The organism is Pseudomonas medicaginis (assembly GCF_965119365.1).
GTDB lineage: Bacteria > Pseudomonadota > Gammaproteobacteria > Pseudomonadales > Pseudomonadaceae > Aquipseudomonas.
This window is the reverse complement of the sequence record NZ_OZ221631.1, coordinates 3,662,820-3,720,490: the sequence shown is the minus strand read 5'-3', so window position 1 is coordinate 3,720,490 and position 57,671 is coordinate 3,662,820. Positions and strand designations below refer to the sequence as shown.

At 61.3% G+C, this 57,671-nt stretch carries 49 protein-coding genes and 1 pseudogene (1 of these 50 only partly in view); 32 read left to right on the top strand and 18 right to left on the bottom strand.

What is annotated here, in order from left to right; genetic code table 11:
• The 4 genes from ACMTA2_RS16300 to ACMTA2_RS16285 all read left to right on the top strand — a co-directional run.
• Positions 1–1,401: the 3' portion of an efflux transporter outer membrane subunit gene (locus ACMTA2_RS16300; RefSeq protein ID WP_413790810.1), read on the top strand. Its footprint begins 21 nt before the window's first position; the window shows 1,401 of its 1,422 coding nt (coding positions 22–1,422); its start codon lies beyond the left edge, outside the window; its stop codon occupies positions 1,399–1,401.
• 315 nt (positions 1,402–1,716) lie between these two features.
• Positions 1,717–2,775, top strand: a complete 1,059-nt coding sequence (locus ACMTA2_RS16295) for a tetratricopeptide repeat protein (protein ID WP_413790809.1) — start codon at positions 1,717–1,719, stop codon at positions 2,773–2,775.
• A 152-nt stretch (positions 2,776–2,927) separates the two neighbouring features.
• A complete protein-coding gene (locus ACMTA2_RS16290; protein ID WP_413790808.1) occupies positions 2,928–4,430 on the top strand; it encodes an ATPase domain-containing protein in 1,503 nt (500 codons plus the stop codon).
• The gene (locus tag ACMTA2_RS16285; RefSeq protein WP_413790807.1) at positions 4,427–6,097 is read left to right on the top strand and encodes a response regulator; all 1,671 of its coding nucleotides are present in this window, start codon (positions 4,427–4,429) and stop codon (positions 6,095–6,097) included. Before ACMTA2_RS16290 ends, ACMTA2_RS16285 begins: the two co-directional genes overlap by 4 nt.
• A gap of 75 nt (positions 6,098–6,172) precedes the next feature.
• Here the strand turns inward: ACMTA2_RS16285 and ACMTA2_RS16280 are convergent, their stop codons facing one another.
• From ACMTA2_RS16280 to ACMTA2_RS16260, 5 genes are read right to left on the bottom strand one after another with little or no spacing between them, the layout of a single operon-like run.
• A complete protein-coding gene (locus ACMTA2_RS16280) occupies positions 6,173–6,550 on the bottom strand; it encodes a response regulator (RefSeq protein ID WP_413790806.1) in 378 nt (125 codons plus the stop codon).
• Positions 6,543–7,823: a hybrid sensor histidine kinase/response regulator gene (locus ACMTA2_RS16275; protein ID WP_413790805.1), complete on the bottom strand. Its 1,281-nt coding sequence runs from the start codon at positions 7,821–7,823 to the stop codon at positions 6,543–6,545. Before ACMTA2_RS16275 ends, ACMTA2_RS16280 begins: the two co-directional genes overlap by 8 nt.
• Positions 7,824–7,828: 5 nt before the next feature.
• Positions 7,829–8,416 carry a chemotaxis protein CheB gene (locus ACMTA2_RS16270; protein WP_413790804.1) on the bottom strand — a complete coding sequence of 196 codons (588 nt, stop codon included), beginning with the start codon at positions 8,414–8,416 and terminating at the stop codon, positions 7,829–7,831.
• Entirely contained in the window at positions 8,413–9,228 is an 816-nt protein-coding gene (locus ACMTA2_RS16265; RefSeq protein WP_413790803.1) for a CheR family methyltransferase, read from the bottom strand. Before ACMTA2_RS16265 ends, ACMTA2_RS16270 begins: the two co-directional genes overlap by 4 nt.
• Positions 9,228–12,710: a response regulator gene (locus tag ACMTA2_RS16260; RefSeq protein WP_413795668.1), complete on the bottom strand. Its 3,483-nt coding sequence runs from the start codon at positions 12,708–12,710 to the stop codon at positions 9,228–9,230. The genes ACMTA2_RS16265 and ACMTA2_RS16260 overlap by 1 nt, the downstream gene beginning before the upstream one ends.
• A 327-nt stretch (positions 12,711–13,037) precedes the next feature.
• Between ACMTA2_RS16260 and ACMTA2_RS16255 the strand changes: the two genes are divergently transcribed.
• The 10 genes from ACMTA2_RS16255 (at position 13,038) to ACMTA2_RS16210 (ending at position 24,614) form a co-directional block, all read left to right on the top strand.
• Positions 13,038–13,343, top strand: a complete 306-nt coding sequence (locus ACMTA2_RS16255) for a response regulator (RefSeq protein ID WP_413795667.1) — start codon at positions 13,038–13,040, stop codon at positions 13,341–13,343.
• Between the two features lie 77 nt (positions 13,344–13,420).
• Positions 13,421–14,713, top strand: coding sequence for a glycosyltransferase (locus ACMTA2_RS16250; protein ID WP_413790802.1), 1,293 nt, complete (start codon positions 13,421–13,423; stop codon positions 14,711–14,713).
• Between the two features lie 70 nt (positions 14,714–14,783).
• Positions 14,784–15,689 carry an AraC family transcriptional regulator gene (locus tag ACMTA2_RS16245; RefSeq protein ID WP_413790801.1) on the top strand — a complete coding sequence of 302 codons (906 nt, stop codon included), beginning with the start codon at positions 14,784–14,786 and terminating at the stop codon, positions 15,687–15,689.
• Between the two features lie 383 nt (positions 15,690–16,072).
• Positions 16,073–17,383: an ABC transporter substrate-binding protein gene (locus ACMTA2_RS16240; RefSeq protein WP_413790800.1), complete on the top strand. Its 1,311-nt coding sequence runs from the start codon at positions 16,073–16,075 to the stop codon at positions 17,381–17,383.
• A gap of 157 nt (positions 17,384–17,540) precedes the next feature.
• Positions 17,541–18,476, top strand: a complete 936-nt coding sequence (locus ACMTA2_RS16235) for a carbohydrate ABC transporter permease (protein WP_413790799.1) — start codon at positions 17,541–17,543, stop codon at positions 18,474–18,476.
• Between the two features lie 10 nt (positions 18,477–18,486).
• Entirely contained in the window at positions 18,487–19,317 is an 831-nt protein-coding gene (locus ACMTA2_RS16230; RefSeq protein ID WP_413790798.1) for a carbohydrate ABC transporter permease, read from the top strand.
• A gap of 39 nt (positions 19,318–19,356) precedes the next feature.
• Positions 19,357–20,460 (top strand): ABC transporter ATP-binding protein, encoded by a 1,104-nt coding sequence (locus tag ACMTA2_RS16225; RefSeq protein WP_413790797.1) that lies wholly within the window; start codon positions 19,357–19,359, stop codon positions 20,458–20,460.
• Between the two features lie 15 nt (positions 20,461–20,475).
• Positions 20,476–21,957, top strand: a complete 1,482-nt coding sequence (locus ACMTA2_RS16220) for a mannitol dehydrogenase family protein (RefSeq protein WP_413790796.1) — start codon at positions 20,476–20,478, stop codon at positions 21,955–21,957.
• Between the two features lie 218 nt (positions 21,958–22,175).
• Positions 22,176–23,663, top strand: a complete 1,488-nt coding sequence (gene xylB / locus ACMTA2_RS16215; protein WP_413790795.1) for a xylulokinase — start codon at positions 22,176–22,178, stop codon at positions 23,661–23,663.
• A gap of 12 nt (positions 23,664–23,675) precedes the next feature.
• On the top strand, positions 23,676–24,614 hold the full coding sequence (locus ACMTA2_RS16210; RefSeq protein ID WP_413790794.1) for a carbohydrate kinase family protein: 939 nt from the start codon (positions 23,676–23,678) through the stop codon (positions 24,612–24,614).
• An 83-nt stretch (positions 24,615–24,697) separates the two neighbouring features.
• On the opposite strand, the gene ACMTA2_RS16205 is transcribed toward ACMTA2_RS16210, so the two are convergent.
• The 4 genes and pseudogenes from ACMTA2_RS16205 to ACMTA2_RS16190 all read right to left on the bottom strand — a co-directional run bounded on the left by ACMTA2_RS16205 (position 24,698) and on the right by ACMTA2_RS16190 (position 28,171).
• Positions 24,698–24,979 (bottom strand): DUF1652 domain-containing protein, encoded by a 282-nt coding sequence (locus tag ACMTA2_RS16205; RefSeq protein ID WP_413790793.1) that lies wholly within the window; start codon positions 24,977–24,979, stop codon positions 24,698–24,700.
• A gap of 400 nt (positions 24,980–25,379) precedes the next feature.
• A pseudogene (gene ilvA, locus ACMTA2_RS16200) lies at positions 25,380–26,378 on the bottom strand (threonine ammonia-lyase, biosynthetic); the annotation flags it as partial.
• Positions 26,379–26,633: 255 nt separating this feature from the next.
• Complete coding sequence (locus tag ACMTA2_RS16195) at positions 26,634–27,782, bottom strand: PQQ-dependent sugar dehydrogenase (protein ID WP_413790792.1); 1,149 nt, start codon at positions 27,780–27,782, stop codon at positions 26,634–26,636.
• A 47-nt stretch (positions 27,783–27,829) separates the two neighbouring features.
• Complete coding sequence (locus ACMTA2_RS16190) at positions 27,830–28,171, bottom strand: hypothetical protein (protein ID WP_413790791.1); 342 nt, start codon at positions 28,169–28,171, stop codon at positions 27,830–27,832.
• Positions 28,172–28,387: 216 nt separating this feature from the next.
• Between ACMTA2_RS16190 and ku the strand changes: the two genes are divergently transcribed.
• Together ku and ligD are read left to right on the top strand one after the other, a co-directional pair.
• A complete protein-coding gene (gene ku, locus ACMTA2_RS16185; protein WP_413790790.1) occupies positions 28,388–29,278 on the top strand; it encodes a non-homologous end joining protein Ku in 891 nt (296 codons plus the stop codon).
• Between the two features lie 33 nt (positions 29,279–29,311).
• Positions 29,312–31,300 (top strand): DNA ligase D, encoded by a 1,989-nt coding sequence (gene ligD, locus ACMTA2_RS16180; protein ID WP_413790789.1) that lies wholly within the window; start codon positions 29,312–29,314, stop codon positions 31,298–31,300.
• Positions 31,301–31,315: 15 nt separating this feature from the next.
• Here the strand turns inward: ligD and lpxO are convergent, their stop codons facing one another.
• The gene (gene lpxO / locus ACMTA2_RS16175) at positions 31,316–32,215 is read right to left on the bottom strand and encodes a lipid A hydroxylase LpxO (RefSeq protein WP_413790788.1); all 900 of its coding nucleotides are present in this window, start codon (positions 32,213–32,215) and stop codon (positions 31,316–31,318) included.
• Positions 32,216–32,619: 404 nt separating this feature from the next.
• Here lpxO and ACMTA2_RS16170 point away from each other — a divergent pair, with 404 nt between their 5' ends.
• Positions 32,620–34,209, top strand: a complete 1,590-nt coding sequence (locus ACMTA2_RS16170; RefSeq protein ID WP_003181279.1) for an ABC-F family ATPase — start codon at positions 32,620–32,622, stop codon at positions 34,207–34,209.
• Between the two features lie 425 nt (positions 34,210–34,634).
• Complete coding sequence (locus ACMTA2_RS16165; RefSeq protein WP_413790787.1) at positions 34,635–35,828, top strand: MFS transporter; 1,194 nt, start codon at positions 34,635–34,637, stop codon at positions 35,826–35,828.
• Here the strand turns inward: ACMTA2_RS16165 and ACMTA2_RS16160 are convergent.
• Positions 35,822–36,859, bottom strand: coding sequence for an alpha/beta hydrolase family protein (locus tag ACMTA2_RS16160; protein WP_413790786.1), 1,038 nt, complete (start codon positions 36,857–36,859; stop codon positions 35,822–35,824). The genes ACMTA2_RS16165 and ACMTA2_RS16160 overlap by 7 nt on opposite strands.
• A 183-nt stretch (positions 36,860–37,042) precedes the next feature.
• On the bottom strand, positions 37,043–37,651 hold the full coding sequence (locus ACMTA2_RS16155) for an FMN-dependent NADH-azoreductase (protein ID WP_207966547.1): 609 nt from the start codon (positions 37,649–37,651) through the stop codon (positions 37,043–37,045).
• A 129-nt stretch (positions 37,652–37,780) separates the two neighbouring features.
• Between ACMTA2_RS16155 and ACMTA2_RS16150 the strand changes: the two genes are divergently transcribed.
• On the top strand, positions 37,781–38,689 hold the full coding sequence (locus tag ACMTA2_RS16150; RefSeq protein WP_413790785.1) for a LysR substrate-binding domain-containing protein: 909 nt from the start codon (positions 37,781–37,783) through the stop codon (positions 38,687–38,689).
• A complete protein-coding gene (locus ACMTA2_RS16145) occupies positions 38,686–39,036 on the top strand; it encodes an MmcQ/YjbR family DNA-binding protein (RefSeq protein WP_413790784.1) in 351 nt (116 codons plus the stop codon). Before ACMTA2_RS16150 ends, ACMTA2_RS16145 begins: the two co-directional genes overlap by 4 nt.
• Before the next feature lie 4 nt (positions 39,037–39,040).
• Here the strand turns inward: ACMTA2_RS16145 and ACMTA2_RS16140 are convergent, their stop codons facing one another.
• Together ACMTA2_RS16140 and ACMTA2_RS16135 are read right to left on the bottom strand one after the other, a co-directional pair.
• The gene (locus tag ACMTA2_RS16140) at positions 39,041–39,460 is read right to left on the bottom strand and encodes a DUF1294 domain-containing protein (protein ID WP_413790783.1); all 420 of its coding nucleotides are present in this window, start codon (positions 39,458–39,460) and stop codon (positions 39,041–39,043) included.
• Entirely contained in the window at positions 39,457–40,287 is an 831-nt protein-coding gene (locus ACMTA2_RS16135; protein ID WP_413790782.1) for an undecaprenyl-diphosphate phosphatase, read from the bottom strand. Before ACMTA2_RS16135 ends, ACMTA2_RS16140 begins: the two co-directional genes overlap by 4 nt.
• A 273-nt stretch (positions 40,288–40,560) precedes the next feature.
• Here ACMTA2_RS16135 and ACMTA2_RS16130 point away from each other — a divergent pair, with 273 nt between their 5' ends.
• The 9 genes from ACMTA2_RS16130 (at position 40,561) to fapF (ending at position 48,945) form a co-directional block, all read left to right on the top strand.
• Positions 40,561–42,195: a methyl-accepting chemotaxis protein gene (locus tag ACMTA2_RS16130; protein WP_413790781.1), complete on the top strand. Its 1,635-nt coding sequence runs from the start codon at positions 40,561–40,563 to the stop codon at positions 42,193–42,195.
• A gap of 250 nt (positions 42,196–42,445) precedes the next feature.
• Positions 42,446–43,009 carry a nicotinamide riboside transporter PnuC gene (gene pnuC, locus ACMTA2_RS16125; RefSeq protein ID WP_413790780.1) on the top strand — a complete coding sequence of 188 codons (564 nt, stop codon included), beginning with the start codon at positions 42,446–42,448 and terminating at the stop codon, positions 43,007–43,009.
• On the top strand, positions 43,006–43,539 hold the full coding sequence (locus ACMTA2_RS16120) for an AAA family ATPase (protein WP_413795666.1): 534 nt from the start codon (positions 43,006–43,008) through the stop codon (positions 43,537–43,539). Before pnuC ends, ACMTA2_RS16120 begins: the two co-directional genes overlap by 4 nt.
• Positions 43,540–43,851: 312 nt before the next feature.
• Positions 43,852–44,298, top strand: coding sequence for a functional amyloid chaperone FapA (fapA, locus tag ACMTA2_RS16115; RefSeq protein ID WP_413790779.1), 447 nt, complete (start codon positions 43,852–43,854; stop codon positions 44,296–44,298).
• A 1-nt stretch (position 44,299) separates the two neighbouring features.
• A complete protein-coding gene (fapB, locus tag ACMTA2_RS16110) occupies positions 44,300–44,893 on the top strand; it encodes a fibril amyloid subunit FapB (RefSeq protein ID WP_413790778.1) in 594 nt (197 codons plus the stop codon).
• Positions 44,894–44,952: 59 nt separating this feature from the next.
• Positions 44,953–45,942, top strand: coding sequence for an amyloid-like fimbrin subunit FapC (gene fapC / locus ACMTA2_RS16105; protein WP_413790777.1), 990 nt, complete (start codon positions 44,953–44,955; stop codon positions 45,940–45,942).
• 168 nt (positions 45,943–46,110) lie between these two features.
• Positions 46,111–46,791, top strand: a complete 681-nt coding sequence (fapD, locus tag ACMTA2_RS16100; RefSeq protein ID WP_413790776.1) for a fibril amyloid maturation endopeptidase FapD — start codon at positions 46,111–46,113, stop codon at positions 46,789–46,791.
• Positions 46,792–46,850: 59 nt separating this feature from the next.
• Positions 46,851–47,597, top strand: coding sequence for a fibril amyloid subunit FapE (gene fapE / locus ACMTA2_RS16095; RefSeq protein ID WP_413790775.1), 747 nt, complete (start codon positions 46,851–46,853; stop codon positions 47,595–47,597).
• Between the two features lie 46 nt (positions 47,598–47,643).
• Positions 47,644–48,945, top strand: a complete 1,302-nt coding sequence (gene fapF / locus ACMTA2_RS16090; RefSeq protein ID WP_413790774.1) for a fibril amyloid transporter FapF — start codon at positions 47,644–47,646, stop codon at positions 48,943–48,945.
• Between the two features lie 158 nt (positions 48,946–49,103).
• Here fapF and ACMTA2_RS16085 read toward each other — a convergent pair whose 3' ends face one another.
• Positions 49,104–50,429: a sigma-54 dependent transcriptional regulator gene (locus ACMTA2_RS16085; RefSeq protein ID WP_413790773.1), complete on the bottom strand. Its 1,326-nt coding sequence runs from the start codon at positions 50,427–50,429 to the stop codon at positions 49,104–49,106.
• Between the two features lie 340 nt (positions 50,430–50,769).
• Between ACMTA2_RS16085 and ACMTA2_RS16080 the strand changes: the two genes are divergently transcribed.
• The 3 genes from ACMTA2_RS16080 to nhaB all read left to right on the top strand — a co-directional run bounded on the left by ACMTA2_RS16080 (position 50,770) and on the right by nhaB (position 54,108).
• Positions 50,770–51,036: a hypothetical protein gene (locus ACMTA2_RS16080; RefSeq protein ID WP_013693488.1), complete on the top strand. Its 267-nt coding sequence runs from the start codon at positions 50,770–50,772 to the stop codon at positions 51,034–51,036.
• Positions 51,037–51,220: 184 nt separating this feature from the next.
• On the top strand, positions 51,221–52,510 hold the full coding sequence (locus tag ACMTA2_RS16075; RefSeq protein WP_413790772.1) for a hypothetical protein: 1,290 nt from the start codon (positions 51,221–51,223) through the stop codon (positions 52,508–52,510).
• Between the two features lie 95 nt (positions 52,511–52,605).
• The gene (nhaB, locus tag ACMTA2_RS16070; RefSeq protein WP_413790771.1) at positions 52,606–54,108 is read left to right on the top strand and encodes a sodium/proton antiporter NhaB; all 1,503 of its coding nucleotides are present in this window, start codon (positions 52,606–52,608) and stop codon (positions 54,106–54,108) included.
• A 107-nt stretch (positions 54,109–54,215) separates the two neighbouring features.
• Here nhaB and ACMTA2_RS16065 read toward each other — a convergent pair whose 3' ends face one another.
• From ACMTA2_RS16065 to gnd, 3 genes are read right to left on the bottom strand one after another with little or no spacing between them, the layout of a single operon-like run.
• Positions 54,216–55,037 carry an HAD family hydrolase gene (locus tag ACMTA2_RS16065; protein WP_413790770.1) on the bottom strand — a complete coding sequence of 274 codons (822 nt, stop codon included), beginning with the start codon at positions 55,035–55,037 and terminating at the stop codon, positions 54,216–54,218.
• Complete coding sequence (gene zwf, locus ACMTA2_RS16060) at positions 55,034–56,554, bottom strand: glucose-6-phosphate dehydrogenase (protein WP_413790769.1); 1,521 nt, start codon at positions 56,552–56,554, stop codon at positions 55,034–55,036. The genes ACMTA2_RS16065 and zwf overlap by 4 nt, the downstream gene beginning before the upstream one ends.
• A complete protein-coding gene (gene gnd / locus ACMTA2_RS16055; RefSeq protein WP_413790768.1) occupies positions 56,551–57,531 on the bottom strand; it encodes a phosphogluconate dehydrogenase (NAD(+)-dependent, decarboxylating) in 981 nt (326 codons plus the stop codon). Before gnd ends, zwf begins: the two co-directional genes overlap by 4 nt.
• Between the last annotated feature and the right edge of the window lie 140 nt (positions 57,532–57,671).

The following is a 57,671-nucleotide window of genomic DNA, read 5'->3' as shown; positions in this document are numbered from 1 at the left end:
CCGAGCCTGCTGGCCCTGGCACTGAGTGCCTGCGCCGTGGGCCCGGACTACAAGGCCCCGCAAACGGAGGCGGCGACTATCACCACCGCCACCGACGGCGCCGCCGGCCAGAAGAATTTCGACCGCGCCCGGTTCGAAGGCATCTGGTGGCAACAGTTCGACGACCCGACCCTCAACGCGCTGGTGACCCGCTCCCTGGAAGGCAACCGCGAGTTGCGCGTGGCCTTCGCCCGCTTGCGGGCCGCCCGGGCGATTCGCGATGACGCCAGCAACGACGCCATGCCGACCATCACCAGCCGTGCCAGCAGCAACCTGGGCAAAGGCCAGATCCCGGGGCAGACCACCGACCGGGTCAATACCGAGCGTTACGACCTGGGCCTGGACATGGCATGGGAGCTGGACTTGTTCGGGCGCATCCAGCGCAACCTGGAAGCCACCGACGCCGATCAGCAGGCAGCCGAAGCCGATCTCTATCAGTTGCAGGTGACCATGATCGCCGAACTGGTGGACGCCTACGGACAATTGCGCGGCGCGCAACTGCGGGAAAAGATCGCCCTGGCAAACCTCAAGAACCAGCAGGATTCACGCAAGATCACCGAAAGCCTGCGTGATGCCGGCGTCGGCGATCAGCTTGACGTGGTCCGTGCCGATGCGCGCCTGGCCTCGGTGGAAGCCAGCGTGCCGCAATTGCAGGCCGAACAGGTGCGCCAACGCAATCGCATCGCCACGTTGCTGGGCGAGCGTCCGGACAAACTCAGCGTGGACCTGAGCCCGAAAGAGTTGCCGGCCATCGCCAAGGCCCTGCCCATCGGCGACCCGGGCGAACTGCTGCAACGGCGCCCGGACATTCTCAGTGCCGAACGCCAATTGGCCGCCGCCACGGCGCGCATCGGCGTGGCCAAGGCCGACCTGTTCCCACGGGTCAGCCTGAGCGGTTTCCTGGGCTTCACCGCCGGACGTGGTTCGCAGATCGGCTCCTCGGCCGCCAATGCCTGGGCGCTGGGGCCGAGCATTACCTGGGCCGCTTTCGACCTGGGCAGCGTGCGGGCGCGCTTGCGCGGTGCCGACGCCGAGGCAGACGGCGCCCTGGCGAACTACGAACAGCAAGTGTTGCTGGCCCTGGAAGAATCGGAAAACGCCTTCAGTGACTACGGCAAGCGCCAGCAACGGCTGATTTCGCTGATCCGCCAGAGCGAATCGAGCCGTGCCGCCGCCGACCTGGCGCAGATCCGCTACCGCGAAGGCACCGCGGACTTCCTTGTGTTGCTCGACGCCCAGCGCGAACGCCTGGCGGCCGAAGACACCCAGGCCCAGGCCGAAGTGGAGCTGTACCGCGGCATCGTCGCGATCTACAAGGCCCTGGGAGGCGGGTGGAAACCGGAAACCGTCGCCAGCAACTGATCCGCCCTGCTCAACCGAGCTCCTTTGGTTGGCCGCAACCAGCCAAATTTTTGCCCCGCCTCTCAATTGGATGCGGGGCTTTTTTTCGGCCGAAGCTTGCTGAGGACGACCCTGTGGGAGCAAAGCTTGCTCGCGATAGCGGTGTGTCAGTTGCGTTGATGCCAAATGTACCGCCCTCATCGCGGGCAAGCCTTGCTCCCACATTGACTCGGGCAAGCTGACCCTGGGCGCATGAGATGCCTCACAAGGTTTGACTCAAGCCCCCACCTGGTCGAAGCTTGCGGCATTTCACGCTTCTGGTAATGGATTCCCTGCATGCCCTCGCCTCGCCGCCGTTATCTACTCCTCGGTCTCTGTGTCCTGCTGTTGCTCGCTCTTGTCGCAGTGTGGCTACGCACCACCACGCCGCAAATCCCCGAAGCGATCAAGCGTGGCTACAGCGAAGCCTTGGTAAGTGCCCGTAACGGACAGCCGGGGGCGGCGCGGATGCTTTACCAGCAACTGGGGCGTGCGGACCTCTCGCCCAAGCGCCGCGTGTGGTTGCACGCCGAACTGCCCAACTACCCCAGCCCCCAAGCCTTGAAACTGGCGGACGCGGACCTGCACAGCGAATCGCCGGACGTGCGCCGGGCCGCCATCGGCAGCATCGTCGGGCTGGTGCCAACCGGCCAGCGCAGCCTCTTGCTCGGCCCACTCCTGGATGATGACGACCCGAACGTCCGGTTCGCCGCGGTGAACGCGTTGCTGGGCTTGTCGCCGGATGACCTGGGCTTGTATTTCGGGGCGATGCAGGTCGCCATCGACACCTGGGAGCAGGTGCTCGAAGACGGTCCGAAAACCGCGGAGTCCCACTACCAGCTCGCTCGACTGCACCTGCACAACGCTGAATTGAAAAAAGCACAATTGGCCCTTGAGCAGGCCTTGCGCCTGCAACCGGACAACCTCCCGGCGCTGGTCATGCAGATCGAAGTGCTGGACAAACAGGGCCAGGGCGAAGCCGCACGACTATTGCTCGCCCGACAGTTGCAAACCCAGCCCGCGTCGGCTTATCTGCAACATGCGCTGGGCCTGTGGCTGCTACAACACGGCCAGAGTGAGTATGCGGTGCTCGGACTGGCAAAAGCCGTGGAACTGGAGCCCGATAACCGGCATTACCGCTATGACCTGGCGACTACCCTGCATGCCGAGCAGGAAGTGGAAGCTGCACAGAAACAACTGCAGGAAATCGTCCAGCGCTACCCCGCCGACCGCAAGGCCCGGGTATTGCTGATCAACTATTGGAAGGAAACCGGCCAGTTGCAGAATGTGCAGATCCTGTTGGCGCAACTGGAACAGTTGAACCCCGATGACCCGGCGCTGCAACAAGGCCTGTAGATGCCCTGATTGCTCCTGAAAGTTGTGCACTACACCGCGTTTTGTCGAAGCAAGCGGAACCGCCATCACCGCCAAAGGTCAAGTGTTCAAGCAGTTGATTTCAGGCGTTACCACGCCTGCTGCCCACTTCCCTAGTCATGAGAGGGCTATTTTTGTCTACATCTAACGAGTTGATCAGTGCAAAAGCCGCCACCGGCATCGAAGGACTGGACAACGTCCTTTCCGGTGGTTTGTCCCGCGGCCATGTGTTCCTGCTCGAGGGGGAACCGGGGACCGGTAAGACCACGGTCGCGCTGCATTTTCTGCTGGCCGGTGCGAAGGCTGGCGAGCGCTCGTTGTACATCACGCTATCGGAAACCGAGCGTGAATTGCGCCAGGGCGCGACCTCCCACGGCTGGACCCTGGACGAGAACATTCATATTTTTGAGCTGACGCCGCCCGAAAGCCTGCTCAATGCCGAGCACCAGCAGAGTTTGCTGTACTCCTCGGACCTGGAACTGGGCGAAGCGACCCGGCAGATTTTCGAAGTGGTCGAGCGGGTCAAGCCGACCCGAGTCGTGCTCGACAGCCTGTCGGAGATCCGTCTGTTGGCGCAAAGCTCCCTGCGCTACCGTCGGCAGATCCTGGCGATCAAGCATTACTTCGTGCGCTACGACGCCACGGTCCTGTTGCTCGACGACCTCACCACCGAATCCCTGGACAAGACCGTACACAGTGTCGCCCACGGGGTGATTCGCCTGGAAGAACTGACCCCCAACTACGGCGCCGAGCGGCGGCGGATCCGGGTGGTCAAGTATCGCGGCCAGAAATACCGCGGCGGCTACCATGACTTCACCATCATGGGCGACGGCGTGCACGTCTTCCCGCGCCTGGTGGCCGCCGAACACCGCGGTCAGTACCTGCGCCAGCAGCTCTCCAGTGGCATCGTCGAAATGGACGCGCTGCTGGGCGGCGGTATCGAGACAGGTTCCAGCACGTTGATCCTGGGTCCTGCGGGGACCGGCAAGTCGCTGATCTCGCTGATTTTTGCCGCGGCCGCCGTGCAGCGGGGCGAGAAGGCTGCGCTGTTCATCTTCGACGAAGAGTTGGGCCTGCTGTTCGAACGCATGAACAACATCGGCATCGATCTGCAGGCCCTGCAAGAGACCGGCAACCTGCTGATCGAACAGGTGGACGCCGCCGAACTATCTCCCGGTGAGTTCTCCCACCGCGTGCGTCGTTGCGTCGATGAGGGCAACATCAAGACTGTGGTCATCGACAGCATCAACGGCTACCAGGCGGCGATGCCGGAAGAGAACGCCCTGGTGCTGCACATGCATGAATTGTTGCTCTATCTCAACCGCAAGGGCGCGGCGACCTTCATGACCGTCGCCCAGCACGGTCTGGTCGGCGACATGCAGGCACCCGTGGACATTACCTACCTGGCCGACACGGTGATTCTGTTGCGTTATTTCGAAGCACTGGGCAAGGTTCGCCGAGCCATTTCCATCATCAAGAAACGCACCGGCAGCCACGAGTCGACCATCCGTGAATACCGCATCAGCGGCCAGGGCATGACCATTGGCGAACCACTGGAGGCGTTCCAAGGGGTCTTGCGAGGAGTGCCCACTTACATGGGCGAGAGCAACCCGTTGCTCAAGGATGAACACCGGTGACGCCGGCCGAGCCCCTGTCCGAGCGGGCACTGATCCTCGCGCCGCTGGGACGGGACAGCCAGATCGCCTTGATGATCCTCAATGAAGCCGGTTTTGCCGGCCTCATCTGCCGCCATCTGGGCCATTTGTGTGAAGAGCTGGAGAGTGGTGCAGGCCTGCTGGTGATTTCTTCGGAGGCCTTGGCAGGCCCCGACCTGGAAAACCTGTTCCTGCACATCGAGCAACAGCCGGCCTGGTCCGACCTGCCCATTGTCTTGCTGACCCATCACGGCGGGCCGGAACAGAACCCGGCGGCGCGTATCGGCATGCAATTGGGCAATGTGACCTTTCTTGAGCGACCTTTCCACCCGGTCACGCTGATCAGCCTGGTGACCACTGCCCTGCGGGGCCGCCGAAGGCAGTACGAAGCCCGCGACCGCCTGATCGACCTCAGCAACAGCGAGCTGCGCCTGCAAACCACCCTTGAAACCCTCGAGCAGCAGGTAGAAGAGCGTACCGCCCAATTGCGCCACAACGAAGAGGCCCTGCGCCAGTCGCAGAAAATGGAAGCGGTCGGACAACTGACCGGCGGTATCGCCCACGACTTCAACAACATGCTCACCGGGATCATCGGCAGCCTCGAGCTGTTGCGCCGTCGCCTGGCCCGGGGTCGCACCCAGGACCTGGACAGCCTGATCGACCTGGGCGTGACCTCGGCCAACCGCGCCGCCGGCCTGACCCATCGCCTGTTGGCGTTTTCCCGGCGACAATCGCTGGACTCCAAGGCTGTGCAGATGAATACGCTGGTGCTGTCCATGGGCGAACTGTTGCAGCGCAGCCTCAACGAAAGCATTCGCCTGGACATGCAACTGGACGAACGACTCTGGGTTGCCGAAGCCGACCCCAACCAGCTGGAAAGCGCCCTGCTCAACCTGGTGCTCAACGCCCGGGATGCCATGCCCAACGGCGGAAACCTGGTGGTGCAGACCAGCAACCGGTACCTGGATGCCGACTTCACCAATGCCTACCCCAACCTGGAGCCCGGCGACTATGTGGTGCTGAGCGTGCAGGACACCGGTTGCGGCATGCCCGAAGCGGTGATCAGCCGTGCCTTCGATCCGTTCTTCACCACCAAGCCGATCGGCCAGGGCACAGGCTTGGGCCTGTCGATGATCTACGGCTTCAGCAAGCAATCCCGTGGCCATGTGACCATCGACAGCGAAATCGACAAAGGCACTACCGTCAACCTTTACCTGCCACGCTTCATCGGTGAAGAAATACACGAGCCCCAGACCACCGCCCAGCACGCGCCGTATGCGCGGGACGGCGAGACCGTACTGATCGTCGAAGACGATCCCGCGGTGCGGGTGCTGGTGAGCGCGGTATTGAGCGAACTGGGCTATGCCTTCGTGGAAGCGGCCGACGCCAACGGCGCATTGCCGATCCTCCAGTCAAGCCAGCGCATCGACCTGCTGATCAGTGACGTCGGCCTGCCCGGCATGAATGGCCGGCAACTGGCGGAAATCGGCCGGCAGATCCGGCCGGACCTGCGGGTGCTGTTCATCACCGGCTACGCCGAACATGCAGCGGTGCGCGGCGGCTTCCTCGACCCGGGGATGCAGATGATCACCAAGCCGTTCACGTTTGATCTACTGACGGCCAAGGTACGGGAGATGATCACGGTTTGAATTGACTGAATGTCTCTTGTGGCGAGGGGATTTATCCCCTTGCCACACAAGCCGTGTTTCCAGTTCAAACTAAACCTAGGACAACATCGACTGCATGATGCCCTGCAGCTCATCCAGGTCGAACGGCTTGTCCAGGATCGGGGCCCTGCGGGTAATGGGGCTATCGGTGTCGCGCACTTCCTGCGCGTAGCCACTGATGAAAATGACCTTCAGTTCGGGGCGCAACTTGACCGCAGGCTCTGCGATCTGCACCCCCGAGATACCGCCCGGCAGGCGGAAGTCGGTAATCATCATGTCCAGATGAGGCTTGCTCGCCAGGATCTCGAACGCCTGGGCACCGCTTTCGGCCTGTAGCACCCGGTACCCCTCGCCCGACAGGTAGGCCGACAGCACCATCAGGATCGACGGGTCATCCTCGACGATCAATACAACATCTTGCGCATCTTCACTCATGAGAAGCCTTTGTTCGATCAATAGCTGCTGATACGACCTTGGGGTCTCTCAGAGGTTGCGTCTGTTCGCCGGTTTTGTCCAAGGGAGTTTTCTGCAAGGGCAGGCAAACACGAAACAACGCCCCTTCATTGAGCCGGCTGTCGACCGTGATCGTCCCGCCATGGGCCGTGACGATCTGCTCGGAAATGAACAATCCCAGCCCAAGGCCCGAGGCGACCGCCTTGGACGATACGCGCTCGAACTGCTGGAAGATGCGACTCTGGTTCTCCTCGCTGATGCCGATGCCGTGGTCCTGGACCTCGATGCAGGCATGCTCGGACGTCTTGTAGACGCGCACTTCGATCGGGCTCTTGCCACCGTAGCGCAGTGCATTGGTCAACAGGTTCGACACCACCTGCTCGATACGAAACTCATCCCAAAGCCCCTCCACTGCCGGCTCGGCCATGCAGGTCAACGAGCACTCGGCGGCCGCGATCTGCGGTTGGAAGTTGCGCAACAGGTTCTCCACCAATGCCGTCAGGTTGAAGCGGGCCGGACGGATCGACAGCTTTCCGGTACGAATCCGCGACACATCCAGCATGTCCTCGATCAGTCGGATCAAGCTCTTGATCTGGCGCTCATCGCGCTCGACCATCGCGCGCACCTTGTCCAGGCTGAAGGCTGCGGCATTGTCCCGGGCCAGGTGCATCTTGCGCAGCTGGGTCTCGAGAATGAGGCCATTGAGGGGCGTGCGCACCTCGTGGGCGACGATGGACATGAAGTCGTCGCGCATGCGCACCGCCTGCTCCAGCTCGCCGCGCGTGGCTTCCAGTTGCTGCAACAGGACCTCCTGCTCGCGACGACTCTGCTCAAGGGCCACCACCTGCTCCCTCATGGCCTTTCGCTGGCGATACAGTTCGACGAACACATTGACCTTGCTCGTGACGGCCAGGGTATCCAGCGGCTTGTGCAGGAAGTCCACCGCGCCATTTTCATAACCGGTGAAGGCGTAGTTGCGCTCACGTCCGGCGGCGCTGACGAAAATGATCGGGATGCCGCGGGTCTTCTCCGTCCCGCGCATCAGCTCGGCCAGGCCGAAACCGTTCATCTCCGGCATCTGCACATCGATGATGGCCAGGGCAAAGTCGTGTTGCAGCAACAGGGACAATGCTTCGTCCGCCGACAGGGCCTTGTAGATCTCGCGATTGTCTCCCCTGATCAACGCTTCCAGGGCCAACAGATTCTCAGGCAGATCGTCGACGATCAGCAGTTTGGCTTGAATATCTCTTGGCATGTGGTTCATTCCAGCCCGGCCAGCAATTGGCCGATGCCTTGCAAAGTAAGGATATGGTCGGGCTCGTGCAGGGCCAGCGCCGCTTCGGGCATGGTCGAGACCTGGGCTTCTGCGGGGTCCTGGACCACCGTGATCCCGCCCAGCTCCCTGACCCTCGCCAGGCCCCGGGCGCCATCGTCGTTGGCGCCGGTCAGCACCACCGCCAGCAACGTCGGGCCGTAGACATCGGCGGCTGACTCGAACAGCACGTCGATGGACGGTCGCGAATGGTGTATGGGTTCCTCCAGGCTCAACGACAGGCTACGGTCAGACTCGACCGACAAATGATAGCCGGGCGTCGCAACGTACAAGGTGCCCGGGACAATGTCCTGCTTGTCACGGGCCTCCTCCACCGGCACCGCCAGGCGATGGCCGAACACGGAAGCCAATTGGCTGTCGCGCTCATCCGGCAAATGCAACACCACCAGGACGGGCACGCCGAAACCTTTGCGCAAGTGTCCGAACACCCTGAGCAACGCTTCGACGCCGCCGGCCGATGCCCCGACGACAATGGCCTCGATGGGCGGCCTCGATCTGTCCTTCGTCTGGTTCATAACTTGCGATAGATCCGTTCCTGTTTGACCAACGGCTCGAATCGATGGCCGTAAGCCGAAAAATCCAATGTCTCCTTACTGCCCAACACCAGGAAACCACGGTGACAGAGGGACTCGTGGAACAGTCCAAATGCACGATCTTGCAGTTTTTTATTGAAATATATCAATACATTGCGACATGAAATTAACTGGGTTTCTGAAAAAACACTGTCGGTCGCCAGGCTGTGATCGGCAAAGGTCACGTTCTCGCACAGGGTCTTATCGAACATCGCATAATCGTAGGCGGCCGTGTAGTAATCGGCAAACGATCGCCGTCCTCCCGCGTTCTGGTAGTTCTGGGTATAGCTGCGCACACTTTCCAGGGAGAAAATCCCCTGCTTGGCTTTTTCCAACGAGCGTGGGTTGATATCGGTGGCGTAGATGAACGTGCGGTCCAGCAGTCCTTCTTCGCGCAGCAGGATGGCCATGGAGTAGACCTCCTCCCCCGTGCTGCAACCGGCGATCCAGATCTTGATCGAAGGGTACGTCCTGAGCAACGGCACGATTTCCTCGCGGATTGCCAGGAAATGCGAGGGATCGCGAAACATCTCGCTGACAGGGATCGTCAGCAGTTGCAGCAACTGCATGAACGCCCCCGGGTCATGCAGCACACGCTCCTGCAAGGCCGAAATGGTCTTGCATTCGAATTGACTCAGCGCATGGTGGACCCGGCGCTTGATGGAAGCGCCGGAGTAATCGCGAAAATCGTAGCTGTACTTGAGGTAGATCGCTTCGATCAACAACCGAAGTTCGATGTCAGTGTCACGTTCCACTAAATTCTTTCCATATTCGGCAACCACACGCGAATCAGTGAAAACAGACGATCCAGATCGATCGGTTTGGCCAGGTAGTCGTTGGAACCCGCCGCCAGGCAGCGTTCCTGATCGTCCTTCATGGCCTTGGCCGTCACGGCGATGATGGGCAGCTTGCGCCAGCGCGGGTCCTTGCGGATCAGCGCGGTGGCCTCGAAACCGTCCATCTCCGGCATCATTACATCCATCAGCACCAGGTCGATGTCGTCGAACTCATTCAGGCGATCGATCGCCTCCATGCCGTTGCGGCCGATGACCACGATCGCCCCTTTCGCTTCCAGGGCGCTGGTCAGAGCAAAGATATTGCGCACATCGTCGTCCACCAGCAGCACCTTGCGGCCTTCGAACACCTTGTCACGGCTGCGGGCAGTCTTGAGCATCCGCTGCCTTTCATGGGACAACCGGGATTCGACTTTGTGCAGAAAAAGTGTCACCTCATCCAGCAGGCGCTCTGGCGAACGGGCGCCCTTGATGATGATCGAGCGTGAATACTTGCGCAGTTCGGCTTCTTCGTCCCGTGTCAGGTTGCGCCCGGTGTAGACGATGACCGGCGGGAAGGAGCAGATGTCTTCGCTGGACATGCGCTTGAGCAGGTCGTTGCCGAGCATGTCCGGCAACTTGAGGTCGATGATCATGCAGTCATAGACGTTGGTCCGCAGCAGGTCAAGGGCTTGCTGGGCCAGGCCAACGGCGGTGATCTCAATGTCATCGTCGCCGATCAGGCGGGTAATACTGTCACGTTGCAGGTCATCGTCCTCCACCAGCAGCACTCGCTTGACCTTCTGGGTGAGCTTGGCCTCCAGGCGGGCGAACACGTCCTTGAGTTCTTCGCGGGTGGTCGGCTTGACGGCATAACCGATGGCGCCCATGTGCATGGCGGCTTCGACACGGTCTTCGACGGAAATCACGTGCACCGGGATGTGCCGGGTTTCGGCCTGCTCCTTGAGTCGCTGCAGCACCGTCAGCCCCGAATGGTCCGGCAGGCGCATGTCCAGCAGGATCGCGTCGGGGGCCAGTTGCAACGCCAGGTCGAAGCCTTCGTCGGCACCGTGGGCCACCAGGCACTGGTAACCGAGCTCATGGGCCAGGTCGAAAAGAATCCGGGCGAACTTGGGCTCGTCTTCGATCACCAGAATGCACCGGGTGTCGAACGGCGCCTTGTCGCGATCATCGGCGAACCGGGCAATCGGTGTATCCACCTCGGCGATCAGCGGCGCTGGTGAGGTTTTTTGCGCGACAGGTGCCGGCGCGGTGGCCGTCGGAATGAAGGTCATCGGCTCTATCGGCGTGTCCCCGGGCTCGATGTAACGTTCTGGCAATACCAGCGTGAACACACTGCCTTGACCAGGCTGGCTGGAAACGGAGATCGAGCCGCCCAGCAACGTGGCCAGGTCCCGGGAAATCGACAACCCCAGGCCAGTACCGCCGTAGCGACGGTTGGTGGTGCCGTCGGCCTGGCGGAACGCTTCGAAGATGCTTTGCTGCTGGTCAGCGGCGATGCCGATCCCGGAGTCCCGCACCATGAACGCGATGCCAGCACCCGGCTGGCCGGCCACGGACAGGCTGACAGAGCCTTGCTCGGTGAACTTCACGGCGTTGGACAGCAGGTTCTTGATCACTTGCTCCAGGCGCTGGCGATCGGTGTAGAGCATCGCGGGCGCATCGGGCAGCACCTGCACCTCGAAACTCAGGCCTTTGTCGGCCGCCAACGGCCCGAACATATCCCGCAACCCTTCCACCAGACGCTGCACGCTGGTGTTTTCCGGGCGCACTTCCAGTTTTCCAGCCTCGACCTTGGAAATGTCGAGAATGTCGTTGATCAGGTTCAACAGATCGTTGCCGGCGGAGTAGATCGATTCGGCAAACTTGACCTGCTCCTCGCTGAGGTTTTGCTGCGGGTTCTCCGCCAGCAGTTTGGACAGGATCAGCGAGCTGTTGAGCGGCGTGCGCAGTTCGTGGGACATGTTGGCCAGGAACTCGGACTTGTACTTGCTCGAGCGCTGCAGCTCTTCGGCACGCTCCTGCAACTGGATCTGGGCCAGGTTCAGCTCACTGTTCTTCTGGTCCATGGCGTCGCGCTGCTCGGCCAACTGCTCGTTGGTCTGCTCCAGCTCCTGTTGCTGGGTTTCCAGGTGGGCCTGGGACTCCTTGAGGATGCGCGACTGCTCTTCCAACTCCTCGTTGGCAGTCTTGAGCTCTTCCTGTTGGACTTGCAGCTCTTCGTTCAACTGCTGGGTTTCGGCCAACACTTCCTGCAAGCGCTGGCGATAACGGGCAGCTTCGAGGGAGGTGCCGATATTGCCGGCGATCAGTTCCAGCAATTCGATATCACGCTCGGTCAATGGCCGCAGGAAACCCAGTTCGATGACACCGTTGATCCGATCGTCGTCACTGGTGGGCACCACCAGCACGCTGTTGGGCAGGCCTTGCCCCAATCCGGAGCTGACTTTCAGGTAATCGTTCGGCACCTCATCCAAGCGAATGAGGCGTCCCTGCTGCACGGCCTGGCCGGCGATGCCTTCGCCTGCGACGATCACTTGCTGTTGTTCTTCATCTTCCCGGGACAGGCCGTAGGTGGCAACGCGCCTGAGGACACCATTTTCCTCCCGCACATAGAGTGCAGCGACAGCGACATCCAGGTATTTGGCACAGAACTGCAGGATGTTGCGGCCCAGCAGGTTCAGCGACAGTTGCCCCAGGACCTGCTCGGCCAGCTGCGTCTGGCCGTTGCGCAACCAGGCCTGCTTTTCCAGGTGCAAAGCGCTGCGTTGCTGGACTTTCAAGCTGGCGCTGTAGCTCTCGGACAGGTTCAACAGGTCCCGGCGACCGACGTAGGCCAGCAGCCCGCTGACAGCCGCCACGAACAACAGATAAAGGGCAATGCTCCAGATGGTCGTGGTGCGCACATCCAGGTTACGCGCCGCACGCAGTTGCTGCTCGGTGGCGACGATCTCTTCGAAGGACTGGCGAATCTCATCGGTCAGACGCTTGCCGCGCCCGGCCTTTACCGCGCCGCGGTAATCACCGCTGCTGCGTTGCAAGTCAATCATGCCCTGGGCGTAATTGGACCACTCCGCCTGGAGTGCCTGGATCTTGCGCAGGCGGTCGATCTGGGCGGGATTGTCGGCTGTCAATTCCAACAATGTGTTCAGCGCCACGGCGATGCGCGGCTTGGCCACTTCGTAGGGGTCGAGGAAGTGCTCGTCACCGCTCAACAGGTAGCCGCGCATGCCGGTTTCCAGATCCACACTCAGCTTGAGCGCTTCGTTGGCGTTATTGATCACCCTGTCGGTATGGCCGACCCATTGGATCACCGACAGCAGATAGGTGATAAGGATGATGAAAAACACCGCGCTGAGGGCGCCTATGCCCAGCGGCAGGCTGATGTTGCGACTCAGGAGCTTGCGAAAACTTTGCTCGTCGACCGAAGACGAAGGGATCATGGAAAGGGCCTTGGTGGACAGTTGAAAACCGTGGAGTTTGCCCGAAAAACCGCGCATGGATCCACATTTTCTGACGAGTCAAGGACGCAAAATCCGGCGACGATAGGCCGGGTAGCAAGGCAGCGACTATCCTTGTCAGCTCTTGTACTATAGATCCTTTCTTGTACACCCCAGGGAACTTGTGCCGCCTTGGCACTTACTCATGAATGAGACCAATTTTTTTTGTGCGCCCTCCCGCTCCCATCTTTCGAGAATGCATCTATGCCCACCGCCACCGCCGCCACCCAGCCCACCATTCTGGTAGTCGAAGATGACGACATCGTGCGGATGTTGATCGTCGACGTACTGGAGGAACTGGAGTACCAGGTACTGGAGGCAGACGGTTGCGAGCAGGCGCTGACGTTTTTGCGCGACGACGCGCAGGCCATCGCCCTGATGATGACCGACGTCGGCCTGCCGGTAATGGACGGGCGTGAACTGGCCAGGCAGGCCCGCTCCGTGCGGCCGGACCTCCCGGTGTTGTTTGCCAGCGGTTATGCCGAAAGCATCAATGTGCCTGAAGGCATGTCGGTGATCGGCAAACCCTTCTCCATCGATCAGTTGCGGGACAAGGTCAAACGCATTCTTTCTTGAGCCCGGTCGCATTCTTGGTCACTATCGGCGCCCCGTGCGCCGATGGCGCCTGAATCGCTCCGAGGAACCCCCAGCTCATGCGTCACCCCACCGCCACCAAAGTCCTGGTTATCGGCTATGTCTGGCCCGAGCCGCGTTCATCGGCAGCCAGTGGGCACGTCATGCAGATTCTGGACACTTTCCTCGGGCAAGGTTGGGACATCACCTTCAGCAGCCCGGCCGGCCCGGGCGAGCAGCGCGCCGACCTGGGCGCGCTGGGCATCCGCGAAGTGCCCATCGAACTCAATAGCAGCAGCTTCGACGCGTTCATCCGTGAGCTGGCACCGGACATCGTGCTGTTCGACCAGTTCATGATGGAAGAACAGTTCGGCTGGCGGGTCGAGAAGCACTGCCCTGGCGCCCTGCGAGTGCTGGAGACCTCCGATTTGCAGAGCCTGCGTCACGCCCGGCATCAGCGCCTGAAGGATCGCCTGAAGCGCGACGAAGCGAGCGAGGACTTCAGCGACCTCTTCGCTCCAGCCCTGGCCGATGAATTCCAACAGATGGCCGACACCGACCTGGCCAAGCGGGAAATCGCCGCCCTGTATCGCTGCGACCTCAACCTGATGGTGTCCGAGGTTGAGATCGAGCTGTTGGTGGAACACTTCAGATTACCCCGTCACCTGTTGCACTGGTGCCCCTTGATGCTGGACCTGCCCAGCGGCCCGCCGGTGCCGTTCGCGGACCGGGCGCACTTCCTGAGCATCGGCAACTTCCGCCATGCGCCGAACTGGGACGCCGTGCTCTGGATGAAAAACGCCATCTGGCCGCTGATCCGCCAGCAATTGCCCGGCGCACAACTGCACCTGTACGGCGCCTACACCCCGCCCAAGGCCGCCGCGCTGCACAACCCGGCCCAGGGCTTTCACATCATGAATTGGGCCGAGGACGCCTTGCAGGTCATGTCGGCTGCACGCATCTGCCTGGCGCCACTGCGCTTTGGCGCCGGCATCAAAGGCAAACTGATCGACGCCATGCTCTGCGGCACCCCCAACGTCACCACGCCCGTGGGGGCGGAAGCCATGCACGGCGACCTGCCTTGGCCTGGGTCGATTGCCCGGAGCGCCGAGGACATCGCCCGTGAGGCAGTGCAGTTGTATAGCGACCAGGACCGCTGGACCCGAGCCCAGGACGCTGGCCTGGTGCTGCTGGCGAGCCGTTACCGGCAGCAAGTGCACGGGCCGGCACTGATCGATCGCATCAACACTTGCCGGGCGGACCTGGCGCAACGACGCCGGGACAATTTCACCGGCAGCATGCTGCGTCACCATCAGCACAAAAGTACCCAATACATGTCCCAGTGGATCGAAGAAAAAAACCGCCACGGTTAAACGTCAGGGTGGCACCCACTTGGAGATGGGGGCATTATCCAACGGCGATAACAATAAAAGCGCCAGGCCCATGACCCGAACAGCCAGAGTCACCGACCCTTCCTACGAGTTGATGGACGATCATAACGGGTTGTCCATCATCTATCGCCAGCACGGTTTCCCTTGTCCGCTGGTGCGTTGGCACTTCCACAAGGAATACGAACTGCACTTGATCGTCGCCAGTTCCGGCAAGGTGTTCATTGGCGACTACATCGGCAACTTCTACCCCCAGTCGCTGTTTCTCACCGGCCCCAACCTGCCCCACAACTGGATCAGCCAGGTGGCCGAGGACGAAGTGGTGCCCAAGCGCGACATGCTGGTGAACTTCACCGACGAGTTGTTCGAAAGCGGCCACCAGGTATTCGCCGAACTCAAGACGGTTGCGCCGCTGCTCGAACGGGCCCAATACGGCATCGAGTTCCGTTGCAAGCGCACCATCCGCCAAGCCACGACCCTGATGCAACGCATTGCCGACTCCCGAGGCATGAGCCGCCTGGGGCACTTTTTCATCCTGATGGAGCTGTTGGCCGCCACGGATGACTACCAACTGCTTTCCGGCGCGACCGCCCCCCAAACGGCGGACGAACACAGCATCGACCGCACCAACCGCGCGGTGGACTACATCTTTGCCCACTACGCCCGGGAACTGCCCCTGGAAGAAGTCGCCGAGCACCTGGGCATGAAGCCCACCTATTTCAGCCGGGTGTTCAAACAGGCCACTGGCCGCTGCTTCATCGAATTCGTCAATCGCCTGCGCATCAGCAAATCCTGCGAATTGCTGGCCGACGGCGATAAACCGGTGACGGATGTGTGCTTTGAGTCCGGCTTCAACAACATCTCCAATTTCAACCGGCGCTTCCAGCAGCTCAAGGGCATGACCCCGTCCCACTACCGACGGCTGGCGGTACAGCGGTTGACCGAGCAGAACCAGGGCTGAGACTTTCTCGACTCAATTGCCTGGATCAGGGACAGAGTGGACCTGTGACGAGGGGATTTATCCCCGCTGGGGCGCGAAGCGGCCCCAAATGCTATCTACCACCGAGGTGGATCAGAAAGGGCCGGGGGCCGCTTCGCAGCCCAGCGGGGATAAATCCCGTCGCCACAGATATATCCTCCACACGCCGATACCCACCTTCCCTACAGATGAATGTCCACCTGAAACCTCCTTCAGTGCAAAAAAGTATCAGCGCAAGTGCGACGGATGATTTGTCACACCGTCCATTGAAGGCTGTAATCAGCGCACATTCTTCCCTTCATCCGGAAGACACAAAAACAATAACTGTCCTTCTGCAGCCTGCGGGCGCGGAAAAGGAGTGCGCGATGAAACCTTCGGTAAAAGTTCTGCTTGTCTCCACCTGCATGACCCTCAGCAGCGTCAGCTTCGGCGCAGAGACCCTCACCATTGCCACCGTCAACAACAGCGACATGATCCGCATGCAAAAGCTCTCGAAAACCTTCGAAGCCGAGCACCCGGACATCAAGCTGAACTGGGTGGTACTCGAAGAAAACGTCCTGCGTCAACGGCTGACTACCGACATCGCCACCCAAGGCGGACAGTTCGACGTTTTGACCATTGGCATGTACGAAGCTGCACTCTGGGGCGCCAAGGGCTGGCTGGAACCGATGAAAGACCTGCCAGCCTCCTACGATCTGGACGACGTTTTCCCTTCCGTGCGCGAAGGCTTGTCGGTCAAGGGCTCGCTGTACGCCCTGCCGTTCTATGCCGAAAGCTCGATCACCTATTACCGCACGGACCTGTTCAAGGATGCCGGGCTGACCATGCCTGAACACCCGACCTGGACCCAGATCGGCGAATTCGCAGAAAAGCTCACCGACAAATCCAAGGAACAATACGGCCTGTGCCTGCGAGGCAAAGCCGGTTGGGGCGAGAACATGGCGCTGATCACGACCCTGGCCAACGGTTTCGGCGCGCGCTGGTTCGACGAGAAGTGGCAACCTGAATTCAACGGGCCCGAATGGAAGGACGCACTGAACTTCTACGTCGACAATATGAAGAAATCCGGCCCGCCGGGCGCCTCCAGCAACGGTTTCAACGAAAACCTGGCGTTGTTCAACAGCGGTAAGTGCGCAATCTGGGTCGATGCCAGCGTCGCCGGTTCGTTCGTGACCGACAAGACCCAGAGCAAGGTGGCCGATCACGTCGGATTCACCTTCGCCCCCCACGAAAAAACCGACAAGGGCACCTCGTGGATGTACTCCTGGTCCCTGGCCATCCCGACCAGTTCCAAAGCCAAGGAAGCGGCCAAGGTCTTTACCACTTGGGCAACGTCCAAGGCGTACAACCAGTTGGTCGCCAAGACCGATGGCATTGCCAACGTACCACCGGGCACCCGCACCTCCACCTATAGCGACGAGTACATGAAGGCGGCGCCGTTTGCCAAGGTGACGCTGGAATCGTTGAAGGTCGCCGACCCGAAAGCGCCGACCGTAAAGCCTGTGCCCTACATCGGCATCCAGTTGGTGACCATTCCAGAGTTCCAGGCCATCGGCACCCAGGTGGGCAAGTTCTTCTCCGGCGCGCTGACCGGCCAGCAGACCGTGGACCAAGCGTTGACCGCAGCGCAGTCCACCACCGAACGCGAGATGAAACGCGCCGGGTATCCCAAGTAGTCAGCTCATTGAGGCCCGCTCCCGATTCCTGTGGGAGCGAGCTTGCTCGCGATGAGGGCCACCCAGCCAATATCACGAGTGACTGACACGACGCTATCGCGAGCAAGCTCGCTCCCACAGTGGATCTTCATAGGCCCGCAAAAATCGGTTCAATGCCATGAATAGCTCAACTACAACCGCCAAAGCCTCCATCGAGACTGCCCCGCCGCCGGCACGCAAGATCCGCCTGGCCAATCCCGGCTGGTTCCTGGTCAGCCCTTCGGTGGCCCTGTTGCTGCTGTGGATGATCGTGCCGCTGGGCATGACCGTCTACTTCTCGATGATCCGCTACAACCTGCTCTACCCCGGCGAAAACGAATTCGTCGGGCTGGAGAACTTCACCTATTTCCTGACCGACTCGGGTTTCATGCCCGGCGCCACCAATACCTTGTTGCTGGTGGGCAGCGTGCTGCTGATCAGTATCGTTCTGGGGGTGTTGATCAGCGCGCTGCTGGAAGCCAGTGAGTTTTTCGGTCGCGGCGTCGTCCGTGTGCTGCTGATCTCGCCATTCTTCATCATGCCCACCGTCGGCGCGCTGATCTGGAAGAACCTGATCTTCCATCCGGTCTCGGGCATCCTCGCCTCGGTGTGGAAGCTGTTCGGTGCCCAGCCCGTGGACTGGCTGGCCCATTACCCGCTGCTGTCGATCATCATCATCGTGAGCTGGCAATGGCTGCCGTTCGCAATCCTGATCCTGATGACAGCCATGCAGTCGCTGGATCAGGAACAGAAAGAAGCCGCCCGCCTGGACGGTGCCGGCCCCATCGCGATCTTCTGGCACCTGACCCTGCCGCACCTGGCCCGCCCTATCGCCGTGGTGCTGATGATCGAAACGATCTTCCTGCTGTCGGTGTTCGCCGAGATCTTCACCACCACCAACGGTGGCCCCGGCTATGCCTCCACCAACCTTGCGTACCTGATCTACAACCAGGCGCTGGTGCAATTCGACGTCGGCATGGCTTCGGCCGGTGGCCTGATTGCCGTGGTCATTGCCAACATCGCCGCCATCATCCTCGTGCGGATGATCGGCAAAAACCTCACCGACAAGCACTGAGGCCGTCGCCATGACTCTTCAACAATCCCGTCGCCTGCAAAGCCTGTTGCTGGGCACGCTGGCCTGGGCCATCGCGATCCTGATCTTCTTTCCGATCTTCTGGATGGTGCTGACCAGCTTCAAGAGCGAAATCGACGCGTTCGCCACGCCGCCGCAGTTCATCTTCGCGCCGACCCTGGAGAACTACCTGCACATCAACGAGCGCAGCAATTACCTCAGCTTCGCCTGGAACTCGGTGGTGATTTCCTTCAGCGCCACCGCCCTGTGCCTGCTGATCGCGGTGCCGGCGGCCTACTCCATGGCGTTCTATGAAACCCAGCGCACCAAAGGCACGTTGCTGTGGATGCTCTCCACCAAGATGCTGCCGCCGGTGGGCGTGCTGATGCCGATCTACCTGCTGGCCAAGCAGTTTGGCCTGCTGGACACGCGGCTCGCGCTGATCATCATCTACACCTTGATCAACCTGCCCATCGTGGTCTGGATGGTTTACACCTACTTCAAGGACATTCCTCGCGACATCCTCGAGGCCGCACGCCTGGATGGCGCCACGCTCTGGCAGGAAATGGTCCGCGTGCTGCTACCGATTGCCAAGGGCGGCCTGGCGTCCACCGTGCTGCTGTCGCTGATCCTGTGCTGGAACGAGGCGTTCTGGTCGCTGAACCTCACCTCCTCCAAGGCCGCGCCCCTGACGGCGCTGATCGCCTCTTACTCCAGCCCGGAAGGTTTGTTCTGGGCCAAATTGTCGGCCGTCTCGACCCTGGCCTGCGCGCCGATCCTGATCTTTGGCTGGATCAGCCAGAAACAGCTGGTGCGCGGTTTGTCCTTCGGCGCGGTGAAATAACGCGCCCTACACAATAATCAGAAGTGGAGGCCCATCATCATGGCCAACCTGAAAATCAAGAATCTGCAAAAGGGCTTCGAAGGTTTCTCCATCATCAAGGGCATCGACCTTGAGGTGAACGACCGCGAATTCGTGGTCTTCGTCGGCCCGTCGGGCTGTGGCAAGTCCACGCTGCTGCGGCTGATCGCCGGCCTGGAAGAGGTCAGCGACGGCACCATCGAACTGGATGGCCGGGACATCACCGAAGTCAGCCCGGCCAAGCGCGACCTGGCGATGGTGTTCCAGACCTACGCCTTGTACCCGCACATGAGCGTGCGCAAGAACATGTCCTTCGCCCTGGACCTGGCCGGCGTGCCCAAGGCCGAGGTCGAGAAGAAGGTCAACGAAGCGGCGCGCATCCTCGAACTGGGGCCGATGCTCGAGCGCAAGCCCAAGCAACTGTCCGGCGGCCAGCGCCAACGTGTGGCGATCGGCCGGGCCATCGTGCGCAACCCGAAAATATTCCTGTTCGACGAGCCGCTGTCCAACCTTGACGCGGCCCTGCGGGTGCAAATGCGCCTGGAACTGGCACGCCTGCACAAGGAACTGCAGGCGACCATGATCTACGTGACTCACGACCAGGTCGAAGCCATGACCCTGGCCGACAAGGTGGTGGTGCTCAACAGCGGACGCATCGAGCAGGTCGGTTCGCCCCTGGAGCTGTATCACCAGCCGGCCAACCTGTTTGTGGCAGGGTTCCTCGGCACACCGAAAATGGGCTTCCTCAAAGGCAAGATCACCGCCCTCGACAGTCAGGGCTGCGAGGTACTGCTGGACGCTGGCACGCGCATCAACCTGCCGCGCAGCGGCGCCAACCTGAGCGTCGGCGGCGCGGTGACCCTGGGGATTCGCCCGGAACACCTGAACCTGGCACAACCGGGCGATTGCACCCTGCAAGTCACCGCCGACGTCAGCGAGCGGCTGGGCAGCGATACCTTCTGTCACGTCGTCACGGCGTCCGGCGAAGCCTTGACCATGCGGGTTCGTGGCGACCTGGCGAGCCGTTTCGGCGAGCAACTGAACCTGCACCTGGACGCTGAACACTGCCATTTATTCGACGCCGAGGGCGTCGCGGTGAACCGCGCGCTGCGCGCCGCCGCCTGATTGCCGAGACCTGCGATGAAACTCAACCGACAAAACCTGCACAACCTCAACCCCGAAGTCGCCCTGCCGGCCTACCCTCTGAGCGACATCCGCCAGGGCATCGCCCACATCGGCGTTGGCGGTTTCCACCGGGCTCACCAGGCTTATTACACCGATGCGCTGATGAACACCGGCGCCGACCTGGACTGGGCCATCTGCGGCGTCGGCCTGCGGGCCGAGGACCGTCGTGCCCGGGATGACCTGGCCGGCCAGGATTACCTGTTCACGTTGTACGAACTGGGTGACACCGATGACACCGAAATCCGCGTGATCGGCGCGATCAACGACATGCTGCTGGCCGAAGACGGCGCCCAGGCGTTGATCGATAAGCTGGCCGATCCGCAGATTCGCATCGTCTCGCTGACCATCACCGAAGGTGGCTATTGCATCGACGACAGCAATGGCGAGTTCATGGCTCATCTGCCGCAGATCCAGCACGACCTGGTCCATCCCGAGGCACCGAAGACCGTCTTCGGCTTCCTCTGCGCCGCCCTGGCCAAGCGCCGGGCGGCGGGTATCCCGGCGTTCACGTTGATGTCTTGCGATAACCTGCCCCATAACGGCGCCGTGACACGCAAGGCGTTGCTGGCCTTCGCCGCGTTGCGCGACACCGAGCTGGGTCAGTGGATCGACCAAAACGTCAGTTTCCCCAACGCCATGGTCGACCGCATCACGCCCATGACCAGCGTCTCCCATCGCCTGCAACTGCACGACGAGCATGGCATCGACGACGCCTGGCCGGTGGTCTGCGAACCGTTCGTGCAATGGGTACTGGAGGACAAATTCGTCAACGGTCGTCCAGCCTGGGAAAAGGTCGGCGTGCAGTTCACCGATGACGTTTCACCCTATGAAGAAATGAAAATCAAGCTGCTCAACGGCAGTCACCTGGCCTTGACCTACCTGGGTTTTCTCAAGGGGTATCGCTTCGTCCACGAAACCATGAACGACCCGCTATTCGTGCGCTACATGCGCGCCTACATGGAACTGGACGTGACGCCGCAACTGGCACCGGTGCCGGGCATCGACCTGACCGAGTACAAGAACACCCTGGTGGAACGCTTTTCCAACCAGGCGATTGCCGACCAGTTGGAGCGGGTTTGCTCGGACGGCTCGTCGAAGTTTCCAAAGTTCACCGTCCCGACCATCAATCGCTTGATTGCCGACGGCAGCGAAACCCGCCGTGCAGCGTTGGTCGTGGCGGCCTGGGCCGTGTACCTGAAGGGCGTGGACGAGAACGGCGTAACGTATTCGATCCCGGACCCACGGGCGGCCTTCTGCCAGGCGTTGGTGGCCGACGATGCGCTGGTGACCCAGCGGGTGCTGGAGGTGGAAGAAATCTTCGGCACCGCGATCCCCCGCTCGCCGGAGTTCGTGGCAGCATTCGAATGGTGCTGCAACAGCTTGCGCGAGCACGGCGTGACACGAACACTTGAGCGGATACTGGCTGACGTAGGCTAAACCTGCGGATGCGGTCGCTTTTTGTGGCGAGGGGATCTATCCCCGCTGGGCTGCGAAGCAGCCCTGACACTGACGGCTCGGTGTGTCAGATTCACTGAGTTGTTCGTGTCTTGGGGACGCTTCGCGTCCCAGCGGGGATAAATCCCCTCGCCACAGGTTCCACCCTGTCCCGGTCCAAACAGTTCTGCGCTGACGGTTCATTGATATCAAGGATTTCCATGGCAAACCAACAACTGTTCCTGGGCATCGACTGCGGCACCCAAGGCACCAAGGCGCTGATCCTGGATGCGATCAGCGGCCAGGTGCTCGGCCAGGGCGCTGCTGCCCACAGCATGATCAGCGGGGCCAACGGTCGTCGTGAACAAGACCCCCAGCAATGGCTCGATGCATTCACCCAAGCGACTCATCAGGCCGTGGCCGCCGCCGGGATCGATGGCCAGGCGATCCTCGGCGTAGGCGTGTCCGGCCAGCAACACGGCCTGGTGCTGCTTGACGACCAAGGCCAGGTCCTGCGCCCGGCCAAGCTGTGGTGCGACACCGAGACGACGCCTGAGAACGATCGGCTCCTGGCGCACCTGGGCGGCGAAGAGGGCAGCCTCGAACGTCTCGGCGTGGTGATCGCGCCGGGCTACACGGTTTCCAAGCTACTCTGGACCCGGGAGCAGCATCCTCAGGTTTTCGAACGCATCGCCAGCGTTCTGCTGCCCCACGACTTCCTCAACTACTGGCTCACCGGCCGCCGTTGCAGCGAATACGGCGATGCCTCGGGGACCGGCTACTTCAACGTACGCACCCGCCAATGGGACGCGCAGTTATTGCAACACATCGACCCCAGTGCACGCTTGCAAGCGGCCCTGCCGGAGCTGATCGAGGCCCATCATCCCGTCGGGCGCATCCTGCCGACCATTGCCGAGCACCTGGGCATCAACCCCGGTGCGGTGGTGGCAAGTGGCGGCGGTGACAACATGATGGGCGCCATCGGCACCGGTAATATCCAGCCCGGCGTGATCACCATGAGCCTCGGTTCCTCCGGCACGGTCTATGCCTATGCCGCCGAACCCACGGTCAGCCCGCAACCGTCAGTGGCGACGTTCTGCTCCTCCAGCGGTGGCTGGCTGCCACTGATCTGCACCATGAACCTGACCAACGCCACCGGAGCGGTTCGCGAGTTGCTGGACCTGGACATCGACACCTTCAACGCCCTGGTCGTCCAGGCCCCGATCGGCGCCGAGGGTGTCTGCATGCTGCCGTTCCTCAACGGCGAGCGGGTGCCTGCCCTGCCCCATGCCACCGGTAGCCTGCTGGGCCTGACCACCACCAACCTGACCCGGGCCAATCTGTGCCGTGCCGTGGTCGAAGGCACGACCTTCGGCTTGCGCTATGGCTTAGACCTGCTAAGGGCCAACGGACTCAAGGCCCAAAGTATTCGCCTGATCGGCGGCGGCTCGAAGAGCCCGGCGTGGCGGCAGATTGTCGCCGACATCATGGACACCACGGTCATTTGCACCGAACAAAGCGAAGCGGCGGCGTTGGGTGCGGCGATCCAGGCGGCGTGGTGCCATTCAGGCCAAAAGGACAGCCTGGCCGAACTGTGCGAGCGCTGCGTCAAGCTCGACCCGGCCAGCGAAACCCGGCCAATCGCCACGCACGTGGTGGCGTCCCAGCAGGCTTATGAACGTTATCGACAACACGTCGCAACCCTTTGAGAGTGGGCATTTATGTATCTGGTGTGTGGTGAAGCGCTGTTTGATTTTTTCAGTGAGACCGAAGCGAATGGCCCCGCCTCGCAGGTGAACTACAAGGCGATTGCCGGCGGCTCGCCGTTCAATGTGGCGGTGGGGTTGCGCCGCCTGGGCATTGAATCGGCGTTGTTCACGGGGCTGTCCACCGACTACCTGGGCCGTCGCTTGCAGCAGGTGCTGCTCAACGAAGGGGTCAGCACCCGTTACCTGCTGGACTTCGACGCGCCAACCACCCTGGCGATGGTCGCCGTAGGTGCCAACGGTTCGCCCCACTACAGCTTTCGCGGCGAAGGGTGCGCCGACCGGCAGTTGAGCCTGGCCCATCTACCGGACCTCGACCCTGACATCCGCGGCCTGCATTTCGGCTCGTTCTCGCTGGTGGTCCAGCCCATTGCCGACACGCTCCTGGCCCTGGTGCAACGGGAAAGCGGTCGGCGCCTGATCAGCCTTGACCCGAACGTGCGGCTCAACCCGCAGCCGGACATCGAGCTGTGGCGTTCGCGGATCGCGACACTGGTGCAATACGCCGACGTGATCAAGGTCAGTGACGAGGACTTGGGCCTGCTTTATCCGGGGACCGATCCCCAGGCAGTCATCGAAGGTTGGCTGGGGCACCGTTGCCAATTGGTCTTCCTGACCCGTGGCGGCCAGGGGGCTACGGTCTTCAGCCGCCAGCACGGCACATGGTCGTTGCCGGCGTGCCCGGTGAAGATCGCCGACACGGTGGGCGCAGGCGACACCTTCCAAGCCGCGCTGATTGCCTGGCTGACTGAACAACAATTGGATTCGGTGGAGGGAGTGCGAAGGCTGGCCCGCGAGCAGATCACCGCCATGCTTGAGTTCGCCATTCGCGCCGCAGCACTGACGTGCGGAAAAACCGGGCCGGACCTGCCCTATCGACAGCAACTGGCCTGAGTGGCGTGCAAAACTGAAATATCGGACGTCGGGTTCGGCCATCGCCGGACCCGAGCATCAGAGTAAAAATGAAAAGGCGGTGATCAGCGCCCGGTCATCCGATGGTGTTGCTGATGAAAGTGATTGTCAGCGGCCGGGTTGTGGTCGAGCTCGGTACGCAACTCGGCGATCAGGTCGTTGATGGCCCGGCAACCGGTGAGTTTCCTGGCATCGATGTCGGTCTTGACCAAGGCCACGTGATCGGTCTTATGGTCATCGTAGATCTTGATCGTCATCGTCAGCTCAGGTGACAACGTGCATTGCGAGCGCTTGGGCAGCAAGCTGCTTTCAATGATGTTCCGCATTTCGAGGGCAGATAAAAACATGGCGACTCTCTCCTGTTGAGGCGGCCAATTTATGTTCACGACGGCGGCATTTTCGTCCGTTTCTTCCCTGCGGACTGGGACTACGAATACCGTGCCGTTCGTTCTTTCTTGGCGTTCTTGGCGTTTTGAAGTAACGAATTCGTCAAGCGAACTCCTGAATCATCCCGCAAAAAATATGCCTGTATTGACGCCCTTGCGCATTGATATGAATCAAGCGCTTAGCTTCGTCCTGCGCCAGAGGGTTCGTGCAGAATGCAAGGAGAAGCTGGTTTTTCCATGCAAACTGCAATTACTTTGGTCCTGTTCGCAACCTAGAGTAGACGCTATTGCCCAAGTGAAAACGGGCATCCGTCGCCTGCCTCAAAAAAAGTGTGACGTAGCGTAAAAAAGCTCAAAGAACCCCAACCGCCGCCCGCTCCGCTACGTGGCGCAAACTGTCGAAATTGATGTTGGCGCCGGAGTCGATCGCTATCAGAGTCTCGCCTCGCGCCCCCGTGCGCGCCACGTATTGCTTGATACCCGCCACCGCCAGCGCGCCTGACGGTTCGGTGATGGACCGGGTGTCGTCATAGATGTCCTTGATCGCGGCGCACAGTTGGTCGTTGGTCACGGTCATCACCTCATCGACACAGAAACGGCAGATATCCAGGCCATGGGCGCCGATCTGCGCCACGGCCACGCCATCGGCGAAGGTTCCCACCTCGGGCAAGGTCACTCGCTCCCCGGCGAGCAGTGCCGCCTGCAGACAAGCAGAGTGCTGCGACTCGACGCCGACGATACGAACTTCCGGGCGCAGGTATTTGACGTACGCCGCAATGCCAGCGATCAATCCTCCACCGCCGACCGGGACGAAAATCGCATCCAGCCGGCCAGGATGCTGGCGCAGGATCTCCATCGCGACGGTGCCCTGCCCGGCAATTACCTCCGGGTCATCGAAAGGCGAGACGAACTCCCGCCCGGTCCGCTCGGCCAGCTCCAGTGCATGGGCCAGGGCAAATGGAAAACTGTCCCCGTGCAGCAGCGCCTCGGCGCCACGGTTGCGCACGCCCGACACTTTGAGTTGCGGGGTGGTCACGGGCATGACGATGCTGGCTGAAATACCCAGTTCCCGTGCCGCCAGCGCGACGCCCTGGGCATGATTGCCGGCTGACGCAGTGATGACGCCACGGGCCCGCTGCTCCGGGGTCAGGTGCACGAGCTTGTTGTAGGCACCGCGGATCTTGAAGGAAAAGGTCGGTTGCAGGTCTTCGCGCTTGAGCAGGACCCGGTTACCCAAGGCTTCGGAGAGCGCCGGTGCCGCTTGCAGCGGCGTGCGCACGGCCAGTTCATAGACCGGCGCGGCAAGGATTTTCTTAACATAGTGCTCGAGCAGGGCTTGCTCGGTGGGGGCAACGGTCATGGCGATCTCCTGGTTCGGTCGGAGCCCAGGAGACAGAAAGAAAAAACCCGCCTCCAGGGCGGGTTCGGTGCAGCCGTCAGCTAGCCCGCCAAATAAGGAATGGCGGTAATAATGCTTGCCTGGCTGCGCAGTACGGTTGAATTCATAGCTGGAAATTAACGGTGCGTCGGCCGCAAGTCAATGGCAAACCTCCAGTGCCATTCCCTCTTGTGGTGAAGGAGCAGACGGCCTCGCCACAGCGCTGCCGACATCGCGTCATTTGAGGCCGACTTTGTACAACGCCCCGTCGTCCTCATCCGTCAGCACATACAGGTAACCGTCCGGTCCCTGGCGAACATCGCGGATTCGCGCCTTGAGCTCGCCCAACAGACGCTCTTCATGGACCACCTTGTCGTCCTTCAATTGCAGGCGAATCAGTTCCCCGGACACCAACGCCCCGATAAAGACGTTGTGTTGCCAGGCCTTGAAGCGATCATGGTCATAGAACGCCATGCCGCTGAGCCCAGGTGAGACCTGCCAGACGTGGTAGGGGTCAACCGCGCCTTGAACTGTCTTGCCCTGGGCTTCAGGGATCGGCGCCCCGGAGTAATTGATGCCATGGGTCGCCAGGGGCCAGCCGTAGTTCTTGCCGCGCTCGACGATGTTCAATTCATCACCGCCCCGGGGGCCGTGCTCGTTCTCCCACAGGGTGCCGTTCCAAGGGTTGAGTGCAGCGCCCTGGGGGTTACGCATGCCGTAGGACCAGATCTCGGGGCGGACGTCTTGCTGGCCGACGAAGGGGTTGTCGTCGGGAACCTTGCCGTCGGGGTAGATGCGCACGACCTTGCCTTGCAGCTTGTCCAGGTCCTGGGCGGTGGGCCGGTCGTTGTTTTCCCCCAAGGTGATGAACAGATAGCCGTCGCGGTCGAAGACCAGTCGCGAGCCAAAGTGGTTGCCCGTGGACAACTTGGGTTGCTGGCGGAAGACCACGTCGAAGTTTTTAAGGCTCTTGAGGTCCTCGGACAGTTGCCCGCGCCCCACGGCAGTGCCGGCCTTGCCGTCTGCGCCCGCCTCGGCGTAAGACAGGTAGACGGTGCGGTCCTGTTTGAAGTCCGGCGACAACACCACATCCAACAAGCCGCCCTGCCCCTTGGCCCACACGTCGGGCACGCCGCTCAAGGGTTCGGACAATTGGCCGTCGGGACTGACCACACGCAGGTTGCCCTCGCGCTCCGTCACCAGCATGCCCTGCTGGCCAGGCAGGAATGCAACGGACCAAGGGTGCTCCAGCCCTTCGACTACGGTGGTCACTTCCAGCGTGCCTTCTTCGCTCTTGAACGACTGGGTGGACGCGACAGCCGCCGGCAGGGCAACGGTCAGGACAGCGCTGGCGCAGCATGCGGCCAGGAGTGTTTTACGCAACATGCACATTTCCTTCTGCGGTGTTGAAAGAGAACAACAGGCTCCAATGCCTAGCGGTTGCCATTCTGGCTGCTGCGGGGCGGTGTAGGAGACTCGATGGTCGGTCGTGGCGAACCCGACGGCTGCCCCGACCGGGGGTAGCCATTGCCGATGCCGCCGTTTTCCAGGGTCGGTGGCCGTGGCACCGGCACTGTCGGATTGTTATGAATCGTCGGCACGTTGGGCCGGGTGCCCTGCATACTGTTGGGATTGGCCCGACGCGTCGGGCTGTTATAGGGATTGTTGTTGCCCGGCAGGTTCTGGGCCAGGACCATTGGGCCTGCGCTGGGCGTGGTGGCCTGGGCGGCGGCGGTCAGCAGTAGCGTCATGAGGGCGAGCATCAGCCTGTTCATTGGGGCACCTCTTGGGTTCAGGCATATCGAAAGCACGCTACGCCGCAGGTTCGCCCTTGTTAAGCGAAATATCCCGGTGAAGATGTAACGAAGCGTCTCCGACCCCATGTGGTCGCTCGCGGGCGTGGCGGTGGGCCAGCATGCTCGCACAATGGAAACTTTTCCCAAGGCTCGAAGGTCACCAGAGAGACATCCACCGGTAAGGAAAACACCACCATGGCTCGGGCAATCTGGAAAGGCGCAATCAGTTTCGGACTGGTCCATATTCCAGTAGCGCTGGTGTCGGCCACCTCTTCCCAGGGGGTGGATTTCGACTGGCTGGACAAACGCAGCATGGACCCGGTGGGCTACAAGCGAGTCAACAAGGCCACGGGCAAAGAAGTGACCAAGGAAGACATCGTCAAGGGCGTCCAGTACCAGAAAGGCCAGTACGTACTGCTCAGCGAAGAGGAGATCCGCTCCGCCCACCCCAAGTCCACCCAGACCATCGATATCTTTTCCTTTGTCGACAGCGACAAGATTCCCCTGCAAAACATCGACACGCCTTACTTTCTCGCTCCCGACAAGCGCGGCGGCAAAGTCTACGCGCTGCTGCGTGAAACCCTGGTCAAGACCAACAAGGTAGCCCTGGCCCACGTTGTGCTGCACACCCGCCAGCACCTGGCCGCCCTCATGCCCCTGGAGTCGGCGCTGGTGCTGGTGATGCTGCGCTGGCCTGCGGAAGTGCGCGAGCTGGATATCCTGGAACTGGGCGATGAGGTCACGAACCCGACCCTGGCCAAGGGCGAACTGGACATGGCCAAGCGCCTCGTGCAGGACATGAGCGCCGATTGGGAGCCCCAGCAATACCGGGACAGTTTTGCAGACAAGATCATGGAACTGGTAGAGAAGAAGGCCAACGAAGGCCGCCTCGAAGCGGTGGAGACCGATCCGGGCGAAGAACAACGCAAGACTGCCGATGTCATCGACCTGACCGAGTTGCTCAAGCGCAGCCTGGGCAGCAAGGGCAAGGCCAGCGACAAATCCGCCGGGAAGGCCCCTGCAAAACCCGCGAAAGCCCGCAAATCCGCTCCTGCCAAAAAAGCCACCAAGGCCTCCCGGGGCTAGCACCCTGGCGAGTGCAACACAAGGGAATCTGTCATGGCCAACGCTGAGAGTGAATCTGCTCGTTTGTCCACTGCCGAGTCGGACACAACGACACCCCGCCGCCCTGACCAACGGGCAAAGACACCTACCCGGCAACGCCTGCCCGAGCGCCTGTCGCCGCCATTGGCCACCCCCGTGGAGGAGCCGCCCACCGGTGAATGGCGCTACGAAGTCCAATTCCACGGGTATCGACTGCTGACCCGCATCGAACACGGTGAAGTCCGGTTATACAGCCGCAATCACCAGGACTGGACCGATCGGCTGAAGCTGCATGCCGACGCCCTCGCCGAGTTGAACCTGGGGGACAGTTGGCTCGACGGTGAACTGGTCCTGCTCGATGAGACCGGCCACTGCGATTTCGCCGCCCTGGGCCAGGCCTTCGAAATCAGCCGCACCGTCGACCTGGTGTACTTCCTGTTCGATGCGCCCTTTCTCAACGGTGTCGACCTGCGTCAGGCGCCCGTGGAAGAACGCCGTGCGGCACTGAAAAAAGCCCTCAACAACAAGGCCAGTAAACGCCTGCGCTTCTCCGAGTCTTTTTCCGCCAGCCAGCACGATATGTTCGAAAGCGCCATCGCACTCTCGCTGGACAGCGTGGTTGGCAAACGCCTGGGCAGTCCTTATGTTTCCGGGCGAAGCGCCGATTGGGTCAAGCTCAAGTGTCGGTTGCGCCAAGCCTTCGTCATCGTCGGGTTCACCCGTCCCCAAGCCAGGCGCAGCGGTTTCGGCGCGTTGCTACTGGCCATCAACGGACCAACAGGGCTGGTGTATGCCGGTCGGGTCGGCACAGGGTTCAGCCAGGTACAAATCAAGCAATTGCATGAGCGACTGTGTACGCAGCCACGCGCTACCTCGCCACTGGCTTCGCCGCTCGACGGCGTACAGGGACGCGGCGTGCAATGGGTCGAGCCCACCCTGACCTGCGAGGTCGAATTCACCGAGTGGACCCGCGATAACCAGGTGCGACAAGCCATTTTCCTGGGTTTGTCGACCCATACGCCAGCCAGCAAAGTTGTTCGTGAGCAGCCCCTGCCGATAAAGCCTGCCAAGCCAAAACCCCAGCGTCGTCACAAAGGCAGCACGGCCAAGGTCGACGGCGTGACGATCACCCACCCCGATCGAGTCATCGACGGTGTCAGCGGCGTGCAAAAGGCCGAACTGGCGCAATATTACCTGGACATCGCCCCTTGGATCCTGCCGCACCTCAAGCGGCGCCCGGTCGCGCTGGTGCGGGCACCGGACGGTGTCGGCGAAGAACTGTTCTTTCAAAAGCACGCCGATCGCCTGGAGATTCCCCATATCAAGCAGCTGGATCCACAACTGGACCCGGGCCATGCGGCCCTGATGGAAATCGATGATATCCACGCGCTCGTCGGGGCAGCGCAGATGGGGGCGGTGGAATTGCACACCTGGACCGCGACCCACGACCGGATCGAGACGCCCGACCGGTTTGTCCTGGATCTGGACCCGGACCCGTCGCTGCCCTGGAGCGCCATGATCGAGGCGACCCGCATGACTCTGGCGGTGCTCGACGAGCTGGGTTTGCAGGCCTTCCTCAAGACCAGCGGTGGCAAAGGCATGCACGTGATCGTGCCATTGGCAAGAAGCGAGGACTGGAACACCACCAAGGCGTTCGCCAAGGCCATCTCCCAGTTCCTGGCCCGACAAATGCCGGAGCGCATCACCGCCACCATGGGACCGAAGAACCGCGTTGGGAAAATATTCATCGATTACCTGCGCAACGCCCGAGGAGCCAGCACAGTGACCGCCTATTCGGTACGTGCCAGGCCAGGCCTGCCGGTCTCGGTGCCGATCGCCCGGGCCGAGCTGTCAAGCTTGCGCAACGCCCAGCAATGGGACATCCATACCGCACTGGAACGGGCCAAGGGCCTGGGCGCCGATCCTTGGGAAGGTTACAACCACCGCCAGCGGATCACGGCGAGGATGTGGGAGCAGTTGGATGGGCAAAAGCCCGAGGCATGAGGATCGATCCAGCGTTCAGATCCAGACGAAGATCGTCAGTAAACCTGCGAAAAAAGCCCACTTCTGCAGGTAATACAGTGTGCGGTTGCGCTTCTTCAGCGCCTTGCCTTGCAACCGGATCTTGTAGAGCCTGGAGAACGCCCGGTTCAGGCCGCCCGTGCGGTCACCCTCGGCGTTGGGCGCACCGGCCGCCGCCATCACGGTACGGCTGAACCAGCGATTGAACGCGGTGGCCCAACGAAACTTCATGGGCCGCTCCACGTCGCAGAACAGAATGATGCGGTTCTGGTCGGTGGTGTTATCGGCGTAATGAATGAACGTTTCATCGAAGATCACTGCTTCGCCATCACGCCAATGATAAGGCTCGCCATCGACATTGATGTAGCAGCCGGCATCGTTGGGCGTTTCCAGGCCCAAGTGATAGCGATAGGACCCGGCGTACGGATCGCGGTGCCGGACCAGCTTGGACCCCGGCGGCAACTCGGCAAACATCGCCGCCTTGATCGAACCGATGCCCTGCACCAGTTCGGTGGTGCGTGGGCACAGCTTCATGGCCGAGGGATGGCTGTCGCCGTACCACTTGAGGTAGAAACGCTTCCAGCCGGTCTTGAAGAATGAGTTGAAGCCCACGTCGTCGTATTGATGGGAACGCTTGATCTCCCCCGCCCGCAGCAGGCTCTGGCCTTCGGCCCGAATCTCTTCCCAGTGGGCCTGCAACGGGCTGAGGTCCGGGAACTGCGCCGGGCTCAGGAAAGGCCGGTTAGGCAGTTTCGAGCACAGATAAAGCAGGCAATTGATCGGTGCAAGAAAAGACGAATGATCGCTCAACTGGCGCCCGATCTTATGCCGCACGCGCCCGCGCAGGTGAACATGGCCAATGGAGAGGAGGTAGATCGCGACAATGATGAGCTTCACGAAAGTCCGTCACAATGCAGGAGTGAACAGGTTGCGTCTCCGGGCCAGCCAAGCGGCAAGGGAGATGGCATTGGGTGAGATGGCATTTTAGCCACAGTTTGTAACCAAAAGTTATCCAGAAAGTGTGAAAAACGGTCTTGCCGGGGCAATACCCTATCGTTTATCCAGCCAGATCAGTACAATCGCCGCCAACTATCACGCGCCCCCTTTGGCCGATACCGGAAACCCGGCTTCGGCGCACGTCTACCCGGGCCAGGCGCTTCGTATGCTGCTGTCCTCTTATGCCGGATGGACCCTTGCGCCTGTGACCGCAACGCCTTTGCGCGGTCGGGACGTGCGCAAACAGGTACTGAACAGGTACTGCCGCACCCTTAGCTACTCTGAATGTTCCGCAGGATAAACCTTTGATCTCTACAGCTAACATCACGATGCAGTTCGGCGCCAAGCCACTGTTCGAAAACGTCTCTGTCAAATTCGGCGCGGGCAACCGCTACGGTCTGATCGGCGCCAACGGTTGCGGCAAGTCGACCTTCATGAAAATCCTCGGCGGCGACCTGGAGCCGTCCGGCGGCCAGGTCATGCTCGAGCCGAACGTGCGCCTGGGTAAACTTCGCCAGGACCAGTTCGCCTACGAAGAATTCACCGTGATCGACACCGTGATCATGGGTCACGAAGAGCTGTGGAAGGTCAAGGCCGAGCGCGATCGCATCTATTCGCTGCCGGAAATGACCGAAGAAGACGGCATGGCCGTGGCCGAGCTGGAAACCGAGTTTGCCGAGATGGACGGCTACACCGCCGAATCCCGCGCCGGCGAACTGCTGTTGGGCCTGGGGATTGGCATCGAGCAGCATTTCGGCCCGATGAGCGAAGTGTCGCCAGGCTGGAAGCTGCGCGTACTGCTGGCCCAGGCGCTGTTCTCCGACCCGGAAGTGCTGCTGCTCGACGAACCGACCAACCACCTGGATATCAACACCATCCGCTGGCTGGAAAACGTGCTGACCCAGCGTTCGAGCCTGATGATCATCATCTCCCACGACCGTCACTTCCTGAACAGTGTCTGCACCCACATGGCGGACCTGGACTACGGCGAGCTGCGCCTGTTCCCGGGCAACTACGACGAGTACATGACCGTGGCGACCCAGTCCCGCGAGCAACTGCTGTCGGACAACGCCAAGAAGAAAGCGCAGATTTCCGAACTGCAGTCGTTCGTCAGCCGTTTCTCGGCCAACGCCTCGAAAGCCAAGCAGGCCACCTCCCGCGCCAAGCAGATCGACAAGATCCAACTGGCCGAGGTCAAGCCGTCGAGCCGTGTCAGCCCGTTCATCCGCTTCGAGCAGACCAAGAAACTGCACCGCCAGGCAGTCATTGTCGAACGCATGGCCAAGGGCTTTGACGGCAAGCCGCTGTTCAAGGACTTCAGCTTCACCGTCGAAGCCGGTGAGCGCGTGGCGATCATTGGCCCGAACGGTATCGGCAAGACCACCTTGCTGCGCACCCTGGTCAATGAACTGGAACCGGATGCCGGTACCGTGAAATGGACCGACGCCGCGGAACTGGGCTACTACGCCCAGGACCATGCCCATGACTTCGAAGACGACGTCAACCTGTTCGACTGGATGGGCCAGTGGACCCAGGGTGGCGAACAACTGGTCCGTGGCACCTTGGGCCGCATGCTGTTTTCCAACGATGAGATCCTCAAGTCGGTCAAGGTCATTTCCGGTGGTGAGCAAGGCCGCATGCTGTTCGGCAAGCTGATCCTCCAAAAGCCGAACGTACTGGTCATGGACGAACCGACCAACCACTTGGACATGGAATCCATCGAAGCACTGAACCTGGCGCTGGAAAACTACCCGGGCACGCTGATCTTCGTCAGCCATGACCGTGAGTTCGTATCGTCCCTGGCCACCCGCATCATCGAACTGAGCGCCGACGGCGTCGTCGACTTCAGCGGTACCTATGACGACTACCTGCGTAGCCAGGGCGTGGTGTTCTAAGGACAGCCCTTGGTTGTGCGCTGCAAAAGCAAAGCCCTGTCCACTGTGACAGGGCTTTTTGTATTGCAAGGGTAAAAACCAGTGGGAGCGAGCTTGCTCGCGACAGCGGTGTGACAGTCAATGAAGGTGTTGGGTGTCAGTGCGCCTTCGCGAGCAAGCTCGCTCCCACAGGGGATCTTGGGTGTCCATGAGTCTTGTGTTCAGCACAGGCCCATTGTGGGAGCGAGCTTGCTCGCGATGACTTTGGATCAGCCAACATTCCTGATGACTGACACCCCGCTATCGCGAGCAAGCTCGTTCCCTCAGGGGATTTGTGGCGACCTTTGAACATCCGGCTTCCCAAGCACATTTAGTTAGCCTGCTTTCTTTTATTCCCACCTCGCGCCATGATGAGGCTCTCCTACCGCCGCCCGCGAACGAGCCTTATGCCCACGCCCGCCTCTGCCCCAAGCTCCCTATCGATCACCCTGCAGATCGTCTCCATCGTTTTCTACACCTTCATCGCCTTCCTCTGCATCGGCCTGCCGATAGCCGTGTTGCCCGGGTATGTCCACGAGCAGTTGGGCTTCAGCGCGGTGGTGGCCGGGTTGACCATCGGTTCACAGTACCTGGCGACCCTGCTCAGCCGTCCCATGGCCGGGCGGTTGTCGGACAGCGTCGGCACCAAGCGAGCGATCGTCTACGGGTTATCGGGGATTGTGCTCAGCGGCGTGCTGACGCTGCTCTCGACCTTGCTGCAAAGCTTTGCGCTGACCAGCCTGTTGATTCTGATCGCCGGCCGTGTGCTGCTCGGCGTGGCCCAGGGGCTGATTGGCGTGGGCACCATCAGTTGGTGCATGGGCCAAGTGGGCGTGGAGCACACGGCCCGCTCGATTTCCTGGAACGGCATTGCCTCGTACGGGGCCATCGCTATCGGCGCGCCACTGGGGGTGGTGATGGTCGGCGAACTGGGGTTCGCCAGCCTGGGCATTGCGCTGTCGTTGCTGGCGGGCGCTGCGCTGCTGATGATTCGCAACAAACCGTCGGTGCCGGTCATTCGCGGCGAGCGCTTGCCTTTCTGGGCGGTGTTTGCGCGCATTGCGCCGTACGGAACGGGCCTGAGCCTGGCGTCGATCGGCTACGGCACGCTCACCACATTCATCACACTGTTTTACATCAGCCGCGGCTGGACCGGCGCGGCCTGGTGCCTGACGGTTTTCGGCATCTGCTTCATCCTCGCGCGGTTACTGTTCATTTCCAGCATCGCTCGCTTCGGTGGCTTCAACTCGGCCATTGCCTGCATGAGCATCGAAACCCTCGGGCTGGCATTGCTCTGGCTGGCGCCGTCGACGCCGTTCGCCCTGGTCGGTGCCGGACTGGCCGGCTTCGGGTTGTCGCTGGTGTATCCGGCGCTGGGGGTCGAGGCCATCAAGCAAGTGCCCAACACCAGCCGCGGCGCAGGCTTGAGCGCCTACGCGGTGTTCTTTGACCTGGCCCTGGCGATTGCCGGTCCGCTGATGGGCGCGGTGGCATTGAACCTGGGCTACTCGTCGATCTTCTTCTGTGCCGCCTTGCTATCGGTTACCGGCCTGGGCCTGACCCTGTTGCTACGTCACCGAGCCACAAACGCCTCTTATTGATCGGCGGTCTTCATTCCTGCCCGGGTTGGCTTGCCCAAGGCCTCGCCGAAGAAGCGCCCGGCCTCGGAAATCAGGGTGCGGTGGATGTCCTTGCGATCGACGCCGTCGGCATCGGTGCAGAGCGCGGGCATGGCGGCGATCTGCTCGTCGGTGCACGGTGCCAGGAAGACGAAATGCCCCGCGCCGGCCAGGGTCTTGAAATCCGGAGCCGTGGGCAGCTTGCGGGCCAAAGCGGCGGCGTTCTTGTCGAACGCCACGAGTTTGTCGCCATCGCCGCTGTACAGCAGCACCGGCACATGGACATCGGCCAATGCATGACGACCGAATTTCAGGCTCAACGGCGCCATCAGCAGCAACGCCCGGACCCGGGGATCGGCCACCGGTTGCAGGTCATCGCGGTCGGCGATCAGTTCGCCCTGGGTGTTGCAGGCGTCGCGATCGTCCGGCCGCTCCACGCAATAACGACGCAGGCGATCAAGGCTCGGCGTCGCTCCGGACAGGATCAGTGCGGTCTCGCCGCCGGCCGAATAGCCGATCACCCCGACCTGCCCCGCGTTGACGAACGGCGAGAGCATCGAGTCATTGAGCGTTGCGGTGATGGCTTCGGAAATCTGGATCGGGCGCCCGTACAAGTTGCTCAGGGTACCAAGCCGGCTGTGATCCTCGGCATTGTCGCCGGGATGAATCACCGCCACCACGACAAACCCCTTGCGCGCCAGGGAGGTGGCCAAGTCATGCAGGGCCAGCGGCGTGCCGGTATTGCCATGGGACAGCATCAACAGCGGAAAGCGGCCGATGGCGATCTGGGCGTCTGGCGCGGCATCGATCCGGTAGCCACCCAGCAGACTGGATTGTTCGCGGTCGGTGGACGGATAAAACGCGATGGCGTGCATCGGCTGCTGATCCAGCGGATCGAGAAAACTCAGCGCATGGAAACCGGCGCTCCAATGTCGATGCAGCTCCGGTGCGGCCTGCACTGAAGTGAAACTGGCAAACAAGCAAAGCAGCAGCGCTGCACCGAAACGTGTCATCGAATATCCACCCTCACCAGCGCCCGGGAAGGCCCCGTCGCTCGCCGTCTTGGCCGTGCATAACCTGCGCCAGAATCCTCGGCGCCGGATGCAGGAAAACCCTGCATCCCGGCCATCCAATGACGACGAGAATACAGGGTTTTACGAAGGTTGCCCGAAGCGCTTGGTGTCTTTACGCAGGCCTTACGCAGCGGCGAACTGCTGGCCGATCTGCAAGGTGGCTTCGCTCATGGCTTTAGTGCGCATGTCGTCACCATAGGCCAGGCCTTCGGCACGGACGAACTCGATATCGGTGATGCCGAGGAAACCGAACATTAGCTTGAGATAATCCTCGTGGCCTACGCCGCTCGGTTGGCCGGCATGCAAACCGCCCGCAGTGGAAACGATCACCAGTTTCTTGCCACCGCACAGGCCTTCGGGACCGGCTTCGGTGTAGCGGAACGTCTGGCCGGCGACGGCAATGCGGTCGATCCAGGCCTTGAGCTGGGTCGGAATGCTGAAGTTATACATTGGCGCGGCGATGACCACCGCATCAGCGGCCAGGAACTCGGCCATCGCCGAAGCGCTGAGGTCGGCTTCGTGCTTCAGGGCCGCGTCGCGCAATTCGGCGCTGGTGCCGGCGGCAACCAGCGTCTGGGCGGAAAAATGGCTGATAGCGTCGGCAGCCAGGTCACGGTAGGTGACGGTGATGCCGGGCTCGGCAGCTTTCCAGGCTTCAACCACTTCACGGCTCAATTGGCGGGAAGCGGAGTTGTCGCCGAGGATGCTCGAATCGATGTGCAACAGTTTCATATGAGTGCTCTCCAAGTGAGGACCGCAACCGGGCGATCAATTGGCGACAATCCTACCGATGAAGCCAATGATCGATAAGTCAGCACAAATGCGATAGTTTGTCCCACTGACAGGACAATCGAGTTCGACATGCAAGACCTCAACGATCTGTACTACTTCGCCAAAGTCGTCGAAGCCGGCGGTTTCGCGGCGGCCGGGCGCCTGCTGGGCATTCCCAAGTCACGACTGTCGCGGCGTATCGCCGAGCTGGAAGAACGCCTGGGCGCCCGATTGCTCCAGCGCACCACGCGCCAGCTGAAACTGACGGCGGTCGGCGAACGTTACCTGCGCCATTGCCAGGCCATGTTGCTGGAGGCCGAGATGGCCGACGAAGCGGTGGCGAGCATGTCCAGCGAACCCCGCGGCCGATTGCGGGTATCGAGTCCGGTAGGGCTGGCCCACCAGTTTCTGCCGGTGGTGATCGAAACCTTCCTGGTGAAATACCCGCTGGTGCAACTGGACATGACCCTGCTCAACCGGCGGGTGGACCTGGTCAGCGAAGGCATCGATGTGGCGTTGCGCGTGCGCGATCTGGGGGACGAGGACCCTTTGCTGATGACCCGGCGCCTGCGCCAGGCGCGGCTGATGATGGTCGCCAGCCCGGCCTTTGTCGAAGGGCGGCGGATCGAAACCCCGGACGATCTCAAGCAACTGCCGGTGCTGGGAGCATTGGAAGCTGATCGCCAGGTGCACCTGCGCCTGGTCAGCGCCGATGGGCAGCGTGTGGAACTGAGCCTGGAGGCCCGCCTGGGCATCGACGACTTCATTGTGCGCCGGGCCTGTACCCTCGCCGGCCTGGGCTTCACTCTATTGCCGAGCATGTATTGCGAGCAGGAATTGCAGGACGGCACACTGGTGGAACTCTTGCCTGGATGGTCATCGCCCGATGGCTGGCTCCAGGCGGTCTACCCGCATCGGCGCGGCATGTTGCCGGCCGTGCGCGCCTGGATCGATCATTTGGTGGAAGCCTTCGAGGGCTGTGGAGATAGAACGCTATGAGGTTGAGCGAAGAGGATGTCGCGAGGTTTTGCCTGGGCTTGCCCGGTGCCAGGGAAGACTACAAATGGGGTGGCGTGCGGGTGTTTTCCATTGCCGGAAACAAGATGTTCGCCCTGCAGGGCCTGCGGGGCGACTCGTTGGCGTTCAAGGTCGACAAGGACCTGTTCCTGGGTCACTGCGACCGGCCGGGCATTCACCCCGCGCCTTATCTGGCACGGGCCCAGTGGGTCATCATGCAGGTGCCCTACCCGCTGGGTGCCGAAGAGCTGCGTGGCCTGTTGCAACGCTCACACCAATTGGTGGTCAGCAAATTGCCCAAGCGCACCCAGGTGGGTTTGTTGCTCTAGCCATTCAGGACAGATAGCTGCCCAGGAACAACTGGTCGATCCAGAACACCTGGTGCAACAGCACGATGAACCAGAACACGACCTGGAACGACACTTTGCGGGTCTTGTGGCGAAACAGCTGCTGGGCCAGCAAGGCACCAGGCCAACCGCCGGCCAGCTCCACCGCATGCAGCACGTTCTCCGGGGTGCGCCAGGCGTCGGCGCGCGCCTTGCGCTTGTCGCTCCAATACAGCAGGAATGCCACCACGCTGACGACGCCATAGGCCACCATCGGCACCCACGATACCGCCCGCAACCCGAACAGGAGCGAACCGAACAACGGCAAGGCACAGAGCAGCGCAAACACCATCAGTTTGAGCCGTAGATGCTGCACGGTGCCTTCAGCATTGCGCCCGGCGTGCTTGCGATTGCCTGATGGGTTCATGGCTTGGCGGCGGTCCAGTCCACCCAGCCGAACTGCCAGGTTGCCAGGATCAACAGGCCGAAGGCGATTCGATACCAGGCGAACACCGCGTAGCTATGGCTGGCGATGAATCGCAGCAGGGCCTTGACCGCAATCATGGCGAAAATGAACGCGGTGACGAAGCCAATGGCGAACACCGGAAAATCCGCCGGGACGAACAGCTCACGGTATTTGTAGCCCGAGTAGACCGCCGCGCCAACCATGGTGGGCATTGCCAGGAAGAACGAGAACTCGGTCGCGGTCTTGCGCGACAGGCCGAACAGCAAGCCACCAATGATAGTGGCACCGGAACGGGAAGTGCCCGGGATCATCGCAATGCACTGGGCCAGGCCGACCTTCAGCGCGTCCTTCCACGAGATCTCGTCCACCGTCTCGGCGTGCACCTGGTGCTGGCGCTTCTCGGCCCAGAGCATCACCAGGCCGCCCACCACCAACGCAGTGGCCACCGTGATCGGGTTGAACAGGTAGTGGTGGATCCAGTCGGCGAACAGCACGCCCAAGACCACGGCGGGCAGGAAGGCGATCAGCAGGTTGGCGGTAAAGCGGCGGGCGCTGGGTTGCGTCGGCAAGCCCAGCACCACGTCGAAGATCTTGCGCCGGAATTCCCAGACCACCGCGAGGATCGCGCCGAGCTGGATGATGATGTTAAATGCCATCGAACGTTCGCCACCGAACTCAAGCAAGTCGGCGACGATGATCTGGTGCCCCGTGCTGGAAATCGGCAGAAACTCCGTCAAGCCTTCTACTACGCCAAGAATCAGTGCCGAAAAGGCGGTCCACAAATCCATTCATCCCCCAAAAAAGACGCTGTTCAGGCAGGTCTTATCAATATTCAAGTGTCAAGCAGGTCCACGCAGCGGCTGCACGATAACCGCGACCTTTCAAAAAAAACCAATGAAAAATCAGAACAGGCTCAGGTTTTGCGCTGCGGGGCCGAAATCCTATCAGACAAGCCCTGATAACGCTGCCGCGTTATGACCCAGGTCAATCAGGGGTAGCCGCCAGGCGCTACAGTGCCGGCCGTCGTTAATGACAAGAATAAAAAACCGGAGTGACAGCGTATGAATAGCTTGCGCAGTGTGTCGATCAGCCGACGCTTGTGGCTCATCCTGATCGTGGCCGTCGTGATGTTGTTCACCCTCGGCGCCTTTATGCTCAAGCAGATCCACACGGACCTGTACCAGGCCAAGGTGCAGAAGACCCAGCATGTGGTGCAGACCGCCAGTGGCGTGCTGAGCTACTACCATGGCCTGGAAACCGCCGGGACGCTGACCCGCGAGGCGGCGCAGAAGCAAGCCCTCAGCGTGGTGCGAGGCCTGCGCTATGACCAGAGCGACTACTTCTGGATCAACGACCTGACGCCGGTCATGGTCATGCACCCGACCAACCCGAAGCTTGAAGGCCAGAACCTCTCGGCGATTCGCGACCCGAACGGTTTTGCGCTGTTCAACGAGATGGTCGCCATCGCCAAGGCCAAGGGTGCAGGGATCATCGACTACCTCTGGCCCAAGCCGGGCGCCGAAGCGCCAGTCGGCAAGACCTCCTACGTCAAACTTTTCGAACCCTGGGGCTGGATCATCGGCTCCGGCGTATACGTGGACGACGTCGAGGCAGAATTCCAGTCCCAAGTGATCAAGGCCTCATTTATCGGCCTGGCGATCACCCTGGTCATGGGCCTGCTGTTGACCCTGATCGTACGCAGCATCGTCCGCCCGCTTCAAGAAACCGTCAACGCCATGGCCAACATCGCCAGCGGCGAGAGCGACCTGACCCGCACCCTCGATACCCACGGCCAGGACGAAGTCACGCAACTGGCCCGGCACTTCAACGCCTTTACCGCCAAATTGCGCCAGGTGGTGAGCCAGTTGCAGGACTCGGCCAGTGCACTGGGGCAATCTTCCAGCGAATTGGGCAACGACGCGACTCAAGCCCAGGAACGCAGCCAACAGCAGTCCCAACAAATGGAACTGGTGGCCACCGCGATCAATGAAGTGACCTATGGCGTGCAGGACGTGGCCAAGAACGCCGAACACGCGGCCAGCGAGATGCGTGATGCCGAATCCCAGGCCCAGCAAGGCCAGGTCAACATCGACGGCAGCTTGCAGCAGATCGACCGTCTGTCACAGACCATCGACCAGGCGGTGGAAGTGATCCGTACCCTGGCGAGTGAAAGCACCCAGATCGGCAGCGTGCTGGAGGTGATTCGTTCCATCGCCGAACAAACCAACCTGTTGGCCCTCAACGCCGCGATCGAGGCGGCCCGTGCCGGTGAGCAAGGCCGGGGCTTTGCGGTGGTCGCCGATGAAGTGCGACTGCTGGCCCAGCGCACGCAGAAGTCCACCGCTGAAATCCAGTCGATGATCGAGCGCTTGCAGACCCACTCCGAAGCCGCCGTGAAAGTCATCAGTGACAGCAGCCGGGCCTCGCAACTGACCATCGAACAGGCCGGCCTGGCCGGGGCGAGCCTCAACGCCATTGGCCAGGCCCTGCGCAACCTCAACAGCCTGAACGCCTCCATCGCCAGCGCCACCCTGCAACAGGCCCATGTGGTGGAAGACATCAACCAGAACGTCACCCAGGCCGCCGGACTGTCCCACAGCACCGCCCTGGCCGCCGAGCAATCGAGCCTGGCAAGCAGCCGCCTCAAGGCGTTGAGTGAACAGTTGAATGGGTTGCTCAAGCAGTTCCGGGTCTAAGGATAGGTAGCCCCCCTGTGGGAGCGAGCTTGCTCGCGATAGCGGTAGCACATTCAGCACTGATGCAAGCTGATCCTCCGCCATCGCGAGCAAGCTCGCTCCCACAGGGGTTCTGTGCTGATCTCTGGATTGGTGTTCCCCCGCCCCCCCTTGCTCGCGATAGCAGCAGCACATTCAACATTGGTGTTGGAGCTCTCCACGCCATAGCGTTTACAATCGCCGCCCTCTCCTCTTACCCCAAGGAACCGCCATGTCCGGGCTTGAACTGTTTGCCGCAGCCCTCGGCGTGATCGCTGTCTGGTTGACCGTCAAGCAGAACCCCTGGTGCTGGCCGATCGGCCTGGTCATGGTGTTGCTGTACAGCTGGATTTTTTTCGAGGTGAAGCTGTACTCGGACATGCTGCTGCAGATCGTCTACGCAGTGTTGCAACTCTACGGTTGGTGGCAATGGACCCGTGCCGGAGACCATCATGATGGGCGTCAGGTCAGCCGCCTCGGTGGGCCATCGGTGTTGCTCGGCCTGGCCATCAGTGCGGTGGGCAGCCTGTTGTTGGGAGCCGCCATGGCCCACTGGACCGACGCCGCCCAGCCCTGGCTCGACGCCGCGCTCACGGGGTTCAGCCTCGTGGCCCAGTGGTGGATGGCGCAAAAGCGCGTGCAATGCTGGCCCTTGTGGATCGCCCTGGACGTGATCTTCGTGGGCCTGTTCATCTACAAGGGCTTGCACCTGACTGCCGCGCTTTATGCCCTGTTCACCCTGCTGGCCGTGCAAGGTTGGCGGGAATGGCGTGCCGACCCGGCCCTGCGCGCATGAAGGTGGTGGTCCTGACCGGCCCGGAATCCAGCGGCAAGAGCTGGCTGGCGGCGCAGTTGCAGGAGCACTTGGGTGGCGTGCGGGTGGATGAGTACGTGCGCCATTTCATGGAGCAGACCCAGCGCGACACCTGCCTGGCCGACATCACCGACATCGCCGCCGGCCAATTGGCCTGGGAAGACGAGGCACGTGCCCGCCGGCCTTCGCTGTTGATCCTCGACACTCACCTGTTGAGCAACATCCTCTGGAGCCAGACCTTGTTCAATGATTGCCCGGACTGGCTTGAGCCGGCGTTGCTGGCCCGCCATTACGACCTGCACCTGTTGTTGAGTCCCGAGCAGGTCGAATGGACCGGCGACGGTTTGCGTTGCCAACCCGAGCTGGAGGAACGGCTGGCGTTTTTCCAGGCAATCGAGGCTTGGCTGAACCGACATTGGCAACCTTTCCAGGTCATTCGCGGCAATTGGGCACAACGCCAACAGCAAGTGTTTGCGGCCGTGGCCCAACTGATGAAGCCTGAACACAGGTGATCTGTTTCACGCTTGAAACATCGCGCCCGCGCCAAAGCCGCGCCTGATGCCGTTTTCATGTCATTGCCATCAAGATTGTCAAGCCGCTGAAACACCCGCCCAAAAGCCTGGATCCAGAGCCCTGGCGCAGTCAGTGACCCATTGGTCATCATGACTCGAGTCTCACCGCTGAAACAGATGCCTTCCCCGGCAGCCTCCCCGAAAGTCCAACCCGTTGAATCAAAAGGTATTTAAAAACCCGGCACAACACCTGCTCTTCTCCACTTCGCAACGCTGGACCAGGGCCAGCCCACCGAAGAAGGAATCGATGCCGTGGGGACTTTCAAAAGAAGTTTGACCTGTCTGCTAGTGATCGGCTGCGCTGCCGGCGCAACGCTCAGCCTGCCGGTGCAAGCCGAGGGCAACGGCGTCATCGTACTCAGTCGTGACGTGCAACCCATCGCAATCGGTCGCAACGGCGGCAAAGACCCCTACCCGACCACCGTCAATGCCAACCCCTCCGAACGAATCAACCAGGCGACCACCAGCACCGAGCTGAGCGATGGTGAGTTTGCCAGCGTGGCCAGCGGCTCGTCGATCCGCAACATCGTCACCCCCAATACCGGTGTGCAGGGCCTGAACGTGGTCACCAACCCCAACGGCATGCCGGGCATGAACGCCGGTCACGGTGGCGGTAGCGGCGGCGCGATCTCCGGCACGATCAACCGCTCGCTGAGTTCAGGCCTGGCCCCGCTGGGTCGGCTGGCCGGAGGCCAGTGACATGAAGCCGGTCCTGTTTCTGCTCGCCCTACTCATGCTGTCCCTGCTCAGTTCTTTCACCGTATTTGCCGATTCGGGTGTTGCGGTGATCAGTAGCGCCAACCTTCAGGATTCCGGCAGCCATTACACCGGCAACTTCAACGTCAACCAGGCGGCCGGCGACCAGATCCAGCAAACCAATACCCGGGCCATCGCCATTGGCAGCCGCGCCCAGGCCAGCACCCGCGTGGAGCAACGCGTTGACACGCAGGCCAACCCCTCCGTGAACGCCACCGCCCGCATCGGCGGCCACTCCTTTACCAACGGCAACGGCGTGCTGGGCGTGAACCAGTCTGCCGGGGCCAACAACCAGATGGCCAATGTCATGCGGGTGGGCATCAGTGCCCATCCGCAGGCCATGGACGACAGCGCCCTGTCTCAACAAAACGTGGCGTTGCTACCGAACTCAGGAGCAACTGGCGCCCCAACCGGCAGTCGCCAGGTCGTAACCAGCGACCAGGCCTTCACCGGCAGCCGAGGGGTAATCCAGGTGAACCAGAGTGCCGGGGTGGGAAACCGCATGGCTAACACCCTGAGCATCCGAGTCGCTGATTGACCCGGAGGCTACATAAGAAAGTACTGACACTTAACCAACGACACGCAAGGAGAAACACCATGAAACCTACAATGGCACTCAAACCATTGGTTTTCGCTCTCGCCGCTGTCATGGCAATGGCGGCACAGGCTGGAGGATACGGCAACGGGCATGGCAACGGGCACGGCAATGGTCATGGCGACCATGGCCCCAAAGGCCCAACGTGGGAAGAGCAACTTTCCATCAATGCCAGCGCGATGGCGACCGTGATGGATGAGCAGAACAGCGACGGCAACGAGGTGCTCAACCAGGGCACCAAAAACACCGCCGAAGCCACCGACTCCCTCAATGGCAGCAACGGTAACATGGGGGCGAACATCGCCGCCGGCGACGGAAACCAACAAGATAACGCCGCAGCGCTGGCTACTGCTGACGAAAGCTTCATCTTCGGCTCGGCTGTCGCCGCCTCCAGCGCCACACAAACCAACACTAACAACTATGTAAAAAACAACTCCACCCACAACAACGCCTCCCTCACCAATGCGGGCAACAATGGCTCCGGCAACATCGGCATCAACGTGACCGCCGGTAACTTCAACCAACAGAAAAACAACCTAGCCATCGCTGTATCGGGTGGTCGTGTCGCACAAGCCTCTGCCGAGGCCAATCAGTCCTCCACCGGCCTTGTAGTCGACAACAAAGGCGTGCGGACCTACAAAACCGACACCCTCACCAGCACCTACGCCGCTTCTGGCACCTTCAAGGCCAAAGGCACCGGCACCGTCGAAGATGACGACCATGGCGGATGGGGCAACAGAGGTGGTAACGGCGGCGGTCACGATGACGACAAGTTCAAGTTCTCCGCCGTGGGGACCTTCGAGCTGGCCGGCAGCAACACCCAGCAGGTGCTGACCCGCGACGGTTGGAAAAACCCTGTGATCAACAACGCCACCATGACCAACTCCATGAACGGCTTCTCCGGTAACGGCGGTGCCAACGTGTCGGCGGGCGTGGGCAACCAGCAGAGCAACTCGCTGTCCATTGCTGCCGGCTGCAAGGCTTGCATGTAAAAAAGTACCGCTGTAGGGGCGAGTCTGTGGGAGCAAAGCGTGTTAGCGATGAGGTCGTTACATAAAACGCCTCTGTTGGCTGCAAACCGCTATCGCGAGCAAGCTTTGCTACCACGGACTCGCTCCCACAGGGGGCTTTTTCCCGGATGTTCATCAGGCGTACCGATCATGCGAGTCACTGCCGTTTCCCTGCTGCTCTGCGTGGCCTGTATGGCCGAAGCGGCGCAGATACCGGTCGCCGCCCTGCCTGGCGGCATGCTGGTCTACAAACCGGTGCAAAGCCTGCGCGAGCGCAAGTTCGCCGACATCGTCGAGCAGAAAACCGATTTCAGTTGCGGTGCTGCCGCGCTGGCCACGGTGTTGCGCCAGGCCTATTGGCTTGACGTCGATGAAGAGCACGTCATCAAAGGCATGCTGGTCAATGCCGACCACGATCTGGTCCGCACCCAGGGGTTTTCCATGCTGGACATGAAGCGCTACGTGGAAACTATCGGCATGCGCGCCCGAGGCTACCGGATACCGCCAGAGAAACTCGAAGCGGTGACGATTCCGGTGGTGGTCCTGATGGAAATACGCGGCTACAAGCACTTCGTGGTGTTGCAGCGGGCCGACAAGCAATGGGTCTACATCGGCGACCCGGTGCTGGGCCACAAGCGCTACGCCCACGATGAGTTCGTCAAAGGCTGGAACGGTATCGTCTTCGCGATCGTCGGCCCAGGCTATGACAAGACCAATGCGCTACGCAGCCCTCCCCAACCCCTGACAGCCCGTAACAAGCTGGACGGTTTCAACCCGGTCAGGGATGCGGAACTGATGGATTTCGGTTTCATACAGAGCGACTTTTTCTAATCGCCGACCACTGCCAACAAATAAGTACAAAAAGGAGCAGGACGCTCCGGGAGCAGCACATGAAAACGTCACACTGGCTGTCGCTGGCCTGCCTGCTCGCGACCGCCTCGGGCTATGCCCATGCCGGCTTCAAACCTATCGAAGTCAAGGACCAGGAGCTTGCCGAGCTGCGCGGTCGTTATGTCATGCCGGGCCGCGTCATCAGCTTCGGCATCGTCATGAGCAGTACCTGGCGCAACGCCAGCGGCGACCTGATCGGCGCCTCCAGCACCATGCAGATCCAGACCGCCACCGTCAAACCCGAGTTCTATGTCTCCACCATCAAGCAGACCGGTAACGGCAGCGCCCCGGAACAGGGCAGCGGCAACATTACCGGTGGCGCCGGACTTGGCACGAGCCAGGGCGTGACCCAGAGCGTGCGGGCCGCCGGCGACGGCAACACCGCCTACAACAACGTCAACATCAATGTGAAGGAAAGCAGCCAGGCGCCCGCGCTCGTCCCCTCCCAGGGCCAATTGCTGACCAAGGGCCAGACCATCAGCGGCAGCAACGCCGCCGGCAGCGTCGCGGTCACTGCCACCGGCAACGGCGTGCAAATGGCGATCCAGGCCAGCCACAACCAGGGTGGCACCTTGCAACAAGTCGCCCAGGGAGGCTTGCTGCAGAACACCCGCCTGCTCGGTAATAGCAATCTGGTCAACAACATGACGCAGCTCAACGTGGTGCTGAACAACAACGGACCCAGTGCCGGGGCATTGGACTGCAACCTGACCCAACTGCGCGGCCTCCGTAACCTCGGTTATTGAACTACGCTGTTTTCCGACCAGTGGGCAAAAAGGGACGGCATATTTCATGTATCGATCCGTATCGTTGCGCGCAGTGATGTGTCTAAGCACGTTGTTCCCGGCAGCCGTGTTGCAGGCGGCCCCGGATGCCGAAATCGAGGCGCTGAAACAGGAGCTTCTCGAGCTCAAGCAACGTTACGAGGTCCAGCAAAAAGCCCTGGCGGTGCTCGAACAGCGGGTTCGCCAGGTCGAGGATCAACCCGCCACGCCACAACCCAAGCGGCTGGCCAAATCCCCGGCCGACATGAAGGGCAACCAGACCGCCGGCGGTGGTGCCGCAACGGCGGGCGGTGGTGCCGCAACGGCGGGCGGCAGCGGCTATGGGCAATCCCTGGCCGATGATTCCCAGCCAGCCCAAAGTGTCTCCAACCTCTACGACGAGGCCAGCGGCTTCTTTGGCGGGGGCAAGTTCAGCTTCGAGACCGGCGTGACCTATTCGCGCTACGACACACGACAACTGATCCTCAACGGCTTCCTGGCCCTGGATTCGATTTTCCTGGGCAACATCAACCTCGATCGGATCAAGGCCGATACCTGGACGCTGGACCTCACCGGCCGCTACAACTTCGATAATCGCTGGCAGTTCGACCTCAACGTGCCGGTGATCTACCGCGAATCCACGTACCAGTCAGGCGGGGCGAACAGCGGCGCGGCGGGGGTCACCAGCGAAGAAACCGTGACCCGCGACCCCACCATCGGCGACGTCAACTTCGGCATCGCCTACAAGTTCATGGATGAGTCGATCGACTCCCCGGACGCGGTGGTCACCCTGCGGGTCAAGGCCCCCACTGGCAAGGACCCGTTCGGCATCAAGCTGCGCCAATCCCAGGCCAACACCAACCTGTTCGTGCCTGAGGACCTGCCCACCGGCAACGGCGTGTGGTCGATCACGCCCGGGCTTTCGCTGGTCAAGACCTTCGATCCGGCCGTCCTGTTCGGCAGCCTTTCCTACACCCATAACTTCGAAGAATCGTTCGACGACATCAGCTCCACGGTCAACCAGAAGGTGCCGGGCAAGGTGCGGATCGGCGACAGCTTCCAGATCGGCGCGGGCATTGCCTTTGCCTTGAACGAAAAGATGAGCATGTCGTTCTCGGTCTCTGACCTGATCCAGAAGAAAAGCAAGCTCAAACAGGACGGCGGCGATTGGGAGTCAGTGACGTCCAGTGACGCCAACGCCGGTTACTTCAACATCGGCATGACCGTCGCCGCTTCCGACAACCTGACCATCGTGCCCAACCTGTCCATCGGGCTGACCGACGATGCGCCAGATTTCACCTTTAGCCTGAAATTCCCGTATTACTTCTGATGCCCTCTGGGTATGTGATGGGCACATATTCCAAGGGCACCGCACAACTACTGTGGGAGCGGGCTTGCTCGCGAAGGCGGTGTGTCAGTGACATGGATCAACCTGACACACCGCCTTCGCGAGCAAGCCCGCTCCCACAATGAATTATGTAGGCCGCTCTAGCGAATCTGATGCTTGTGCAGCAACCGATAGAACGTCGGCCGCGACACCCCCAGCACCCGGGCGGCCACGCTCAGGTTGTCGCTGTGACGGTTGAGCACATCGCTCAAGGCCTGGCGCTCGGCACGGGTCTTGTAGTCCTCCAGCGTGCCCATTGGCGCTGCGACGCCTTGGTGGCTGGCCAAGCCGAGGTCCCGGGCTTCGATCTGCCGGCCTTCGGCCAGGACCAACCCGCGACGGACGCGGTTGGCCAGCTCGCGCACATTCCCGGGCCAGTCGTGCATGCCCATCGCCACCAATGCATCTTCGCTGAAGCTGCGGGGACGGCGGCCGGTTTCCTGGCTGTAGAAATGGGAAAAGTGGCTGGCCAGCATCGCCAGGTCCCCATGGCGTTCGCGCAGCGGGGCCATCACCACTTGCAACACGTTCAAGCGGTAATACAGGTCCTCGCGAAATTGCTTGTGCTCGATGGCCGTCTCGAGGTCCACGTGGGTGGCCGCCAATATCCGCACATCGACCGCAATCGGCTGGCTGCCGCCGACCCGCTCAATGTGCTTTTCCTGCAGGAAACGCAGCAAGTTGGCCTGCAACTCCAACGGCAGGTCGCCAATTTCATCGAGAAACAGCGTGCCACCGTGGGCCGCCTCGATCCGTCCGATCTTGCGTTGGTGAGCGCCGGTGAACGCACCCTTCTCATGGCCGAATAACTCGGACTGGATCAGGTGCTCCGGAATCGCACCGCAGTTGATGGCGATGAACGGCCTGTTGCGCCGGTGTGACTGACAATGCAGGGTGCGCGCCACCAACTCCTTGCCGGTGCCGCTCTCGCCACGAATCAATACCGGCGACTCGGCCGGCGCCAACTTGCTCAACAACTTGCGCAGTTCGCGAATCGGCTTGCTGTCTCCCAGCAGTTCATGTTCGGGCTGATCGATGTGGATCGAGCCCTGCCCTCGCAGGCGCGCCATGCCAAACGCCCGGCCCAGTGTCACTTGGACCCTGGACACGTCGAAAGGCAAGGTATGGAAGTCGAAAAACCACTCGCAGACAAAATCGCCCACATTTTGCAGGCGCAACACTTCCTGGCTGAGCACGGCGATCCATTCGGTGCCACTACGGCTGATCAACTCCTTGACCGCTTCCGGGCGCTCCAGGTGAAAGGGCTGCAAACGCAACAGGCCGACGTCACAGGTCCGATCGCCGGCATGTTCGAGGGCGCAACTGTCCACATCCCAACCAATGGCGCGCAATCCTGGCAACAGGCGATGGCAATCGTCGCAGGGATCAACCACGAGCAGACGACGTAACGTACTGGCTTCGAGCATGACTGATCCTTGGCGCCAAAATAAGGAAATATGATTAGAAACAGTCGTTTGGCAAACCTGCATGTAACAGTAGCAAGAACTTGACGCGCCCTTGTATCAATTGATTATCGACATCATGGAAAAGTGGTTATAAGCGAGCGTTTCGTTAGTTGTAACAGGCGCTTTTCTTTCATGAAGCTTTCAAACAAAAGTCCAAAAGCCTGGTCTGAAAGAAAATCGAAATTTATTTAAATAATGTGTGACCCGCCTACGGGTTCGAGACATCAGTACAAGTAACCAGCCGCACGGTACGCCCAACCGACGGCACATCATTGTTTGGGCACACTTAAGAGAAAACGCCATGAACGCCCCGCTCCGTATCAACGAAGCTCTTTTGATTGCCGACCGCGCATTCCGTCCTTTCCAATGCGTGGCCTGGGCTCCACAAGACGGTAACGGTGAACTTAGCCTGACCGTCATCGACCGTACCAATACCCATATTGGCCGCACTCAAATTCCAAGCAGCGCCTATACCGACCCGGTCCAACTGGCCGATCTGTTGAAACAGGCCCGTGCCGAATTGAGCCAGGAAGGCTATACCTTGCAATCCTGGTCGATGCCTGAATAAAACGTCGATACCGCCTGTTATCGATTGCAGGCTAGGCATTGGGTTGCAAAGCCATTGTTATGGCACGCATCGCCCCTGTAACTGCAGGGGCTGACAGTTGTGCATTGTCACATTCAGGGATTGAATGTTGCCCTCATGCAGTCATCGTCCGTTCGGGCCGGTCGACACGCAAGGAGAGGCAGGCATGCTCAATCAGTTCGCGCTCAAGTTCCCCAAGACCATGGCCCACCCCGGGCAACTTGACCCAGGCTTTGCCGCCAACGGCAAAGCCTGGGTTCATTTCGAAGGCAGCACCTCGAGCCTGATCACCGGATTGACCCTCGACCGCGCCGGACGAATCCTGGTAGCGGCCAGGATCGAAACATCCCATGGCAGCCGGTTCGGGCTGGCGCGACTCAACCCGGACGGTTCGACCGACCCGGGCTTCGGCACCCACGGCAGCGTGATCGACGCATTTGAACCCGGCTTCGAAGCGACAGCGGGAAAGGTGATCGAGTTGGCCGACGGGCATATCCTGTTGTCCGGCCTGCACTACGAAAGCAACGAACACACCCTTCCCGCCTTGGCGCTGTTCGATCAGCAGGGCCGCGCCGTCCAGAGTCTCGGCAACGCTGGCCGGCATATCATCCGGCTGTGCGGCAATCTCTCCCAAGGCCTGCGTGATCCCTGGCTGCCCCCAGGCGTGCCAGGTCTGGAAGCCTGTGACATGCAAGTACAGGCCGATGGCCGGATCCTCTTGCTTGCCAATCATCATTACCAGTTGTCCGACCATGTCGGCGTGCTGATCCGGCTCCAGCCGGACGGAGCCCTGGATACCTCGTTCAACGGTCGCGGCTTCGCGATGGTCCGACGCTTGTTGAAAAATACCTGGCTCGGCTGCCTGATGCTCCAGGCTGACGGCCATATTGTCGTCGGCGGCGCCATCGACATGCCCCAGCAGGGTTTGATCGCCCGATATGACAGCGACGGCAGGCTCGATGACAGCTTCGGCGAAAACGGATTCCTGTCGATCCTGGCGCAGGGTCACAGCGCGATGGTCAGCCAGATCGTTCAGGATGCAAACGGCGATCTGCTGGCGTTTGGCAGCAGCCGCGATCCGATGCATAGCCTATCCCTGAAAGTGCGCCCGGATGGCAAGCCGGACCGTCACTGCAATCAGGGCCAGTGCCAGCTCATGGCGATCGGGCACAACGCCAGCCAGTGGACCGCCGCCCAGCTTCAACCGGATGGCAAGCTGGTAACGGCCGGTGCCACCATCGGCGGTATCGAAGCCGACTTCGTGCTCGCCCGGCATCTGCCGGATACCCGCCTCGACCCGGCATTCGGCCAGGGCAAAGGCTGGGTTCGCACGCGACTCGGCTACAGCCTGGACACGGCCACCTCCCTGGCGGTGCAGGCTGACGGCAGAATCCTGGTGGGCGGCTACTCGCTCCAGGGGCATTGTCGGGCGGTGGTTGCGCGGTATTGGGCCTGAGTAGGATTGTCGCGGGTGAACGGTATCTATTCTTACTCTTGATATTCCTCATTTCTTACGGCAAGTTGCGCGCTTCTAAATAAAAGGAGCAGCCGATGTCCGGTTCAATGGCTCAGGCTTTCGCGCAAAACTTTCTGGGACATTCCCCACGCTGGTACAAGGCGTGCATCATCATCTTCCTGATCCTCAATGCCGTGGTGTTGTGGACCCTGGGCCCGGTCGTTACCGGTTGGATGCTGGTTGTGGAATTCATCTTCACCCTCGCCATGGCCCTTAAATGCTACCCGCTGATGCCGGGTGGGCTGCTGGTGATCGAGGCTCTTGCGCTGGGTTTGACCACGCCCAAGATGCTCTACGATGAACTGCTTCACAACTTTCCGGTGATCCTGCTGCTGATGTTCATGGTGGCGGGGATTTATTTCATGAAGGATCTGCTGCTGTTCCTGTTCTCGCGCCTGCTTTTGGGGGTGCGCTCCAAGGCGATGCTGTCCTTGATGTTCTGCTTTCTCTCGGCATTCCTGTCCGCGTTCCTTGACGCATTGACCGTCACCGCGGTGATCATCAGCGCCGCGGTGGGCTTCTATGCGGTGTATCACCGTGTGGCGTCGGGCAACGATCCGCGCAAGGACAGCAATGTCGATGAAGACCACGATCTGCCGTCGAGTCATCATCAAGATCTCAATCAGTTTCGGGCGTTTCTACGCAGCCTGCTCATGCATGGTGCCGTCGGCACGGCGCTGGGCGGTGTATGCACCCTGGTTGGCGAACCGCAGAACCTGTTGATTGGCCATGAGTTGGACTGGCACTTTGTTGAGTTCTTTTTGAAGGTCGCGCCCGTTTCGGTGCCCGTACTGATAGCCGGGCTGCTGACCTGCCTGGCGCTGGAAAAGCTGCGCTGGTTTGGCTACGGCACGCTGTTGCCAGAAAGCGTACGCAACATCCTGGCCGACTATGCCGAGCAGGACAACCGCGAACGCACCGCACGGCAACGTGCGGCGTTGATCGTCCAGGGTATCGCCGCGCTGATTCTGATCGTGAGCCTGGCGCTGCACCTTGCCGAAGTCGGCCTGATTGGCCTGATGGTCATCGTGTTGATTACTGCCTTCACTGGGATCACCGACGAGCACCGGCTCGGCAACGCATTCAAGGAGGCCTTGCCCTTCACCGCCCTGCTGGTGGTGTTCTTTGCAGTGGTGGCGGTCATTCACGACCAGCATCTGTTCACGCCGCTGATCCAATGGGTCCTGGCCCTGCCCGCCGATCAACAGCCCGGCATGCTGTTCATTGCCAACGGCCTGCTGTCAGCCATCAGCGACAACGTATTCGTGGCAACCGTCTACATTACCGAGGTGAAGCAGGCCTTCGTCTCCGGCCAAATGAGTCGTGAACATTTGGAGACCCTGGCGGTGGCCATCAACACTGGCACCAACCTGCCGAGCGTCGCCACACCCAACGGCCAGGCTGCTTTCCTGTTCCTGCTGACCTCGGCGATCGCCCCGCTGATTCGCCTGTCCTATGGCCGGATGGTCTGGATGGCTTTGCCCTACACCGTGGTGATGGGTGGCTTGGGCTGGTATGCGGTGACTTACTGGCTGTAACCAAATGAGGGAGCGAGCTTGCTCGCGATGGCGCGCTGTCAGCCGACTTGATGTTGACTGAAAGACGGCTATCGCGAGCAAGCCCGCTCCCACAGGGGCTCTGGTCGCTATCGCGGCAAGATGTAACGTTCGATCGCCAGCGCCGCACCGTCATCGATAACGGCAGCGGTCACGACATCCGCTTGGCGCCGGATCGCCTCCTCCGCCTGCCCCATGGCAATCGACAATCCCGCGCGGTGGAACATCGCCGGGTCGTTGCCACCGTCCCCCATGGCCGCTGTCTGCTCCAGCGGCACATCGAGAAAGGCTGCCAGGGTCGACAGCGCTTCTCCTTTGTTCGCCTTCATCGCCGTGACATCCAGGTAGATCGGTTGCGAGCGCGACACCTGGGCCTGGCCCTTGAGCAGCGGATGCAGCCGAGCTTCCAGCTCCACCAGCAGGTTCGTGTTGGTGCTGGTGGCGACGATCTTGTCGATTCGCTCCAGGTACGGCTCGAAACTCTCGACTTCTACCGGCGGGTAACCCAGGCCACGCGTCTCCACCGGCACCATCGGACCGTGGGCATCGCGCACCAACCAGTCGCCGTCGGCAAACACCCAGACCTCGATGCCAGGCTGATCGGCGTACAGCGCCAGCGTGGCCAGCGCAGCCTCGGGCGGCAGGTAATGGACGGCGAGGAAACTGCCGTCGGGATGAACCAGCGTGCCGCCATTGAACGCCGCCGTGGGCAGGTCGACGCCCAGGGCCTCGATCTGCTGCAACATGGCCCGCGGCGGTCGCCCGGTGGCGAGGCTGAACAGTACACCGGCCTCGCGCAATGAGCGAACCGCCTCAATGGTGCGCGGGTTCAGGCTGTGGTCGGGCAACAACAAGGTACCGTCCATGTCGCTGAGTAAAAACCGGATGGGGCGCTTCGCCGAATCACTCATCCGAGGCCATGCCAGACGCGACTGTCGCGGGTCAGCAAGTCGTCGGCCGCCGCCGGGCCATCTTCACCGGCCTTGTAGGGCTGGACCGTTGCGTCCTGCTGCCAGGCATCGAGGAAGGGCTGCACCGCGCGCCAGCCGTTCTCGATATTGTCGGCGCGCTGGAACAGGGTCTGATCGCCGGTCAGGCAATCGTAGATCAGGGTTTCGTAACCCGTGGACGGTTGCATTTCGAAGAAGTCCTTATAGGCAAAGCCCAATTCGATATTGGCCATGTCGAGGGCCGGCCCCGGCCGTTTGGCCAGCAGGTCGAACCACATGCCTTCATTGGGCTGAATCTGGATTCTCAAGTACGTAGGTTGCAGTTCATCGACTGCGGTGTCGCGAAACTGAGCGTAAGGCGCCGGCTTGAAGCAGATGACGATCTCAGTGTCCCGCACGCTCATGCGCTTGCCGGTGCGCAGGTAAAACGGCACGCCCACCCAACGCCAGTTGTCGATCATGACCTTCAGGGCGACATAGGTTTCGGTGTTGCTGTCGGCGGCGACGTTGGCTTCCTGGCGATAACCGGTCACCGCCTTGCCGCCGACTTCCCCGGCGGTGTACTGGCCGCGAATCGAGTTGGCACGGGCCTGCTCCACTGACCAGGGCCGGATTGCCCCGACAACCTTGGCCTTTTCCCCACGCACGGCGTCGGCCCCGAACGCCGCTGGCGGCTCCATGGCCACCATCGCCAGCAGTTGGAAAAGGTGGTTGGGCACCATGTCCCGCAGGGCACCGGTGTGCTCATAAAAACTGCCACGGGTCTCCACGCCAACGGTTTCGGCGGCGGTGATTTGTACGTGGTCGATGTAGTGATTGTTCCAGAATGCCTCGAACAGGCTGTTGGAGAAGCGACTGACCAGAATGTTCTGCACCGTTTCCTTGCCCAGGTAATGGTCGATGCGATAGATCTGTTTCTCGCTCATGACCTTGAGCAGGCAGGCGTTCAGCGCTTCGGCGGTTTGCAGGTCGGAACCGAACGGTTTTTCGATCACTACCCGCCGGAAGGCGCCCTCCTGTTCCTGGAGCAGGCCGGCCGCGCCGAGGCGGCTGACCACTTCGCTGAAAAAGCGCGGCGCGGTCGCCAGGTAGAAGACCGCGTTGCCGGTGCCGCTGGCGGCGATTTTCGCCGCCAGCGCCTGGTACGTGCCGTCATCGAGGAAATCACCCTGGACGTAGCTGATGCCCTGGGCCAGCCTGGCCCACAGCGCCGGGTCGAGCGCGCGGTCGGCATCACCGCCCTTGCTCGCCGCTTCGTTGCGGATGAAGTCTTCGAGTTTCTTGGCAAAATCCACATCGCTGATGGCGTTGTGGTCGACTCCGATGATGCGCAGGCCATCCCCCAGCAGACCGTCGCGACTGAGGTGGTACAGCGCCGGCATCAGCAGGCGCTTGACCAGATCACCATGGGCGCCGAACAAAAACAACGTGGTCGGCGGCGCGGGTTCTGCCGTGGATTTGCTGGCGATCGAGGTCATTTTTTCGGCGTCTCCACGTGGCCGCCAAAGCCGAAGCGCATGGCCGAGAGCATTTTGTCGCCGTAGGTGCTTTGCTGGCGCGAGCGGAAACGGGCAAACAGCGAACTGGACAGGACCGGCACCGGCACCGCTTGCTCGATGGCGGCCTCGATGGTCCAGCGCCCTTCACCGCTGTCGGCGACTTCGCCGGAAAAGCCGTCCAGCTTCGGATCGCTGGCCAACGCGTCGGCGGTCAAGTCCAGCAACCAGGACGAGACGACGCTGCCGCGACGCCAGACTTCGGCGATATCGGCCACGTTCAGGTCGAAACGCTGCTCCGGGGGCAGGCTTTCGCTGGATTTGGTCTTGAGGATGTCGAAGCCCTCGGCGAAGGCCTGCATCATTCCGTATTCGATGCCGTTGTGGATCATCTTCACGAAATGTCCCGAACCGGCCGGGCCCGCGTGGATGTAGCCACGTTCGGCACGATCATCGTCGGATTTGCGGTCGCGGGTGCGCGGGATGTCGCCCATGCCCGGCGCCAGGCTGTCGAAGAGCGGGTCCAGGCGCTTCACCACCTCGGCTTCGCCGCCAATCATCATGCAGTAACCGCGCTCCAGGCCCCAGACACCGCCGGAGGTGCCGACGTCGATGTAGCTCAGGCCTTTTTCCGACAAGGCCTGGGCGCGACGGATGTCGTCCTTGTAGTACGTGTTGCCGCCGTCAATGATCACATCACCCGGTTCGAGCAGTTCACTGAGGACGGTGATGGTGTCTTCGGTGGGGGCGCCGGCGGGCAGCATGACCCAGATCGCCCGTGGCTTTTCCAGGCCGGCGACCAGTGCCGGCAGGTCCGCGACGCCCGTTGCGCCTTCCTGGCGCAGGCTTTCGACAAAAGCGGCATTGCGGTCATAGACGACGGTGGTGTGCCCATTGAGCATCAGGCGCCGTGCGATATTGCCGCCCATGCGGCCCAGTCCAATGATCCCGAGTTGCATGTGCTGATGCTCCCTACTACAAATAAAGGTAAGTCAAAAATTTAGCTCGTAAGACACGTGGAGGTTAGTCCAGAGCATTGCTGCATAGTTTCCGGGTAATTCGAGCGATCACAAGGGATAACGCTCAAGAACCGGCCGAA

Coding starts and splice junctions, on each gene's coding strand:
- ACMTA2_RS16195 (WP_413790792.1), bottom strand. CDS start 27,782: ATGTTGCGTAAAACACTCCTGGCCGCATGCTGCGCCAGCGCTGTCCTG.
- ACMTA2_RS16135 (WP_413790782.1), bottom strand. CDS start 40,287: ATGGATTTGTGGACCGCCTTTTCGGCACTGATTCTTGGCGTAGTAGAA.
- ACMTA2_RS16145 (WP_413790784.1), top strand. CDS start 38,686: ATGAGGTTGAGCGAAGAGGATGTCGCGAGGTTTTGCCTGGGCTTGCCC.
- ACMTA2_RS16140 (WP_413790783.1), bottom strand. CDS start 39,460: ATGAACCCATCAGGCAATCGCAAGCACGCCGGGCGCAATGCTGAAGGC.
- fapC (WP_413790777.1), top strand. CDS start 44,953: ATGAAACCTACAATGGCACTCAAACCATTGGTTTTCGCTCTCGCCGCT.
- ACMTA2_RS16240 (WP_413790800.1), top strand. CDS start 16,073: ATGAAACCTTCGGTAAAAGTTCTGCTTGTCTCCACCTGCATGACCCTC.
- ACMTA2_RS16270 (WP_413790804.1), bottom strand. CDS start 8,416: ATGAACCAGACGAAGGACAGATCGAGGCCGCCCATCGAGGCCATTGTC.
- ACMTA2_RS16230 (WP_413790798.1), top strand. CDS start 18,487: ATGACTCTTCAACAATCCCGTCGCCTGCAAAGCCTGTTGCTGGGCACG.
- ACMTA2_RS16160 (WP_413790786.1), bottom strand. CDS start 36,859: ATGACACGTTTCGGTGCAGCGCTGCTGCTTTGCTTGTTTGCCAGTTTC.
- ACMTA2_RS16155 (WP_207966547.1), bottom strand. CDS start 37,651: ATGAAACTGTTGCACATCGATTCGAGCATCCTCGGCGACAACTCCGCT.
- fapB (WP_413790778.1), top strand. CDS start 44,300: ATGAAGCCGGTCCTGTTTCTGCTCGCCCTACTCATGCTGTCCCTGCTC.
- pnuC (WP_413790780.1), top strand. CDS start 42,446: ATGTCCGGGCTTGAACTGTTTGCCGCAGCCCTCGGCGTGATCGCTGTC.
- ACMTA2_RS16245 (WP_413790801.1), top strand. CDS start 14,784: ATGACCCGAACAGCCAGAGTCACCGACCCTTCCTACGAGTTGATGGAC.
- ACMTA2_RS16225 (WP_413790797.1), top strand. CDS start 19,357: ATGGCCAACCTGAAAATCAAGAATCTGCAAAAGGGCTTCGAAGGTTTC.
- ACMTA2_RS16065 (WP_413790770.1), bottom strand. CDS start 55,037: ATGAGTGATTCGGCGAAGCGCCCCATCCGGTTTTTACTCAGCGACATG.
- ligD (WP_413790789.1), top strand. CDS start 29,312: ATGGCCAACGCTGAGAGTGAATCTGCTCGTTTGTCCACTGCCGAGTCG.
- ACMTA2_RS16130 (WP_413790781.1), top strand. CDS start 40,561: ATGAATAGCTTGCGCAGTGTGTCGATCAGCCGACGCTTGTGGCTCATC.
- fapD (WP_413790776.1), top strand. CDS start 46,111: ATGCGAGTCACTGCCGTTTCCCTGCTGCTCTGCGTGGCCTGTATGGCC.
- ACMTA2_RS16150 (WP_413790785.1), top strand. CDS start 37,781: ATGCAAGACCTCAACGATCTGTACTACTTCGCCAAAGTCGTCGAAGCC.
- ACMTA2_RS16220 (WP_413790796.1), top strand. CDS start 20,476: ATGAAACTCAACCGACAAAACCTGCACAACCTCAACCCCGAAGTCGCC.
- nhaB (WP_413790771.1), top strand. CDS start 52,606: ATGTCCGGTTCAATGGCTCAGGCTTTCGCGCAAAACTTTCTGGGACAT.
- fapF (WP_413790774.1), top strand. CDS start 47,644: ATGTATCGATCCGTATCGTTGCGCGCAGTGATGTGTCTAAGCACGTTG.
- ACMTA2_RS16255 (WP_413795667.1), top strand. CDS start 13,038: ATGTTGATCGTCGACGTACTGGAGGAACTGGAGTACCAGGTACTGGAG.
- gnd (WP_413790768.1), bottom strand. CDS start 57,531: ATGCAACTCGGGATCATTGGACTGGGCCGCATGGGCGGCAATATCGCA.
- ACMTA2_RS16210 (WP_413790794.1), top strand. CDS start 23,676: ATGTATCTGGTGTGTGGTGAAGCGCTGTTTGATTTTTTCAGTGAGACC.
- ACMTA2_RS16275 (WP_413790805.1), bottom strand. CDS start 7,823: ATGCCAAGAGATATTCAAGCCAAACTGCTGATCGTCGACGATCTGCCT.
- zwf (WP_413790769.1), bottom strand. CDS start 56,554: ATGACCTCGATCGCCAGCAAATCCACGGCAGAACCCGCGCCGCCGACC.
- ACMTA2_RS16080 (WP_013693488.1), top strand. CDS start 50,770: ATGAACGCCCCGCTCCGTATCAACGAAGCTCTTTTGATTGCCGACCGC.
- ku (WP_413790790.1), top strand. CDS start 28,388: ATGGCTCGGGCAATCTGGAAAGGCGCAATCAGTTTCGGACTGGTCCAT.
- ACMTA2_RS16295 (WP_413790809.1), top strand. CDS start 1,717: ATGCCCTCGCCTCGCCGCCGTTATCTACTCCTCGGTCTCTGTGTCCTG.
- ACMTA2_RS16205 (WP_413790793.1), bottom strand. CDS start 24,979: ATGTTTTTATCTGCCCTCGAAATGCGGAACATCATTGAAAGCAGCTTG.
- ACMTA2_RS16235 (WP_413790799.1), top strand. CDS start 17,541: ATGAATAGCTCAACTACAACCGCCAAAGCCTCCATCGAGACTGCCCCG.
- ACMTA2_RS16190 (WP_413790791.1), bottom strand. CDS start 28,171: ATGAACAGGCTGATGCTCGCCCTCATGACGCTACTGCTGACCGCCGCC.
- ACMTA2_RS16250 (WP_413790802.1), top strand. CDS start 13,421: ATGCGTCACCCCACCGCCACCAAAGTCCTGGTTATCGGCTATGTCTGG.
- ACMTA2_RS16085 (WP_413790773.1), bottom strand. CDS start 50,429: ATGCTCGAAGCCAGTACGTTACGTCGTCTGCTCGTGGTTGATCCCTGC.
- ACMTA2_RS16280 (WP_413790806.1), bottom strand. CDS start 6,550: ATGAGTGAAGATGCGCAAGATGTTGTATTGATCGTCGAGGATGACCCG.
- ACMTA2_RS16165 (WP_413790787.1), top strand. CDS start 34,635: ATGCCCACGCCCGCCTCTGCCCCAAGCTCCCTATCGATCACCCTGCAG.
- xylB (WP_413790795.1), top strand. CDS start 22,176: ATGGCAAACCAACAACTGTTCCTGGGCATCGACTGCGGCACCCAAGGC.
- ACMTA2_RS16260 (WP_413795668.1), bottom strand. CDS start 12,710: ATGATCCCTTCGTCTTCGGTCGACGAGCAAAGTTTTCGCAAGCTCCTG.
- fapE (WP_413790775.1), top strand. CDS start 46,851: ATGAAAACGTCACACTGGCTGTCGCTGGCCTGCCTGCTCGCGACCGCC.
- ACMTA2_RS16120 (WP_413795666.1), top strand. CDS start 43,006: ATGAAGGTGGTGGTCCTGACCGGCCCGGAATCCAGCGGCAAGAGCTGG.
- ACMTA2_RS16075 (WP_413790772.1), top strand. CDS start 51,221: ATGCTCAATCAGTTCGCGCTCAAGTTCCCCAAGACCATGGCCCACCCC.